The following is a 40514-nucleotide window of genomic DNA, read 5'->3' on the forward strand; positions in this document are numbered from 1 at the left end:
CCGGTCGTACTCGGGCACCGTGGCCATCAGGTAGAGCCACTCGCCGTGGCGCAGGATCTGCGGATCGGCGCGTTGGGGGATCAAAGGGTTGGGCCAGGACGTGGGCTGGGCTCGTGCAGGCAGTGCTGCGGCCAGCAGTGCAGTGGCCAGCAGATGGCGGCGGGTGAGGTTTGCAGCGGACATGGTTCAGGGCAGGCGGTAGAACTCGGCTTCGACGATGGACAGCATGCCGCGGCCGAGGCGGCTGGCGCCGGTGTCGACGATTTTCTGGTTCGCGACTTCGGTGTTCGCCGTTTCGGTGCCGCCTTCGGCCTCACCGGCCAGCTCGATGCCGACTGTCTGGCCGCGCCAGGGCTTGAGCGGCAGCGTCACGTAGCCCAGGCTGCGCTCGGTCAGGCCGCGCCAGACCTCGGTGCCATCGACGCTGACGCGCAGCGGGTAGCGCCGCTCGCGCCAGCCCCCGAGCTTGAGCGTGATCTCGTTCAGCGTGGCCGGCTCGGCCAGCTTGAAGCGGATGGCGCCCTTGCCGGCCTCGCTGGTCCAAGCGGTCGATTCGTCATCGTCAATGGCCTGGGCCGGCATGCCGCTGTCGGCTTCGATAGACGCGATGGCAACGGCCAGGCGGCTTGCCGTGAAGGAAGGTGTGGCCGGCGTCGGTCCTCGCGTGGATCGCGGCCTCAGGCCGTCCGCCGGGAAGCGGGTGCTCAAGCCGCCGGCGACGGGCATGGGCTGCGAACGCAGTTCCAGCGTGGCTGGCGCCAGGCCGGGCGCCTCGGCGCGCAGCCGGATGACACCCGCGTCCGTCGTGCTGCGCACCAGCACGCGGTTGACGCCACCTTCCACCGGCAGCTCGCGCGCCAGCACGAAGTTGCCCGGCCCCTGCGCAATGCCGCCGCGCCATTCGGCAGGACCGTCCAGCGTGAACTTCACCGTGTCCAGCGCGATGGGGTTGCGTCTGCCGGCGGCGTCCACCACCTCGACCTGCACCAGTGCCAGGTCGGCGCCATCGGCCTGCAGGCCTTGCGGGTGCGTCTGCGCCGTCAGCTTCAGCGCAGCTGGTGCGTCGGCGGTGGTGCGCACGTCTTCGCAGACCTTGCTGCCGTCCTTGTCGAAGCCGATGGCGCGCAGCTCGCCGGGCTCGAAACGCACGCCATCGAAGCGGAAGACAAAGGGCTCGCTCGCCGTGGTCGCTCCGAAGGGCTTTCCGTTCACCATCAGCATCACGCGGGCCGCGCTGGAAATGACCGTGACCTGCTTGACCGTCCCGGCCGCGTAATTCCAGTGGCCCAGCAAATGGGCTCGCGGTTGCTCGATATCGACCCAGCCGTCCCACACCACCTGGTGTGCGAAGAAGCCGTCCTTGGGAATGCGCATCGCATCCACCTCGCCGCTGCGGCGGTAGTTCTCGGCGCCGCGGTGGTGGGTGTTGCTGTCGCTGAAGATGATGTTGACGCCGCCCGACGACACGCGCGTGCCGGTGCCCGGGCGCTCGCGCCAGAAGTCCACCCAGCGGCGCACGTCTTCCAGCGCATGCGAATCCTGGTTGCGGTTGTAGGGGGCAGCGCTCTGGCCCTTGTGCTCGGGGCCGTCGCCATCGCGGTGCAAGGGCGGGCTCAGCTCGTCCCAGAACTTGCGGGCACCTTCGTCGCGCGAGTACTCCATGGCCCACATCGGCCGTCGCGCGCTCTTGTTGACGTAGAGCATCTCGCCGCCGTACTCGGCCACGTTCTGCAGGGCTTGGGACAGCATCTCGCGGCTGCCAGAGGCGCGGCCACCGTGCGGGTCGAAGCGGTCGCGCAATGCGGCCATCTCGCGCATGTGCTCGGCACTGATGCCACGGTTGCCGGACTCATACATCAGCACGCTCGGGCTGTTGCGGAAGTAGACGACGGCGTCGCGCATGGCTTCCAGGCGCTGCTCCCAGCGCCGGCCGGTCACGTCAGCCTCGGAGTCGCCGGCCGGCATGGCCTGCATCAGGCCGAGGCGGTCCAGCGATTCCACGTCCTGCTTCCACGGCGCCGTGTGCATCCAGCGAACGAAGTTGGCATTGCTGGCCAGCATCTGGCCGTTGCTGTAGTCGCTGAGCCAGGGAGGTACCGACAGGCCGATGGCCGGCCACTCGTTGCTGGTGCGCTGGGCATAACCCTTGAGCTGGATGACCCGGCCGTTGAGCTTGACCATGCCGTGGGCGAACTCGGTCTGGCGGAAGCCCGTGCGCGTGACGACCTTGTCGACCGGCTTGCCGTCCACGCTCAACGTGGTCTCCACGTCGTAGAGGGCGCCGTGGCCCCAGCTCCAGAACTGCAGGCCGACAACGGGCGCCTTGGCACTGACGATGGTGGTGGCGCCGGCTGGGAGAGCCTGGGTGGGCGCCTTGAAACTGGCGACGACGCGGCCGCCGGGCTCACGCAGCGTCACCTCGTAACCGAAGCGCCGTGCCTTGTCGTGTTCGTTGCGCACCTGGGCTTCCGCGGTGACGGTGGCTCGCCCGACTTTGTGGTCGAAACCGGTCGCATGCACGTAGACGCCGGTGGTGCCCAGGTTGGAGAACAGGGGCAGCGTCTGGTAGAGGCTGTCGGTGACGTGCAGCCTCAGGTTCTTGGGCAGGCCACCGTAGTTGGCGTTGAAGTTGCGGTCGGCCCACTGGTAGCGCTGGTTGGTCGCCTGCTCGCGGTAGTCCCAGCGGTTGTCGGTGCGCACGGCGATGAGGTTGTCGCCGGGTTTCACGGCCTGGCTCAGGTCGAAGCCGAAGGCGGTGACGCCGTTCTCGTGCAGGCCGATGCGCTGGCCGTTGACCCAGACCTCGGCGGCCTGGCGGGCGCCTTCGAACTCGATGAAGACCTTGCGGGTGGCAACGTCGGCGGGCAGCGTGAAGCGCTTGCGGTACCAGGCGACACCAGTGCTGTGGTCGACGATGTCCTTGGCGAAGGCGTCGTCCTCGTTCCAGGCACGGGGGAGGGTGACGGGCTTCCAGCTGGCGTCGTCGAAGCTGGGCGCCTCGGCGCCTGAGGCGTCGCCGACGAGCAGCCGCCAGCCGGGGTTGAAGTTGTAGACCTCGCGAACGGCGTGGGCCGACAGCGCCGCCCCTGCCAGGGCAAGGGCGGCCAGCCATCGCGTCATTTCGCCTGCGCCCTGTAGTGCTCCGCCAGCACGTCAAACGCCAGCTTGCGCTGCCCGGTCTCGGAGATCAGGCCCTTGCGGTTCCAGCCGTTCTGATAGACCGGGTGCTCGCGGCGCGGCGAGCGGAAGTCCTTCAGCACCCAGGGCGACAGGCCGCGCAGCGTCGGCACCTTGGCGGCCATGGCCAGCGTGGCGCGGTAGTAGTCGGCCTGGTAATCCTCGGAGAACTTGGGCCTGAGCTTCTCATCGCGAAAACCCGCGAAGGCGTCGGCGCCGAACTCGGAGAACAGCAGCGGCTTGTCTGCCGGCACGTCCCAGCGCAGGCGGCGCACCGTGTCCAGCGTGTCGTCGCCATACCAGCCGGCATAGGTGTTGACGGCGATGACGTCCAGCTGCGGCAGCAGCGGGTCGGCGATGTGGATGACGTCGCCCTGGCGCTCGACGAGCAGGGCCGCGCTGACGAGGCGGCTGGGGTCCAGCGCGCGCACGGTTTCGGCCAGCGCGGTGTGGAAGCGCGTGCGTGCCTCGCCCACCGGCGTCTCGTTGCCGATGCTCCACAGGATCAGCGCGGCGCGGTTGCGGTCGCGGTAGATGGTCTCGGCCTGCATGCGCCGCGCCTTGTCGAGCACGGCGGGCGTGTCCCAGTCGATGCTCCAGTACACCGGGATCTCGCTCCATACCAAGAGGCCCAACTCATCGGCCACGCGCAGCATGGTCTCGTTGTGCGGGTAGTGGGACAGGCGCACATAGTTGCCGTGCAGGCCGTTCTTCACCTCGCCGAGCAGACGGCGCGCAGCGGCCTCGTCGATGCGCCGTGCCGGGTTGGGGCCGATTTCTTCCTCGTGGATGGAGATGCCGCGCAAGTTGACAGGCTTGCCGTTGAGCAGGATGTCGCTGCCGCGCACGGCGATGGTCCGGAAACCGACACGGTCGCGGACCTTGTCGCCGCCGGCCTCTAACTCGACGTCGTAGAGCGTGGGCGACTCCGGTGACCAGCGCTTCAGCGCGGCCGGCGCGGCGGTGTCGAAGCGGGCCTCGCCGTTGGCATCCGTGCGGGCCTGCAGCGTGACGCCCAGGGCGGCGATGCGCAGGCTCACCGGCTGGTTGCCCGGCTGCGGGCCGTTGAGCTGCAGGCTGCCGACGATGCGGCCCGCATCGGTCAGGCGCAGCGTCGCGTCGTCGATGAAGGTGGCGGGCGTCTGAAAGAACTTGACCGGCCGCGTGATGCCGCCGTAGAGGTCCCAGTCGGTGATCTCGGCGGGAATGGTCTGGGCATCGTGCTTGGAATCCACGCCGACGACGAGGCGATTGCCGGTCTCGCGCACGGCTTGCGTCACCTCGACGACGAAGGGCGTGAAGCCGCCTTCGTGCTTGCCGACCTCCCGGCCGTTCAGGAAGACCGTGGTCCGGTAGTTCACGGCCTCGAAGCGCAGGAAGCTGCGCCGGCCCGGCCTGGTGGGCGCATCGAAGCGGCGCTGGAACCACATCAGCCCGTCGAAATAGCGCAGCTCCGGCACGGCGGAATTCCAGGCGCCGGGAATGTCCATCGCCGGCGCGCGGTCGAGGTCGTACTCGAAGAAGCCGACGCCGCCTTGGGCCTCGGCCCCGGCCACGTCGACATCGCGGAAGCGCTGCATGCGCGGCTTGGCCGGCCAGCCGTTGATGTCGGTGAAGCCGGTGCGGTAGAGGTCCTTGGACCAGGTCCACGGGCCCGACAGGTCCTGCGCCGCCGCGCGGGCCGTCAGCAGCAGGGCAGGGCGCAGGGCGTCCGCGGCGAAGGCGGAAAAGCTGGTGGCCCAGAACAGGGCCAGGGCGATGCAGGCACGCATGACGACGGGCCCTCCTTCAGTTGAAGTGGAAGAGAGGCTTCAGCGGCCACTGGCGCGGCCGGTTGTCGGGTTCGACCTCCATCAGGTCGGCCATGTAGTCCCACCAGCGGCGCATCACGGGTTGCAGCGGCAACTCGTCGAAGGGGAAGCCTGGCTTGCGCTTGAGCACGGCGAACAGGCTGAGCGTGGCCTCGTCCAGGAAGATCCAGTAGTCATGGATGCCCGCCTCGCGCAAGGCCTCGGCCAGGTCGGGCCAGAGTTCATCGTGGCGTCGCTGGTACTCCGGCACGACGCCGGGCTTGAGCTGCATCTTGAAGGCCAGGGTCTCGTCGCTCATGCTGATGTCTCCTTGTCTTATTGAACGTCCTGCTCCGCCATCGGCAGGGCCGACACGTCGCGCCGGCGCAGGGCGGGATCATGTCGCCAGCAGGCTCCGCTCAGCCCCGCCAGATCGATGCCCTCGCCCACGGCGATGGGCTCGTGCAAGTTCAGGCGGCTGTCTTCGAAGCGCCAGTCCGCAGCGTCCAGCACATGGCCGCCGCGCCGGGCCTCGATGTCCAGCCCGGTGAAGTGAAAGCCCCGCAGCGGCGCTTGGGCATAGGCGTCGACCTCGAAGGCCACCGCCGCGCCGCGCGCCTTCAGGCGCTCGATGCGCACGCCGTCCACGCGCACGCGGCCCCGCTCGGCCGGCACCGGCGTGGCCAGGTTGAGCCAGTGGGGCGGCGCGTTGGCGCGCTCGGCGTCGGGGATGTCGGCGCGGCTGAAGGCGGGGTTCCAGTTCATCGTCACGCGCAGGGCGGTGGGCACGTCGTGCAGGGCGAGGTCGCTGATCGTCACGCCTTCGATGAAGCCGCCCCGGCTGGGCGCGGACTTGAACAGCAGACCCACCGGCACCGGCGCGTGCACCTCGATGCGCCGCGCCGTGATGCGGCGAAAGCCACCCGAGGTCTCACTGCCAAAGGTGAGGCCGGCGGCGCCTTCGCGGACGATGCAGTCGCTGATCGAGATGTCTTCGCAGGGCCGCGCCACCCGCAGGCCATCGGCATCGCGGCCGGCCTTCAGGACGATGGCGTCGTCATTGCCGGCGATGTCGGCACGGCGGATCTGCACGCGGCGCGAGGAGTCGATGTCGATGCCATCGGTGGACGGGCCACGCGCGTCGCCGTCGTTGTTGCGCAGGGTGATGCCGTCCACGACCACGTCTTCCGAGTAGCACAGGTGCAGCGTCCAGAAGCCCGAGCGGCGCAGCAGCAGGCCCTCGCCGATGTGGATGCGGGCGGCCTCGAACACCTGGATGAGGCGGGGGCGCTGCGCGTCGTAGTCCGAGGCCCAGCGCAGACCGCGCGGCTCGTAAAGGGCGCGCAGGGCCCAGTAGCTGTCCCAGAACACCTGGCCATCGCCGTCGATGCAGCCTTCGCCGACCAGGCCGACGTCATGCTCGCCGTAGATGTTGACCAGCGCGGCCGGCCAGCGCATCTCGATGCCGGACACGCGGGTGGGCAGCAGCGGGTAGTCCGCCAGGTTGCGCGATCCGAGCAGCGTGGCGCCCCGATCCAGGCGCAGCGCCATGCCGCTCTTCAGGAACAGCGAGCCGGTCAGGTAGGTTCCGGGCGGAACGCGCAACGTGGTGCGCTGGAGCGCCGCGGCGTCGATGGCGGCCTGCAGCGCCCGCGTGTCGAGCGTGATGCCGTCGCCGCGCGCGCCAAAAGCCTTGGCATCCACCTCAGACGATGCCGCTGCCGCTCGCACCCGCTTTCGGCGGACGCTTGATGGCAGCTTTTTCGCGATAGCCGCTGGCGCGGTAGGCGGCGACCGGATCGACGGCACCGCCCGAGCGCAGGCGCGCCATCGCCAGGATGGGGCTCACGTCGGTGCGGAAGGCCTTCTTCAGCGCCTGGGCAGACTGCAGCGCATCGTTGGCTTCCTGGAAGCCGGCCAGCGCCCGGCGGTCCACCAGTGCGGCCTGCACGAAGGCGCGCTGCACCTCGACGGCGCTGCTCATCAGGCTCTCGATGGGGTCGGTCACGTTGTGCGACTGGTCCAGCATGTAGGCGGGCTTGAAGGCCGCGCCATCTCGGGCGGCCGCATCGGCCAGTTCGTTGAAGACGAGGAAGAGCTGGAAGGGGTCGATGGAGCCGGAGTCCAGGTCGTCGTCGCCGTACTTGCTGTCGTTGAAGTGGAAGCCGCCGAGCTTGCCGAACTGCGCCAGACGCGCCACGATCATCTCGATGTTGGTGTTGGGCGCGTGGTGGCCCAGGTCGACCAGGCACTTGGCCTTCTCGCCCAGTTCTTTAGCCGCGGCGAAGCTGGTGCCCCAGTCGGCGATGACGGTGCAGTAGAAGGCCGGCTCGAACAGCTTGTGCTCGATGTACATCAGCCAGTCGTCGGGCAAGGCGGCGTAGATGCCACGGGCGCTGTCCAGGTAGCGCTCCAGCGCGCCGCGCAGGTTGTGCTGGCCGGGGAAGTTGGCGCCGTCGCCCACCCACACGGTCAGGCCCTTGGAGCCCAGGGTCTTGCCGAGCTCGATGCACTCGATGTTGTGCGCCACCGCCTGCTCGCGGGCGGCGGCGCTCTGCGAGGTCAGGCTGCCGAACTTGTAGCTGTGGGCCTGGCTGGGCTGGTCCTGGAAGGTGTTGGAGTTCACCGCGTCGAAGGACAGGCCCAGGCTGTCGGCCTGCTGGCGCAGCGCCCTGGGGTCGCTCGGCTTGTCCCAGGGGAAGTGCAGCGACACGGTGGGCGTGGCGCGCGTCAGCTGGTGGATGACGGCGCAGTCCTCCAGCTTCTCGGTCACGTCGCGCGGCTCGCCCTTGCCGGGGAAGCGCGCGAAGCGCGTGCCACCGGTGCCCACGCCCCAGCTGGGCAGGGCCACGGCGAAGGTCTGGGCCGTGGCTGTCAGCGCCTCGATGTCCACGCCGCGGCGGGACAGCATGCCGCCCAGCGCGTCGTAGTCGGCCTGCAGCGTGGCGCGCTGGCTGGCGTTGTGTTGTTCGACCTGGGCCGTGTCGATGATATTGGTTGTCATGGTTGTCTCCTGGCCGCCGATTGTTAGCGGGTGAACGCGGCAGCGTTGCCGGCATCCACGTTGAGGACGTTGCCCGTGCTCTTGCCGGACTTGTCGCTGGCCATGAAGTAGACCGCCTCGGCGATGTCCTCGGGCAGCACGCTGAGCTTCAACATGCTGCGCTGGCGGTAGAACTCTTCGATGTTGTCGGTCTCGATCTTGTTGGACGCGGCGCGCTCTTCCTTCCACTTGCCGTCCCAGATGCGCGAGCCGCGGATGACGGCGTCGGGGTTGACGACGTTGACGCGCACGCCGATGGCCGCGCCCTCCAGTGCCACGCAGCGGGCCAGGTGGATCTCGGCGGCCTTGGCCGTGCAGTAGGCCGAGGCGCCGGCGGAGGCGACGAGGCCGTTCTTGCTGGCCACGAACACCATGCTGCCGCCGATCTTCTGCTGCTTCATCAGGCGGAAGGCGCCGCGGCTGACGAGGAAGTAGCCGGTGACGAGGATGTTCTGGTTGCGGTTCCAGATCTCCAGCGTCGTGTCTTCCAGCGGCGCCGCGGAGGCGATGCCGGCGTTGGAGACGAGGATGTCCAGGCCGCCGAAACGCAGCGCCGTGGCCGTCAGCAGCGCTTCCACTTCGGCCTCGGAGGTGATGTCGCCGCGCACGGCAGCGACGTTGTCCTTGCCGCCGATCTTGAGCAGGTTCTGGCGGGCCTCCTCCAGCGCTTCGGCGTCGATGTCGGTCAGCATCACGCAGGCGCCTTCCTCCAGCAGCTGGCGCGCCACGGCCTGGCCGATGCCGCCGGCACCGCCGGTGACCAGGGCCACGCGGCCGGCCAGGCTCTTGGGCTTGGGCATGCGCTGCAGCTTGGCTTCCTCGAGCAGCCAGTACTCGATATCGAAGGCTTCCTGCTCGGGCAGGCCGACGTATTCGTCCACGCCGTTCGCGCCGCGCATCACGTTGATGGCGTTGATGTAGAACTCGCCGGCGATGCGGGCGGTGGCCTTGTCCTTGGCGAACGACAGCATGCCCACGCCGGGGATCAGGTAGATGATGGGATTGGCGTCGCGCACGGCCGGGCTGTTGGGGCGCTTGCAGCGCTCGTGATAGGCCCGGTAGTCGGCGCGGTAGGCTTCGAGGGCTGCGTCCAGCCCGGCCAGCACGGCGTCGATGTCGGGGTTGGCGGGGTCGAAGTCCAGCACCAGCGGGCGGATCTTGGTGCGCAGGAAGTGGTCGGGGCAGGACGTACCCAGCGCCGCCAGCTTGGCCAGGTCCTGGCTGCCGACGAACTCCAGCACCACGGCGCTGTCGTTGAAATCGCCCAGCTTGCGCTCGCTGGCGCTGATGCGGCCACGCAGCGCGGGCATCAGCCGGGCGGCCAGCGCGGCGCGCTCTTCTGCGGGCAGGGTGATGGTCTTGACGCCGCCGAACACCGGCTGCTTGATGTTCTCGGCCAGCCACTGCTCGGCCAGGCGGATCATTTCCAGCGTGGTCTCGTAGCAGCCCTTGGCGGTGTCGCCCCAGGTGAACAGGCCGTGGCCTTCCAGGATGATGCCCTTGAGCTGCGGCTGCGATGTGGCCAGGGCTTCGAGCTTCAGGCCGAGGTCGTAGCCAGGGCGCTGCCAGGGCAGCCAGCCGAGCTGGCCACCGAAGATGACCTCGGTGAGGCGGCGGCTGTCGCGGCAGGCGGCGATGGCGATGATGGCGTCGGGGTGCATGTGGTCGACATGCGCCTTCGGGATATAGGCGTGCAGCGGCGTATCGATACTCGCGGCGCGTGGATTCAGGTTGAAGGTGCAGTGCGGCAGGTAATCCACCATCTCGTCTTCATGTTCGAGGCCGCGATAACGCTTTTTCAGCGCATTCAGCTTGTCCATGTAGAGCGTGGAGAAACCATCCAGCTTGATGGAACCCAGGTCGCCGCCGGAGCCCTTGACCCACAGCACCAGCACATCTTCGCCGGTCAGGTGGTCGCGCATGGTGACCTTGGCCGAGGTATTGCCGCCGCCGAAATTCGTCACGCGCAAATCGGAGCCCAACAGATTGGAGCGGTAGAGCAGCAGTTCGGGTTCGCTCATTGAAGCCGCCACGGCATCGTCCCATTTCGAGGCGATCGGAGTATGTGCGGCGGTTTGGGAATTTGCAGTCATCAGCTTGCCTGTATTCAGTCCGTCATTCATCTCCGTGAGCGCAGCTTGCGACCCGGAGCCCGCCATTCGCGGGATTGGCGGAGCGCAGTGTGGGCCGAAACGACGCGCCACGGTCAGCGCCGGCGCAGTAAATCAAAAGGATGAGCGAATGCATCGGCCGTGGCGCCTTCGCTCACGAAACGCTCACGGCCGTGAGCGTTTGCTGATTGACCTTGTCACGCGGCTGACGTAATCTGCACTTGGAACAGCGTTTCACCCAGGCTTTGATTGCTTCTGAGCGTGAGTGGAGAGGGCTGTTGCAGCCGGCGCCTACGCTCACCGGCTGCGATCAAGGAGCCGGCCTCAGCCGGGCCGCCAAGCCAAGCGACGCCTGCCCTTCAGAGGCTGGGTGCCATAAATACGAGACAACGGTCGCCACCGGCTCTCCGGGACGCCCGATAAAGGTGATCCACATGATCAATCACAAGCGTCACAAGCGTCTGCTCAAACTGCTGGACGAACGCGAGCACGCCAGCGTTCAGCAATTGATGGACTGGTTGTCCGCCTCCGCCGCGACGGTACGGCGGGATATTTCCTGGCTGGCTGCTAAAAACCAGTTGACGCGCACGCGGGGCGGGGCGCAAAGGCTGGAGCAAAAGAAAAAGTCATACACGCTTTCCAGCGAGACTTTTCAGAACAATGCCCAGCAACATACCGCTGCGAAACGTGCCATCGCGCGTTATGCAACGTCCATGTGCAATAACGGCGAAACCATCATCATCAACGGTGGCACCACCACCTTCATGATGGCGGAGTTTCTCGTCGAGAAGCAGCTGAAGATTCTCACCAACTCCTTCCTGATGGCCGAGCGCCTGCTCGTCACCAGCGACAACGAGATCATCCTGCCCGGCGGCAAGGTCTACCGCGAGCAGAACGTCATCCTGAGCCCGTTCGAGAACGACGTCGCCCAGCACCACTACGCAGCCAAGATGTTCATGGGCGTCTATGGCCTGTCCATCCTGGGCCTGATGGAGGCCGACCCGCTGCTGATCCAGGCGGAGAAGCGCCTCATCAGCCAGGCAGAAGAGCTGATCGTGTTGGTGGACAGCTCCAAGTTCCAGCGCAAGGCGGGCCTGGTGCTTTGCGGCCTGAACCGCGTGTCCACCGTCATCACCGACACCGGCGCGTCCGACAGTGCCGTGCAACTGCTGGAGCACTACGGCGTGCGCGTCATCACCGTGGAGCCTGAAGCCGTGGACCCTCGCGTGGTGGAGGCTTCGGCGCTGAGCTCGCATGACTATGCGGCCGTGCTGGAGTCGGGCTCCTACCACCGGCATGCGGGGCTGGTGTCTTGAGCCCTGGGGCCGGTGATCTCGTTTCAGGCACCGTCGTTCTCGACATCGGCAAGACCAACGCCAAGCTGACCCTCATCGACGCAGCCGGCCAGACGCTGGCCGAGGCGCGCACGCCCAACACCGTGCGGCGAGACGGGCCCTATCCGCACCACGACACCGAGAGGCTGTGGAGCTGGATGCTGGACCAGCTGCGCGAGTTGTCCTTGCTGGCGCGCATCCGCGCCATCGTGCCCGTCACCCATGGCGCAACGGCGGCGTTGATCGACGACGCCGGCCTGGTGCTGCCGGTACCCGACTATGAGCATGTGCCGGGCGACGCCGTCGATGCCGCTCGCTATGACGCGCTGCGGCCGCCGTTCGACGAGAGCGGTTCGCCGCAGCTGCCCGCGGGCCTCAACCTCGGCCGCCAGCTGGACTGGCTGCAGGCGCGTTTTCCCGCGGAGTTCGCCCGCACCCAACATGTGCTGATGTACCCGCAGTACTGGGCCTGGCGGCTGTGCGGTGTGGCGGCCAGCGAGGTCACTTCGCTGGGCTGCCACACCGACCTGTGGCGTCCCCGGGTGGGCCGCTGGTCCAGCCTGGTCGAGCGTCTGGGCTGGGAGAAGCTGTTCCCGCCGCGCCGCGATGCCTGGTCGCGCTTGGGCAAGCTGCGGCCCGAGCTGGCCGCGGACACCGGCCTGCCCGCGGACTGCGAGATCGTCTGCGGCATCCACGACAGCAACGCCTCGCTGCTGCGCCATCTGCTGACCCTGCAACAGAGCGGCCCCTGCACGGTGCTGTCCACCGGCACCTGGGTCATCGCGGCGGCGCTGGGCTCGGCGACCCAACCTCTCGTCGAGGCGCAGGACATGCTGGCCAACTGCAATGTCTTTGGCGACGCGGTGCCCTGCATCCGTTTCATGGGTGGGCGCGAGTTCGGCGCCATTGCCGGCACGCAACCGGCCAGCTTCGGCCTGGACGAGCTGCAGCGGCTTATCGCGCAGCAAACCCTGGCCCTGCCCTGCTTTGCCGAAACCGGCGGGCCGTTCGCGGGCCAGCCCGGCCGCATCACCGGCCCGGCGCCCAAGACGCCCGCCGAACAGGCCGCGCTGGCCACGCTCTACGTCGTCCTGATGGCCGACCACTGCCTGGCCGCCCTGGGCACCACCGGCCGTGTCGTCGTCGAAGGCGCGTTCACGGCCAACCCCTGGTTCGGCCCCTTGCTGGCCGGCCTGGCCGAAGGCCGTGACGTGACCGTGTCGGACGACAGCAGTGGCACGACCTGCGGCGCCTGGTTGCTGAACGCCTGGGGCAGCGCGCCCGAGGCAACCGCCGCGCCGGTGGCCGCATTGAACCTGCCGGGATGGCGGGCTTACCGCGACGCCTGGCGTACCAAGGCCGGGGCGAAATGATCAACCCGTATTGAGAAAAGGGCCGGCCTCTTGCGAGGCCGGCCCTTTGACATCCGGGCTCGCTCGCTCAGCCGCGGCGGCGGCGACGAAGCGCGGCCAGGCCCAGGCAGGTCAGTGCGAGGGAACCGGGCTCAGGGATGGTGAAGGCGCGCACGCTGTCGATGGCCGGCACGCTGTAGCCACTCGTGTCGGTCGCGCTGTCGAAGGCATACACCCGTACTTCATCGAAGCCCAGGATGTCGCTCAGCCCCAGCACGCCGCCGATGCCTGCCGCACCGAGAGACACGCGGCCGCTGCCGGTCTGCACGCCGTCCAGCCGGGTCTGCCACATCAGGTAGATGTTGGCGTAGCCCGAATCGACGGCGAACTCGATGCCGTTGAGGTCGCGCGCCGTGCTGCGGATGGACAGGTAGGCGTTCATGCCCGCGGTGGCGAAGTAGTTGCCCGCGAAGGACTGGCTGTAGGTCTCGCCGGCGCCCAGGTCCACGCAGTTGCCACCGGCATAGCCGCAGCCGCCGTTGTCGTTGGCAAACCCCGTGTGGCTGAACAACAGGCCGCCTTCTGACCAGGGGCTGTCGAGGTTGATGTTGGCCTCGAAGTCTGCGGCCGCGGTCAGGTGGGCCGCGCCCGGTGTGGCGCTGCCGGCGCCGGTGGTCTGCACGACGGCGGCGCCGGCGTCGGCTGCCAACAAGGCAAAGGCGAGGAGGGCGATGGTTTTCATGGGAAGAGCGTTCATTGCGCGGTAATCAGATCGATGGCGTCGAACGACAGCGCCGGGCTCAGGAAGGCGGCACCGGCGGTGCCGCTGACGGTGTTGATGGTCAGCACGTTGGTGCCGACGACCAGCTGCGCGGCGGGGATGTCGAAGCTGTAGGTGCGGTTGAAGCCGCGGTAGGTGCCCACGGTCAGGTTGCGCGACACCTTGGGCGGTGCGGCGGGAATGGCCGACGTCCAGCTGTTGACCGTGACCTGTGGGCGGGCGCCGGCGAAGTCGGCCGTGGTGCCGAGGCGCAGCCGCAGCGGCGCAGCGTTCTGGCCGCGCTTGAGCGTGAAGCGCACTTGCAGGCCGTTGTTGACGTCCTTCCATTGATAGGCTGGCCATTGCGTCGCGGCATTGGATTGGCCGATGACGAAGGGACTGACATTCCACGACGCCATGCGCACGTCGGACGGGTGCATGAAGGTCAGCTTGTCGCCGTTGATGAACTCCTGCGGCGTGCCGTCCCAGTGGCCGATGCGCCACAGTGCCGGCGTGGCCTCGGGGTCGGCCGTGATGGCCACCGGGTTCAGCGCGTACGTGGCATTGGCGGTCACCGTCACCGAGCCGGTCTGCACGGCCAGCTCGCCCTTGTAGACCGTCATCGTGTAGACACCCGGCAGCATGCCCGTGGCCGTGAAGTGGCCGTCGACGGGGTCGGCGTCGGCCCAGTACTGCGCCTGCGCGTTGGCAAAGCCCACCGTGTAGGGCAGGCCGGCGATGCGGCCCGTCAGGCCGGCGCCGCTGACCGAGCCTCGGCCTACCGGAGGCACGTAGCCCACCAAGCCCACGTTGCCGTACCAGCTGGTGTCGGGGCGGGCCGTGGGAGCCGTGCCGTCGTTGAAGATCATGGTGTACGTGTTCAGTACCCCCATGCGGAAGGCTTCCGTCTGGGCCTCGCCGTAGTTGACGATGTAGGTCAGCTCATTGGTCGTGTCGGTGATCTGCTGCAGCAGGCTGCGGTAGAAGGGGCCGCCGGAGCCGCCTTCGTTGTTGTCGCGCCAGAACCAGATGCCCACGCCAGGGCCGGAGCCGCCGACGAACTCCCAGTCCTTCAGCCGGCGATTGGCATAGTGCTTGGAGCGCGACTGGCCGTATCGCGCGTCGGTGGCCGGGAAGCCGAACACGTCGCTGGCCTCGATGGCGCCGCTGGTGCCGCGCAGGTCCTCGGCCCAGAAGCTCACGCCGTTGTAGGTGCGCAGGCCGCCGGCCGCGTTGGCCGGGCCGCCGTTGGGCAGCTTGGCGATGGGGATGCGGGCGATGAAGCGCACCAGGCCGTGTACGTCCGGCTCTTCGGTGAAGTGCGTGCCCATGTGGATGTTGGACTCGCCCTTCTTCACCAGGTAGTAATGCGTCAGCACACCACCCTTGGTGCTGGTGCTGGTGAGGGTGACGCGGATGTAGTCGCTCGCGTTGACCACGCCACCATTGCTGCTGGAAGCCGGCGTCACGGTGCCGTTGGCGCTGACGGCCTCCACCTTCAGGCCCACGGCGCTGACGCCGTTGTAGAGCCAGTCGGCGCCTGAGTTGAGCTGCGTGCCGCGTGCGGGGTCGGCGTACTCCACGCCCTTGTAGACCATGCTGGACAAGTCGCCGATGGCCGTGGTGCTGCTGCTGTCCCAGCCACGCACCTTGAACACCAGGCCGCCATCGGTGTCGATGATGTACTGCGGCCGCGCCGCGTTGTTGTTGTCGTGGACGGTGGTAATGCTGAAGGCGGCCATCGCGGCCGGTGCCGCTGCGGCGAGCAGGCCTGCGGCCAGCCAGCGCACCCAGGGCGGGCGCGTGCTTGTGGTGTTCATGGAGTCTCCTGGTTTCGTGTCGTTGTTCACGGTCTGTGGACTTGGCCGCAAACCGGAGCGGAATGTAGGCAGCGCCTGACTCCGCGTGTACTCAACCAGATGAGCGTTTGAACAGCGCCGCTCTTGCAAGCGGTCACGACGCTTCAACTCGCTTCTTCAGCGCCTGATAGGTCAGATTTCGCACGCGCAGATGCAGCGTCGAATTCCCCGCGGGCCGCAGCTGCGTCATGAAGAGGATGACGAGGCGCTCCTTCGGGTCCACCGTGTACTGCGGGAAATAGGCGCTGCCCCAACCGAAGGCGCCTTCGCTGCCCAGTTCCTTGAAGCCGCCGCGTTTCACGTTGACCCAGAAGCCCAGCCCGAAGCCATCGGCGTCGCCGCCGGATTTGGAACCGAGATGGTCGGCCGTCATCAGCGCCACGGTGTGGGGTGCGAGGATGCGCACGCCATCCAGCTCGCCCTGGTTCAGCAGCATCTGCAGGAAACGCGTGTAGTCGCCCGCGGTGGAGAGCATGCCGGCGCCGCCCGACAGCAGCTTGCGCGGGCCATTGACGAAGTCGCTCTTCGCAGACGTTTCCATCAGCTTGAGCTGGCCGCCTTCCAGCCCGTAGACATTGGCCAGGCGCTCAACCTTCTCCGGTGGCAGGAAGAAGCTCGTATCCGGCATGCGCAGCGGGTCGGTGATGCGCTCCTTGATGAAGCGGTCCAGCGGCTGGCCAGACACGACCTCGACGAGGCGGCCGAGCACGTCGGTGGCGTAGCCATAGATGAACTGCTCACCCGGCTGGCTCTGCAGCGGCAGCGCGGCGAAGCGGTCGGTCCATTGCGCCAACGTCTCGTCGTTGCCGACGAGGTACCAGTCCTTCATGCCAGCCGCGCTGTAGGCCGCCTGGGCCGGGCCGCCGCCGTAGCTCATGCCGGCCGTGTGCGTCAGCAGGTCGTGGATGGTCAACGCGCGGCGCGGTTTCTCGGTGCCTCCGCCGGGCAGCGCGACCTGCACGTTGGCGAAGGCCGGCAGATAGCGCGCCACCGGGTCCTTCAGCAGGAAGCGACCTTCCTCGTAGAGGATCATGGCCGCCACCGTCGTCAGCGCCTTGGTCATGGACGCGATGCGGAAGATCGTGTCCGTGCGCATCGGCCTGGCGTTCTCGATGTCGCGCTGGCCATAGGCCTTGAAGACGACCGGCTTGCCGTCGCGCAGCACGGCCATCACACCGCCGGCGAGCTGCTGTTTGCCGATCTGCTCCTCGATGGCCGCGTCGAGCCGCTGCAGGCGTTCCGGCGAAAAGCCCTGTGCGGTGACCGCGGTGGCCTTGGGCGGCGCGGCCGAGGTCGCTGGGGCGTGGGTCAGCGCGGCGCAGGCCAGCGCCAGGGCGGCAAGGGTGGTTCTCATTCGGCTCAATCGCCCAGGGGGCGTTGCTGGGTGAAGCCCGGGCTCGCTGCAACGCGGAACTGCTCCGGCGGCAGCGGCCTGGCGGGGTCGATCTGGCCGAGATCATCCCGCAGCTGTGCGGCCACCGGCACGCGGGCTTCCCGCAGGCCGAGTGCCACCAAACGCGCCAATTGCATGGCGCCGTAGTTGTTGTGATGGGTGTTGTCGAGCTTGCCGTTGTTCATCGGATGGGCGGCCTGGGAGCGCTCGGGGCCGAGGGCTGCGTAGAACTGCTGGCTCATGGCATTGAGGTCGATGAAGGCCAGCTTCATGTCCTGGGCGACCACCCGCGCCGCGTCCGCGTACTCGGTCAGGCTGGGCTTGAGGCGCCCCGCGGCATCGAAGTTGCGCCGCTCCATCGACGACACGACGACCGGCACGCCGCCACGCGCCAGGATGCGCTCGGCGTGCGTGCGCAGCTCGGCCTTGTAGCTGTCGGCGTTGCCGCTGCCGTCCTTTTGCTGTTTCTGGTCGTTGTGACCGAACTGCAGCAGCACGGTGTCGCCCGGCTGCATGACTGACAGAATCTTGTCGATGCGCCGGCGCGCCAGCGAGTCGCGGAAGGTCTCGCCCGACTGCGCATGGTTGGCCACGGCCACGGTGGGCTTGAACAGGGCCGTCAGCATCTGGCCCCAGCTGCTGTAGGGCTCACGGGACTGGTCGGCCACCGTGGAGTCGCCCAGCAGAAAGACCGTGGGTACCTGCACCGGTTCGATGATCAGACCGCGCAGCGCCGGCCTGCTGCCGTTGATCTCCAGCGTGATGCGTTGGTCCCAGGCCCAGATCTCGTCCTTGCTCTCGCGCGGCTCCTTGAGCTTGACGACGCCTGCTTCCACACCCGGCACGGCGGCGATGGTGGCGGTGCGGACGTTGACGATGAAGCTGCGCGTTTCAGTGGCACCGGCGGTCACCGGCACGCCGTCCAACATCAGGCGACGCAGCTCGGCCTTGATGGTCGTGTTGCTGGCGGCGGGGCCACCGAGCGTCGCGGTGACGCGGTAGTTGCCTTCTGCGGGCAGGTCCACCGTGAAGAAACTGGGCTGGCCGGCCGCATTGTGCGGCGCACCGGGCTCGAAGCCGCTGCCGCGCTCGCGGCTGTAGGTGGGCTCGGGGGAGGTGGTGAAGTTGAAGCTGAGCGGATCGGCCGCGCGTGGCTGCGAAACACAGCCACCGAGGCACAGAGACACAGAGAAAAGCCAGGGAAGAAGAAACGGTACGCCTCTGTGTCTCCGTGCCTCTGTGGCAGTGTTCATTGCACGCATGTCAGTCCGTCAGTTGATCGCCGATCAGGGCCAGGTTCTGGATGGCGGCCAGCCCCCACTGCGCGGTGTCATTGGTGCTGATCCAGGGGGCTTCGTCCACCGGGTTCAACGCCAGCGGGCCGGCGATGCGCGTCGTCTTCAGCGTCTTGTGGCCGCGCGGGTCGTCGGCCCAGAACTCGCGCCAGGCGCGCTGGGCCAGGGCCTGGTCCTGCTTCTGTTTTGCTGCGTAGGCGGATAGCCGCGAATGGCCCACGCTGAGCACCGTGCCGCCGCCATGAGGCGCGCCCAGCGCCTTGACCTGCTGGTCCCGCGGTGCGTTGTAGAGCTCGCAGTACTGCAGCCAAGCCTGCTTGAACTCGGGCACGTCGATCAGCTCCACCAATTCGGCCATCATCTCCACGGCACCGAAGACGGCGCTCAGGTGGCTGGCGCTGAGCTTGTCGCCGCTGACGTTGTGGAAGGCGCCTTCGTTGGGGCCGGTGGGTTCATAGCCGCCGCTGCCGGTGAAGAAGCCATGCGGCATGGCGGCGATGCCCTTCATGCCGCGCAGCAGCTTGTTGCGCCAGCGCACGTCGCCGGTGCGCTCCCATTCGGTCAGCACATTCGCGACGACGGAGCCCCAGTCGGTGCCGAAGCCGATCCGCGCCGGCCAGGGGCCTTTGTCGACGCGCCCGGCGATCTTGCGCACCGGATCGACCTCGTCCATCTTGGTGTCGGCGTTGAGCACCTCGCGCATGACGTCGCCGATGCGTTCGTCGGCCGTCAGGTAGTAGTAGAAGCGCCGGTAGGCCGACGTGGAGATGCGCGCCTGCTTGGCGCTGCAGCCCCAGTGCTGCACGTTGTGCCGGGTGCCCAGGCCCTGGAAGCGGCCGGCGTGATAGATGTCGACCTCGCTGGTGTGGCGCACCATGGCCTCGGCGAAGCGGAAGATGTCGGCCCGGCCGCTGCGCAAGTAGGCGTACCAGAGCCACAGGTCGGGTGACAGCTCCGAGTTGTCCCAGGCGAAGCCGCCGACGTCGTAGCGCCATTCGTGGCGGTCGCTGTCGTAGGTGTGGCGGATGTCGCCGTAGTCCCAGAAGCCGTACCAATGGCGCTGCTCGACCTCCTTCTTGTAGAAGTCGAACAGGAAGTCCAGCTTGTCCTCGATCTTCTGACGCGCCGGCGTGCTGCGGTCGGGAAGGCTCCACAGCTTGCCGAACACGCCGGCCGCCAGATAACGCTGCGGTGATGCGGCCAGCTGCGGCGGCGCCTGCACGGCGGCGGCCATCTGCACCAGGCGTTCGCGCGTGGGCGTGGCGGCCAGTGCCCACAGCGTGATCTCGCTGCTGCGTGCGATGCCCACCGGCGTGCCGAAGCCCTTCTCGTAGTCCTCGTAGGTCATCTCCAGGCCTTCGAGCTCCTGCTCGTGGGTCTCCATGCCCAGGCCATCGTGATAGAAGCGCAGGTCCATGGCCGGCGCCTCGGGCGAGTGCATCCAGACGGTGACCTCGGCCGCATCGGTCAGGGCGTTGCGGATGTCCAGCTGGGTCGGATGGCGCTGCCAGAAGTCGCGCAGGCCGAAGGCCACGCCGCCGGTGGCGCCGCCGATATAGCCCGCGCCCGGCGCGCGCTTGCCGAAAGCGGCGGGGATCCAGCCGTGGCCGGGTTTGGTGCGCTTCTTGATCTGGAAGCCGTCGGCACTGAGCTGGCTCAAGCTGTAGTCGCCCCAGGCGGGAATGCGGTGCTGCAGCTCGCGCACCTGCTTGCCCCATTGCGCCAGCGGCGGCGTCGCGCGACCGGCGAGCTGGGCCTCGCGCACGGCGGCGCCCGGGTCCCGGCGCAGGCCGGTCAGGTTGCGCACACTCTCGGCCCACAGGCCGCCGGCCTCACCGGCTAAGCGCACGTGGCGGTTGTAGAGCTCGTCGCGCAGCGGCACCGCGAAGCGCAGGCCGATGCCGCGCAGGAAATCCTTCTGGTCGTCGCCATCGAAGACGAAGGTGTGCATCACGCGCAGCGACTCGGCGCCGGCGTAGAAATAGAAGCGCACCGAGAACGGCAGCCACTCGCGGCCGGCGGCGCTGCGGTGCCGGCCGTCGACCTTGATGACGGCGCGCACCGGACCGCTCTGCTCGACGGTCAGCTTGGTCGTACGGCTCTCGAAAGCTGTTTGCGTCACCGGACCTTGCAACGCATCCGGCTTGTCGTCCGTCTGCGCGACGAGGGTGCAGGCGCCCATCACCTCGCGGCCTTCGCGCTCGATGCCGGCGATGAGCTTGGCGCCCTGACGTGGCAGTCTGCAGCGGATGACGCCCGTGTCGACTTCGACGAAGTCCGTCTGTTCACTGACGGTGACCTTGGCGCCAGCGGCCGCAGCGCCCTTGCCGGGTCGGATGCTGGGCGTGGCGCCCGCATCGACGCCGGCCGGCAGCGCATGCGCCGTCCACTTCAGCGAGCCATCGGGCCACCAGGCCAGCGGCCAGCTCTGCAGCGGCAGTGGGCGGCCTTGGGCGTCGACCGCGTGGAAGTCCTGGCCCTTCTTGTGTTGGCCGCGCGGCCAGGGCAGGCCCAGCGTGGCGCCCAACGGTAGCGCCGGGGCGGCGCCGTCGAGCCAGCGCAGCGCGAGCAGGTCGGTGGCGACGGCGGTGGCCGGCGCAGGCGCCGGGGCGGCGCTGGCGGCACCGGCCAAGCCGGTCAGACCCAGGGGCAGGGAAGCGGTCTTGAAGAAGTTGCGGCGGCTGAAGTCGGTCATGGGCGGGCCTGCAGGGGTTGCAGCGAGGAGTCGGTGGCGTGACCGCTGCCGCGGCCCCAGAGGCGGTCGTAGGGCCAGCCGGTCAGGTCTTCGACGATGCGGCGGCTGTCATCGGTCTGGGCTTCAGTGGCCCCGTTGCGCAACCGCTCCACTTCGTTGACCAGCACGGCATGTGTGCTGGCATTGAGGCGGAAGGACCAGGAGGCGATCAGGCCGAAAGCCATCATCAGCAGCGGCCCGCCGACCATCAGCCCGGTGATGGTCTGGATGGCCTCGGGGCTTTGCACGATGAGCTCGCCGGGGCGGCTCTTGGGCGAGATGTAGCCGCCCAGGTCGATGATCCAGCCGCTGGCGATGATCGCGGCGCTTTGCGCGAGCTTGCGCACCAGCGTCATCACGCCGGCGAAGATGCCCTCGCGGCGCTGGCCGGTGACGGCCTCGTCAATGTCGGGTAGGTAGTTGTAGACCGACCAGGGCACGAAGTTCAGTGTGCCGCGGCCCAGGCCGGCCAGCACGATGGGCACGAAGGTCCAGAACACCAGGCCGAGGCTGCCGCTGGTGGGGCTCAGCGCGCTGAAGAGGTTGGTGCCCAGCGCCTTGAAGCCGGCGTCGAAGCCCTCGGGCCGCACGAGGAAGAAGCCCAGGTACAGCAGCAGCGCCGCACCGAACAGCGTGATGGCCAGCCGGTAGGCCAGCACGGGCCCGGTGCGGATGACGATCTGGATGGCCACCATCACCGAGATCAGCTGGGCCACGTACATGACCGTCATCAGCTGCGAGATGACGAGGGTGGCGCCCATCAGCACGGTGGCGACAAAGATGGGGAAGGCGGTGTTGAAGATGTCCTGCGACAGGTAGCCGCCCAGGTAGATGGACAGGTGCTGGCGGAAGGCGCGGATCTTCAGCGTCGAGAACAGGTCGCCGAACATCTTGACCGGCAGGGCCAGCGCGGCCTTGAGGGTGACGCCGCCGTAGGTCTGCGATAGCACCGCCTGCTCGCGCGTGCCGTAGGGGCGCTCCCAGGTCGTCAGCACGACGATGGTCACGACGAGCGAAAAGATGCCGCCGAAGATGGCCGCCATCCAGAAGAAGGTGTCGGGCGAGTCCTTGCCGCCGAACTGGTTGATCAGCAGCGTGGGCAGGTAGGAGGCCAGGATGGCCGAGCTCTGCGCCACGATCATGCGCGCGCCGGCGAACTTGGCCTTGGCCTTGTAGTCCTTGGTCATCTCCGCCGCCAGCGTTTCCCAGGGGATGAGAAACATCGTGTACAGCAGCTCGAAGAAGACGAAGGTGAGCAGGTAGTAGCTGAAGCTGTGGCCGGTGCGGAAGATCAGCGCGAAGCTGGGCAGCAGCGGGATGGTGATGAGCAGGAAGAGCTTGCGCCGGCCGATCCTGCGGCCCACCCAGGTGTGGCGCAGGTTGTCGGAGACATAGCCGATGAGGGGGCAGGTGATGGCTTCGAGCAGGCGCGGCAGACCGAGGATGAGGCCGGCTTCGACGGCGCTGAGGCCGCAGAAGGTGGTGAAGAAATAGAACAGCCAACCGGTGATGACGGCCTGGGCGCCGGCGCCGAGCATGTCGCCGCTGCCCCAGCCCCAGTAGTTGACCCAGTTGGGCTCTTTGGCGGCAGGGTGAAGGTTCTTCTGCATGGCTTAGATGAAACGGAGGAGCAGCTCACCCATGGCCAGCAGCGCCATCGCCTGCCCGAAAGGCATCGACGTCAACGGAATGTCCTTGTATTCCTGCAGCGTGTTGAACACCGGCGTCCCGAAGCTGACCTGCGTCAGCTCACCCGCCTCGTTGATCTTCGACCGCACCGCCAGCGCCGCCTTCAACCCCACCGCCTCATACGACCGTGGTAAATAGCCCTTGCGCACCGCCTTCAGGATGCCGTATGCGAAGCCCGCCGAAGCCGCCGCCTCGTCATACGACGTCGGGTCATCCAGCAACGTCGGCCACAAACCCGACGCCGATTGGCACCCGGCCAACGCCTTCACCTGCGCCTCCAGCGTCGACACCAGGAACTGCCGGAACGCATCTCCTTCGGGCAGGTTCAGCAGTTCGATGAACTCCGGAATGACGATCGTCACCCACGAGTTGCCGCGCGCCCACAGCGCATTGGCGAAGTTGTGTCGCCCCTCGAACGTCCAGCCGTGGAACCACAGCCCCGTCTTGCGGTCGGCCAGGTACTTGATGTGCACGAGGAACTGCCGCTTGGCCTCCTCGACGTAATGCGGCCGGTTCAGCAGCAGCCCGAACTTCGCCAGCGGCAGCACCGACATCATCAGCGTGTCGTCCCACAGCTGCTGGTGATTGACGCTGTTGTAGACGATGTGCTGGAAGCCGCCTTCCTCGGTGCGCGGCAGGTCCCTGTAGACCCACTCAGCCCAGCGGTCGATGTAGGGCAGGAAGCGGCGCTCGCCGGTGCGGTCGAACAGATAGGCCAGGGTCAGGAAGGGCGCCACCGTGTTGATGTTGCGGCTCGGCATGCCCTCGGCGAACCGGGCCTCGAACCAGCTCGTCATGATGTCCCAGGCCTTGGCGTCGCCGGTCAGCTCCCAGACCTTGTAGACGCCGTACAGGCCCACGCCGTGGGTCCACTCGAAGCCGTTCCAGCCCTTGGTGTCCAGCACGCGGCCATCGTCCAGGCGCAGCAGGAATTTCCCGTCGGTGTCTTCGATGTTGACGAGGTTGTGGATCAGACGGTCGACGGCGCCGCGGATGTCATCGCGGTCGGCACCGAGGCCGGCCGTGTGGTGGGCCAGCAGCGGGTGGATGCGCGAGGAGTCGACGGGCTTGAGGATCTGGTGGGACATGGTCTTGTCTCTTTATGAATTCAGCGCTGCAGGTTGCGCGGTTGGGGCACCGGCTCCAACGGTACGCCGCCGCGGGCCACGGCCATCGGCACCAGGCGCACGGCCTCCAGTGCGTTGGCCGGCTGGCCATCGGTCGTGACAGCCAGCGTCAGCGTGTTCTCGCCGTTCGGGTTCAGGATGCCGGGCGGCAGCACGAAGACGCGTTGCGGGCCGATGTGGGCGATGAACTGGCCGAGGTTCCAGCCGTTGACGAAGATCAGCGCCCGGTTCTCGACCTCGGAGCGCGGCTTGCTGGTGTCGCCGAAAGCCAGGCCCAGCTGCACGTCGTGGCCGGCAGGCAGGTCGAGCTTGAAGGTCGTGCGCAGCCAGTAGGTGCCGGGCGCGGGCGGGGCAGCATTCGGCGCCGTGGCGTCCCAACCTTGCTGAGGCTTTCCGGCATCGACAGGCAGATGCCAGCCCATGCGCTCGCCGTGCAGGCCGCCGTTGTTCATCGGGCCGCGCACCAGGTCGGCAATGTCCTCGCCGCCCTTGTTGCCCTGGATCTTCCAGGCGATGGGGGTGGCGAAGCGCTGGCCACCCTTGGGCGCGATCGACGCGGCGATGAGGCCGCGGGCCTCCTTGTGCGCGTCGTCGGCGAACAGGTCCCAGTTGTGGGAGTTGTTGCGCACGACGACCGCCAGCACATGTTCGCCGGCCGGCAGGTTTTTCAGCAACTGCTTGAAGGTGTCGGTCGTCTCGGGGAAGGGCCGGCCGGTGTCGTTCTCCTGTTGGCCGAGGAATCGCCCGTCCAGCCAGACCTGGACCATGCCCGCCCCGCCGCCACCGAAGAAGAGCTCCAGCTGCATCGGCTTGGTCTCAGAAGTCGTGAAGCGGCCGCGATACCAGACGTCGCCGTGGTGGAAACCGTAGTCACTCATCGCCAGCACCGGCTGGCCCTTGTCCGGCGCGGTGTAGACATTGGCGGCCGAGGCGTTGGCGTCGGCCCGGCGCCAGGCGCTGTCGTCGAAGTCCGGTGCGGCTTCGAGAGAGTCGAAGCGACGGGTCCAGGCCTGCTGCGTCAGATCGGGCAGCTTGATCACATCGGGGCCGGGCAGGGCGGCGCGGGCGGTCAGGCTGAAGTCCTGCGCCGAGACCGCAACGGCCTGGCCGTTGAAGCTCAGCGACGCGATGCCAGCCGGTGCCCAGGCCCGCAGCGCGCTCGGTGCCGTGGTGTCGCCGCGCAATTGCAGCGTCGTGCCGTCGATGGCGGCAGTGCGCACGAGGCCCGGGCTGCGCACGAGGACGCTTCGATCGCCCACCTTCAGGCGCCAGAACTCCTGGCCCGTCTTCTCGTCGGCAAGCAGCAGCAGCAAGGGCGCGCGGCCACCGCCGTCGATCAGCACTTCGATGAGGCCAGTGTGCGCGTAGTTCAGCCGCAGGTCGCCGCGGCTGGCGTCCCAGTGCACCTGCGCCTGGCCACGCAGCAGCTTCACGGTGGGCCGGTTCGCAAAGCGCAGCACGGTCTCGCCATCGTCGCCGTTGCGGCCGTAGAAGAGGGCGACGTCGCGTGCGCCCTGCTGCATCTGCGCCTGCAACTCGCTGGTGCTGTAGACGAGATGCTGGCGCTCCAGCGCGTAGCTGGCCAGCAGCATCTTGGCGTCCTGGCCCGTCAGCGTCAGCTTGCCGGCCTGCGGGACTTGGTAGGTGCCGTCGCGCGTCTTCAGTTTGAAGCCGAAAGCCTCGGTGCCCGACAGGTGGTTGTGCTGGGCCATCAGCACATGGCTGCCTAAAGCGTTGTTGACGTTGTGATACAGCCTGACCTTGGCGTTGCCTGGGTCGAGCGGCTCGCCCTTGTCCATCTGCGCCAGCACGGGCGTTGCGGCCTGCACGAACCCGCCCATCTGCTTGAGCACCAGCGCCTTGTCGCGCATGACGCGGGCTTCGCTGATCGGCGAGCCGTAGTCGTAGCTTGTGTAGACGATCGGTCCCGGCTGCCAGCCCCAGCTGGTGCCGCCGAAGGCCATGTAGATGGAGTGGATGGTCAGCGCGTTGATGAGGCTGCTGCCGTAGAACACGCGCTGGTAGCCCGGGCCCTGGCGCTGGGCGGTGCACTCGTAGGTGCCGTTGCTGCCCCAGTAGTCGAACCAGCCCGCGCCGATCTCGGCAACGAAGCCCGGCGTGTTGGGCGAGGCCTGCGAGCCGACCTTGGGGAAGTTCTTGCCGTAGATGCCCCAATCGGGAACCGGGGCCGGCGTGCCGGGTTGGGCATCCACACCGCAGACGCCACCGGGGTAGCCGTCGAAGGCGTAGAGGTCGGTCGGACCAGGGTTGGCAAACGGCGCGGTGGAGTTCCTGGGCGTCCAGTCCGGCAGCCGCGACGCGGCGTTGTGGAACAGCGGCACGGTGATGCCGTCGGCGCGCGCCTTGTCCGCGAGGTGCTGCATGTGGCGGATGTTCTTGGGCTGCACCGAGAACAGCTCGTTCTCCAGCTGGTAGGCGATGACGGTGCCGCCGCCGTTGGTGATCTGGTGGCGGGCCAGGATGGCGTTGATCTGCGTCATCCATTCGTCGGCGGCGGCCTGGTACTCGGCCGCGTCGGTGCGGGCCTCGGCGCGTTGGCGCAGCAGCCAACCCGGGAAGCCGCCAGCCGTCAGCTCGGCGTTCACGTAGGGACCCATGCGGGCGATGACGTAGAGGCCTTCCTCCTCGGCCATCTGGATGGCGCGCTCGACATTACGCACGCCCGTGAAGTCGTAGTGGCCCGGCTTGGCCGAGTGGTAGCCCCAGCTGAAGTAGAGCGACACGGCGTTCAGCCCCGAAGCCTTCATCTTCTGCAGCACGTCGCGCCACAGGCTGGGCGACGGCAGGCGAAAGGGGTGGAACTCGCCCGCGAAGATCATTTCGCGCTTGCCGTCGATGATCAGCGAGTGGCGGTCCCAGGCGATCGCCTTGGGCTTGCCCTTGGGCGCGGTCGCGCGCTCCAGTTGCGCCGTCTCTTCCGAGATCACGGTGAAGTGCCGCACGGTGCCGGACACGCCGCCCAGTTCCTGCTTCGGCGTCCAGGTCTGCAGACCGTCGAAGCTGTCGGAATACCAATACCGCTTGGTCGTGTAGTCGTCGAAATAGATGCGCCAGCCGGCGCGGCCACCGGCACCCTTGATGGATACCAGCGCCTGGCCCTCCGACGGACCGCCCCAGCCGGCCCAGTCGCCGGTCTTCTGCATCGTCCAGGGGCCGTCCAGCGCAGGCGCGGTGGCCAGCTCGATGAACTTGGTTGTCTCGTTCTTCGTGAACGCGACGTAGCGGCCTTCGTGCCGGATGACGAAGGTGTCGATGAAGTTGTTCTCCAGCCCCTGCATGGGCGCCGGGTCGGAGAACTTCGTGAAGCTGCCGTCCAGCGCCTTCATCGAATACGCGGCGAACGGCCCCTGCGTGCCGCCCTTGGACAGGCTCATGACCAGCTTCAAGCCGCCGTCGCCGTCGCGGAACCACTCCGGCGCCCAGACGTTGGTGACACCGGGCAGCTGGACCGTCACATCGGCCACATGCGTCCACGTACTCAGGTCCGCTGACTTCGCGATGCCGAAGGTCGAGCCCGACCAGTTCGTCGTGTAGGCGATGTAGTAGAGACCGTCGGCGGCGCGGATGATGGACGGGTCGCGCAGCAGGCCCTTGGGGGGCTGGTAGACCTCGGAGCCCAGCGACGTGAAGGTGATGCCGTCGTTCGACGAGAACAGGCTGAGCTTGTCCTGCGACGTCGCCATGAAGGCGGACATCACGAAGCTGCGCTCTGCCTTGGCGGCCGGCGCCGCGATCCGCGCCGGGGCGTTGACGACAGCGGGCCCCTGTTGTCCCGGCAGGTCCTGCCCGCGCGCCACGGCACAAAGCAGCAGCGCAGCGAGCGGGATCAACCGGGAGGCGGAGGGCAGGGCAGCGTGCATAGCGGGCCGGGAGTGCGGGAAGCCTGGATCAGTGTCTCCCGGTTCGTCGCCGCCAAAAAATCAAGCGCTTGCGAGAAAGGGCTTGCCCAGGGCCTGTCGCGGGGGCAGGCGAAAATGGCGCCCTATGTTCAGTTTCTTCAAGAAGGCGCCTCCGCCTCCCGCGCCCGCCGACGAGGCGCCCATCCTGCTGCCCGAGGGGTGGGTGACCAAGCCGGTCAGTGCGCCAACCTCTGTGCCCGACCCGGTGGCGGCGCCCCCCGCGGCGCCTGTGACTGCACCTGTGGCTGCGCCGGTCGCGGCGCCCCCCGCGGCGCCTGTGACTGCACCTGTGGCTGCGCCGGTCGCGGCGCCGGAAGCGGCGCGTGCACCAGCGCCGGTTCCCGCGCCCGCACCTGTCGCCAGGCCCGCGCCCCTGGTCGTGTCGGCACCACCGCCGCCACCGCCCGTCACGGCGACTGCCGCGCCGCCCCGCGCGAGCTGGATGGACCGACTGCGCGCTGGCCTGCGCAAGACCGGCGGCAGCATCGCCGGCGTCTTCAGCGGCACCAAGATCGACGACCAGCTCTACGAAGAGCTTGAAGAAGCCCTGTTGATGGCCGACGCCGGCGTCAAGGCGACGCAATTTCTGCTTGACGACCTGAAGCGTCGCGTCAAGGACGCCAGGGCTGGCGACCCGCAGGTGGTGCGCGGGTTGCTGATCGATGCGCTGGCCGAACTGCTCGCGCCGCTGGAGAAGGGCCTGGAAGTCGGTCGTTTCGCACCCACCGTGATGATGGTCGTCGGCGTCAACGGCGCCGGCAAGACGACCAGCATCGGCAAGCTGACACGCCACCTGGCCGAGGCCGACCAGAAGGTGCTGCTGGCTGCCGCCGACACCTTCCGCGCCGCGGCGCGCGAGCAGCTCGGGGTGTGGGCCGACCGCGCCAAGGTCGAGATTGTCAGCCAGGAGGGCGGCGACCCGGCCGCGGTGTCCTTCGACGCCGTCACGGCCGGCCGGGCGCGCGGCGCCGATGTCGTCATCGCCGACACGGCCGGCCGCCTGCCGACGCAGGTCCACCTGATGGAGGAACTGAAGAAGATCAAGCGCGTCATCACCAAGGCCCAGGAGGGTGCGCCGCACGAGGTGCTGCTGGTGGTGGACGGCAACACCGGCCAGAACGCGCTGAACCAGGTCAAGGCGTTCGACGAGGCCCTGGGTCTGACCGGCCTCATCGTCACCAAGCTCGACGGAACGGCCAAGGGCGGCGTGCTCGCGGCCATCGCACGCGAGCGGCCGGTGCCGGTCTATTTCATCGGCGTGGGCGAGAAGCTGGAAGACCTCGAGACCTTCAGCGCACGCGAGTTCGCTCGCGCACTGCTGGAGTGACTTCCGCGGGCCGAGCGCCGGGCCGCCCCTAGCAGGCCCGCCTCGGGCGATGTGCTTGCCGGGTCAATCCGACAAGCATATCGCCGTCCCCGCGGGGGGCGGCTGGCCACGCCGACGTTCAGCGGGGCGAGACCGGACGAGGGGCTTCAATGATTCGCATGCGGTGTGTCGGCGTAGTAGCCGGATGCGCGCGGCTTGGGGAACAGCGTGTCACGCAGTCGGTCGCTGGGCTCGTTCTGCCAATCCCGGTTCCACGGCGTGACCGCCAGCTCGGTGGCGCCCAGCACACGCAACAGGCGATCCCGTTTTCTGGAATGGCGAGGCTCGTCGTCGACGGGCAGCAGCACGACGGAGCGCGCATAGCCGTGTTCGTCGCACAGCGCGAAGTCGACGGTCAGCAAACCCGTGCGCGACAGCCATTCGCGGTAGGAGTACTGCTTGGGCACCCGCACCAGCTTGTGCAGTGGCACATGGGCCAGCAGAAAGCCTTTCGGGTGTTCCAGTGCCAGGGCTTGCGAGATGCATTTGTGGGCATGTCGCTCCGCGCTCACCAGCACCCGCGCGGCGGTGGGTGGCCAGTGCATGACCGTATCGTTCGCGTCCTTGCGAGGCGTGCCGCCTTGTCCGGTGAGGTTGCTCAGCCAGGCGCCAACGGCGCGGGGAAGGTGGAGATTCAGCATGCGCGCGACGCTAGCGGTCGCGGCAAGGCTTGGCCATGTGGCGCTGTCCCTTGAGCCTGGGACCAGGTGTGAGCACTTGTGTCGCGCGACAGCGCGGCGAAGGTTTGCGTCCTGGAAGACCCTAGCCCATCAGCCCGCCGGGGCCGCCCATGCCCTTCATGCCACCCATGCGCTTCATCATCTTCATGAGGCCGCCGCCCTTCATCTTCTTCATCATCCCCTGCATCTGGTCGAACTGGTTCAGCAGGCGGTTGACGTCCTGGATCTGCACGCCAGCGCCGGTGGCGATGCGGCGCTTGCGGCTGGCCTTGCTCTTGCCGTCCATCAGCAAAGCGGGGTGCGAGCGCTCCTTGGCGGTCATCGCACGCAGGATGCCTTCCATGCGTTTCATGTCGCGCTCGGCGCGGTCCATGTCGGCCTGGCCGGGCTGCTTGTTGCCCATCATGTTCTGCGGCAGCTTGTCCATCAGGCCGCCCAGGCCGCCCATCTTCTTCATCTGCGCAATCTGCTGCAGGAAGTCGTTGAGGTCGAAGCCACTGCCGCTCTTGAGCTTCTCGGCCATGGCCTGGGCACTGGCCATGTCGACGTTGGCCGTGACCTGCTCGACGAGGGCCACGATGTCGCCCATGCCGAGCACGCGCCCGGCATGGCGGTCGGCGTCGAAGACCTCCAGCCCGTCGATCTTCTCGGACACGCCGGCGAACTTGATCGGCGCGCCGGTGATCTGGCGCACCGACAGCGCCGCGCCGCCGCGCGAGTCGCCGTCGAGCTTGGTCAGCACAACGCCGGTCAGGGGCAGGGCGTCCTTGAAGGCCTTGGCGGTGTTGACCGCGTCCTGGCCCTGCATGGCGTCGACGACGAACAGCGTCTCGACCGGGTTCAGCACCGCGTGCAGTTCCTTGATCTCGGCCATCAGCACTTCGTCGATGGCCAGGCGGCCGGCCGTGTCGACGAGCAGCACGTCGATGTAGTGCCGCTTGGCGTAGTCCAGCGCGGCCAGCGCGATGTCGCGGGGCTTTTGCTCGGGCGTGGACTCGAACCACTCCGCGCCAGCCTGGCGCGTGACGGTCTTCAATTGCTCGATGGCCGCCGGGCGGTAGACGTCGGCCGAGACTGTCAGCACCTTCTTCTTGCGCTTCTCGATCAGATGCTTGGCCAGCTTGGCCGTCGTCGTCGTCTTGCCGGCGCCCTGCAGGCCGGCCATCAGGATGACCGCGGGCGGCTGGGCGGCGAGGTTGATGTCGGCCACGCCTTCGCCCATGGTCGCGGCGAGTTCCTTGTGCACGACCGACACCAGCACCTGGCCGGGGTTCAGTGAGCCGACGACCTCCTGGCCGAGGGCCTTCTCCTTCACGCGCGCAATGAAGTCGCGCACCACCGGCAGGGCCACGTCAGCCTCCAGCAGGGCCATGCGCACCTCGCGGAGCATGTCCTGCACATTGCTCTCGGTGATGCGGGCCTGCCCGCGCATCGTCTTGACGAGGCGACTCAGGCGGTCGGTGAGGTTGGATGCCATGGTGGGGAGGTGGGCTGGACCGCCAGAACGGCGGCAGGCCAAAAGTACACTGCAGCCATGAGTTTATCGCCCGCCCTTCTTGCCGATGCTGGAGACGCCGCCGCCGGCGCCCAAAGCCTCGGGCCCGGGCTGGCCTTGGCCATCGCCAGCGCGCTGGCGCTGCTGGGATATGTCTGGGTTGGCCTGCTGCGTGCGCGCGCCGGCGACGACGCCTCCGTGCGGCGGCCGCTGCGCTCCGTGCCGCCCATGGCCCTGGCCTGGACGGCCCAGTTCGCCGCCCTCTATATAGATATCAGTGGCTACGGCCTGGCCGAGCCGGGAGCGCGCTTCGGTTTCGCGCCAGCGCTGTCGATGACGACCTGGCTGGTGCTGACGGTGTATCTGATCGAAAGCCGCTTCCTGCCGCTGCACAGCGTGCGCCGTGTGCTGGCCTGGCTGGCGGCGGCCGCCGTGCTGCTGGCCTGGAGTTTCCCCGGCGAGAGCCGGCCGCTGGCGGCGTCGCCCTGGGCGCCGCTGCACTGGGTGCTGGGCCTGGCGTCCTATGGCCTGTTTGGCGTCGCGGTGCTGCATGCGGCGCTGATGAACCGTGCCGAGGGGCAGTTGCGCCGCAAGCAGTCGACGCCAGCCGGGCTGCCGCTGCTGCGGCTTGAGCGACTGACCTTCCAGTTCGTGGCTGCGGGTGTCGGCGTGCTGTCCCTGGCCATCCTGCTGGGATGGTGGTTCACACCGCATTGGCGCTGGGACCACAAGAACCTGCTTGCCGTGCTGGGCTGGCTGGTGCTGACCGGCCTGCTGGTCGGGCGGCGCATCTACGGCTGGCGCGGCCGGCGTGCGACGCGCTGGCTCTATGCCGGCGCGGCCCTGCTGCTGTTGTCCTATGCCGGCTCGCGCTTCGTGCTGGAGGTCATCCTGCAGCGGAGTGTCAACGGAGGCGGCGCATGAAATACCTGCTGCTGCTGGCCCTGCTGGCGGGCCTGTTCTTTGTGCTGGGCATCAAGCGCGGCCGGCCGCGCGAACCCGAGGCGCGCAAGCCCCCGCCACCGGTGCCGCCGCAAGCCATGCTGCGCTGCGCCGAATGCGGCATGCACCTGCCCGCCGATGAGGCGCTGCCGGGCAAGGGTGGCGTTTTCTGCAGCGCGGCTCATCGCACCAGCTTCGAGGCCCGCGAGGGGCAGGCCTGACAGTGGCCGGCGCCGGCAGCTGGTTCGTCGAGCAGCCGCCGGCGGAGCCGCCGGCCGAGGCTAGCGCCTCGTTCGAGCGCCTTTACCGCGCCTTCCTGTCGGCGCGTGCCGCCCTGGGCCTGGCCCTGGTGATGGCCCAGCTGATCTCCGTCGTTCTCGGCACGACGCCGGCGCGCTCGACGCTGGCCCTGAGCCTGTCCTATGCCGTGGCGGCCCTGGCCCTGTGGCTGATGCCGCAGCTGCGGCGCGGCGCCTCGGCGCGCAGCCTGGCGCGCATAAGCAGCCCGCATTGGTGGGGTGCCATCGGCGTGGACCTGATCCTGTTCGGCGTGCTGCATGCGCTGGACCCGAGTGGGGTGAACTACGGCGCGCTCTTCGTCATGCCGGTGTTGATGGCGGCCGTGCTGAGCCCGCGCATGCTGGCCCTGGCCACAGCGGCGATGGCAACGCTGGGCCTGCTCGGTGCGGCGGCCTGGTCGCTGCTGGCTGGTCTTGACGTGGGCTTGAAGACGACGCAGGCCGGCCTGGTGGGCAGCGGCCTGTTCGCCGTGAGCCTGCTCGCCGGCGAGCTCAGCGCGCGGCTCGCCCGCGAGGAGAAGGCCGCACGCGGCAGCCTCGCGCTCGCCCGCCAGCAGGAGCTGCTGAACCGCCTGGTCATCGATGAGATGCAGGAGGGTGTGCTTGTCGTCGACCGGCGTGGCCGCGTCCGCGCGATGAACCCCGCAGCGCGCGGCCTGCTGGGCGCCGCCAGCGGCGAATTGAGTTGGCAGTTGCGCGGGCGCGCCGACTGGCAGCCCCTGGTGCTCGCGTTGGAGCGAGCCTATGGCGGCAGCGCAGGCGAGGGTGGGGCCGAAGTCGACGTGGCGCTGGCGCTGGACAGCGGCGCCGCGCGCAGCCTGCGCCTGCGCCTGCGCTTCACACGCCAGCGCGAGGGCAGCGAGGAGCTGTGCGTGCTGTTCGTGGAGGACAACCGCGAGCTGCTGGCGCGCACCCGCCAGGAGAAGCTGGCTGCCATGGGCCGGGTGTCGGCCGGCATCGCTCACGAGATTCGCAATCCGCTTGCGGCGATCGCCCAGGCGAATGCGCTGCTGGCCGAGGACGTCACCGGCGGGCGCGCCGAGCAGCTGACCAAGATGGTGGCCTCCAATGTGCAGCGGCTCAAGCGCCTGGTCGACGACGTCAGCGAGCTGGCGCCCGGCATGCAGCCCGACACACAGCCGCTGGACGTCAGCGCGCTGGTCCAGGAGACCTGCGATGACTGGGTCCAGGTCAACGGCGTCGAGCCCGGTGCCCAGAGCCGCTTCCGGCTGCACATCGGCGCGCGGGGCCTGATGGGCCTGTTCGATGCCGAGCATCTGCGCCGCGTTCTCGTCAACCTGCTGGACAACGCGCACCGCCATGCCGAGCCCGGCGCGGGCGCGATCCAGGCGACGCTGGACCGCCACGGCGATGCGCTGGACCTCGTCGTGCGCAGCGCGGGTGCGCCGGTGCCGCATGAGATCGAGCGCCATCTGTTCGAGCCATTCTTCTCCACACGCAGCCGCGGTTCGGGCCTGGGCCTCTACATTTGCCGTGAACTGTGCGAGCGCCATGGCGCCCGCATCGACTACCGCCGCGCCACCGACGCGGCGGCCAACGAGTTCTGTGTTCGACTGCGCACACCCTCATCTGCGCCTTCTGCATGACTACTGCCACGCTCCCACGCCTGCTGGTCGTCGACGACGAGCCTGATCTGCGCACGCTCTACGAGCTGACGCTGCTGCGTGAAGGTTATGAGATCGACAGCGCCGGCACGGTGGCCGAGGCGCTGGCGCATCTGCAGGCTCAGACCTACAGTGCCGTCATCACCGACATGAAGCTGCCCGATGGTTCCGGCCTGGCGCTGCTGCGCTGGCTGGAGCAAGCTGGCCGGCCCGAGAAGGCCATCGTCATCACGGCCTTCGGTTCGGCAGAGAACGCCGTGGAAGCCTTGAAGGCCGGCGCCTATGACTACCTGACCAAGCCGGTGGATCTGCGTCAGTTCCGCCTCGTCGTCGGTTCGGCGCTGGGCCGAGTGACGCCCGATCCCGCGCCGGCGGCGCAAGAAAAAAGCGTGGCAACGCCGGCGTCGGCGTTGCGCTTGGTGGGGGAATCGCCGGCCATCCGCGCGGTTCGCTCGCTGATCGACAAGGTGGCGCGCAGCATGGCGCCGGTGCTGGTGCAAGGTGAATCCGGGACCGGCAAGGAACTGGTGGCGCGGGCCATCCACGACCACGGCGTGCGCGCCGGGCAGGGCTTCATCGCCGTCAACTGCGGCGCCATTCCCGAGAACCTGCTGGAGGCCGAGTTCTTCGGCTACCGCAAGGGCGCGTTCACCGGGGCCAACGAGGACCGCGAGGGCTTCTTCCAGGCGGCGGACGGCGGCACGCTCTTCCTGGACGAGATCGGCGACCTGCCGCTGGCCATGCAGAGCAAGCTGCTGCGCGTCATTCAAGAGCGTTCGGTGCGGCCGGTTGGTGCCACCGCCGAGACGCCAATCAATGTGCGCATCCTCAGCGCGACGCACAAGGACCTGTCCGCCGAGGTGGCGGCGGGTCGCTTCCGCCAGGATCTGTTCTACCGCCTCAACGTCATCCAGATCCGCGTGCCGCCGCTGCGCGAGCGACTGGAGGATCTCGGCCTGATCAGCACCCGGGTGCTGACGCGCATTGCCCAGGACGCGGGCGTGTCGCCAGCGCCGCGGTTGACGGCGGGTGCCTTGCAGACGCTGTCGCGCTATGCCTTTCCTGGCAATGTGCGCGAGCTTGAGAACCTGCTCCACCGCGCGCTGGCGCTGGCGGGCGGCGAGTGGATCGACGCCGACGATCTTGGCCTGCCCGACACGCTGCTGGACGAGGACCGCAGCGAATCGCAGTTCGCCGCGCTGGCCGTTCCTATGGAGGCGGCGCCGGTGGCCGAAGGCGTGTCCCTGCCCGAGGAGCTGCCGTCGGACCTGGCGCGCTATCTGGACGAGGTTGAGCGCGCCATTCTGCTTCGAGCGCTTGAGCTGCACCGCTTCAACCGCACGGCCGCGGCAGCCAGCCTCGGGCTGTCGCTGCGCCAGATCCGCTACCGCATGGCGCGGCTGGCGATCTCGGCTGGTGACAGCTGAAAGAAAAACCTTCTCGGGATTTGCCCTGCTTGAATCTGCGGCGAGGCTATAGAGCGCTTGCTCGGACGCAGCGCTGGCGCGGCCTTGCGGCCCGCTTCGGCCCGCCAGCCCAGTGTTGATGCGGGTTGCCGGTTGCAAGCCCCGATCTGATCGGCCAAAGGCGCGCGCAGGGCATTTGTCCAGAGAAATCGCGGCCAGGGTTTGACACTAGCGGTAGTGCTTGAGGACGGCGGGGGCCATAGATATAGTGTTCCTTCGTGATATCCTGCTGAGCCAGTCGACCCCATGACCATCCCCTCGGATTCGCTGTTTGCAGTGGCTTGGCCACGGCAGCAAAGCGCCCGGGGACCAAGCCGAAACGCCGGCCTGGCAATGGAGCGGCAGGGACGAAATACCCCATTGAAGCACCGCACGATGCGCTGGCCCGGCCTCCGGGTTGATGCCGCGCATTGGCCCGTCATTTCTCGATAAAGGATCCCCTCATGCTGCATGAAGCCGCCACGGGCCAGGCCACCTCCGCCTCGCCGTCGTCGCAGTCCCCGGTCGCGTTTGGATCCAACGCCACCGCCCCCATCGCTTTGACGCCGTCGAGCTACCAGGCCTACCAGATCATTCGCCGCAACGGCGCCGTGGTCTCGTTCGAGCCGAGCAAGATCGCCGTCGCGCTGATGAAAGCCTTCCTGGCCGTGCACGGCACCAGCGGTGCCGCTTCGGCCAGCGTGCGCGAGACGGTGGAGCAGGTGACCCAGAACGTCGTGCGTGCGCTGCTGCGCTCGCGTCCGAGCGGCGGAACCTTTCATATTGAAGATGTGCAGGACCAGGTCGAGCTGGGCCTGATGCGCAGCAGCAACCACGAAGTCGCCCGCGCCTATGTGCTGTACCGCGAGCGCCGCACGCAGGAGCGGGCCGCGCAGGGTGAGGCCACGCGCGCCGCCGAACCGGTGGTGATGGTGGTGGACCGCGGCGAGCGCCGCCCGCTGGACCTCGGTGCGCTCAAGGGCCTGATCGTGTCGGCCTGCGAAAACCTCGGTGCCGACGTCAAGCCCGATCCGGTGCTGGCCGAGACCCAGCGCAATCTGTACGACGGCGTCGCCATCGATGAGGTCTACAAGGCCGCCATCCTGGCCGCGCGCACGCTGATCGAGAAGGACCCGGGCTACAGCCGCGCCACCGCGCGCCTGCTGCTGCACACGATCCGCCGCGAGATCCTCGGCGGCGAGGTGCTGCAGGGCGAGATGACGCAGCGCTATGCCGAGTACTTCCCCGGCTATATCAAGAAGGGCGTGAAGGCCGAGCTGCTGGACGAGAAGCTGCAGCAGTACGACCTGGCCAGGCTGGGTGCGGCGCTCAAGCCCGAGCGTGACCTGCAGTTCGACTACCTCGGCCTGCAGACCCTGTACGACCGCTACTTCCTGCACATCGAAGAGCAGCGCATCGAGCTGCCTCAGGCCTTCTTCATGCGCGTGGCCATGGGCCTGGCGCTGGGCGAGATTGACCGCGAAGCACGCGCTATCGAGTTCTATGAAGTGCTGTCGAGCTTCGACTTCATGTCCAGCACGCCGACGCTGTTCAACGCCGGCACGCGCCGCTCGCAGCTGTCGAGCTGCTACCTGACGACCGTCAGCGACGATCTCGACGGCATCTACGAGGCGCTGAAAGAGAACGCGCTGCTGAGCAAATTCGCCGGCGGCCTGGGCAATGACTGGACGCCGGTGCGGGCGCTGGGCTCGCACATCAAGGGCACCAACGGCAAGAGCCAGGGCGTCGTGCCCTTCCTGAAGGTCGTCAACGACACGGCCGTGGCCGTGAACCAGGGCGGCAAGCGCAAGGGCGCCGTCTGCGCCTATCTGGAAACCTGGCACCTCGACATCGAGGAGTTCCTGGACCTGCGCAAGAACACCGGCGACGACCGCCGCCGCACTCACGACATGAACACGGCGAACTGGATTCCCGACCTGTTCATGCGCCGTGTGCTCGAAGGCGGTGACTGGACACTGTTCAGCCCGTCCACCTGCCCGGACCTGCACGACCTGTTCGGCAAGGCTTTCGAAGAGGCCTACGTTGGCTACGAGCGCAAGGCCGACCGCGGCGAGATCAAGCTCTTCAAGCGCATGCCGGCCAAGGACCTGTGGCGCAAGATGCTGTCGATGCTGTTCGAGACGGGCCACCCCTGGATCACGTTCAAGGACGCCTGCAATGTGCGCAGCCCGCAGCAGCATGTCGGCGTCGTGCACTCGTCCAACCTATGCACCGAGATCACGCTGAACACCAACGACAGCGAAATCGCCGTCTGCAACCTCGGCTCCGTCAACCTGGCCCAGCACATCAAGGATGGCCAGATCGACCAGGCCAAGCTGAAGAAGACGGTGCGCACCGCGATGCGCATGCTCGACAACGTCATCGACATCAACTACTACGCCGTCAAGAAGGCGCGTGACTCCAACCTGCGTCACCGCCCGGTCGGCTTGGGGCTTATGGGCTTCCAGGACGCGCTCTACCAGCTGCGCAAGCCTTACGCCTCGCAGGCTGCCGTCGACTTCGCCGACCGCTCGATGGAAGCTGTCTGCTATCACGCCTACTGGGCGTCGACCGAACTGGCCGAGGAACGCGGCCGCTACTCCACTTACAAAGGCTCGCTGTGGGACCGCGGCATCCTGCCGATCGACTCGCTGGACCTGCTGGCCGAAGCCCGCGGCGGCTATGTCGACGTCGACCGCTCGACCACGATGGACTGGGACGCACTGCGTGGCCGCATCGCCACCTTCGGCATGCGCAACAGCAACTGTGTGGCGATCGCGCCGACGGCGACCATCTCCAACATCATCGGCGTGGACGCCTCGATCGAGCCCTGCTTCGGCAACCTGTCGGTCAAGTCCAATCTGTCCGGCGAGTTCACCGTCATCAACGAATCGCTGGTGCGCGACCTGAAGGCATTGGGCCTGTGGGACGACGTGATGGTCATGGACCTCAAGCACTTCGACGGCTCGCTGCGCCGCATCGACCGCGTGCCCGAGGAGATCAAGGCCCTGTACGCGACGGCCTTTGAAGTCGACACCGTGTGGCTGATCGAGGCCGGTGCTCGCCGCCAGAAGTGGATCGACCAGGCGCAGAGCCTGAACATCTACATGGCCGGCGCCTCGGGCAAGAAGCTCGACGAGACCTACAAGCTCGCGTGGCAGCGCGGCCTGAAGACGACCTACTACCTGCGCACGACCAGCGCGACGCAGGCCGAGAAGAGTACGGTGACGCGCTCGGGCCAGCTCAACTCGGTGTCGTCGGGTGCTGCGCCGGTGATGGCTGCATCGGCTGCGCCGGTGACGTCCGTCGAGCCGGAACTGCCGGCCACCGACATGAAGTTCTGCGCCATCGACGACCCAGGTTGCGAGGCTTGCCAGTAATGAAGCAGGGCGCGAGCTTGTATAGACAAGTTCGCGCTTCATGTTTTCGATGCCCACGCGCAACAAACTTTGCGCGAACGATGCAAATAGCTGTAGCTAGTTCTTGTTGATTTGCACAAGCACTGCCGATAATTCGAAGTGATAGGAAGCACACCATGCTGGATTGGGACGAAGACCTGAAGTCCACCGACACACACACCGCGAAGCCTGTCGCGGCACAGCCTTCGGCACCCCTGATGCCTGAAGTTGCTCTCGCTTCCTCACCCGCTCCAAAGTTGTCCGGCGAACCGACCACCGCGCGTCGCGTGAAGGCTGCCGACAAGCGCATCATCAACGGCCAGACCGACGTCAACCAATTGGTGCCGTTCAAGTACAAGTGGGCCTGGGAGAAGTACCTCGCCACCTGCGCCAATCACTGGATGCCGCAGGAAGTGAACATGAGCCGCGACATCGCGCTCTGGAAGGATCCCAACGGCCTGACCGAAGACGAGCGCCGCATCATCAAGCGCAACCTCGGCTTCTTCGTCACTGCAGATTCGCTGGCCGCCAACAACATCGTGCTGGGCACCTACCGCCACATCACGGCGCCCGAAGCCCGCCAGTTCCTGCTGCGCCAGGCGTTCGAAGAGGCGATCCACACGCACGCCTACCAGTACATCGTCGAGTCGCTCGGCCTGGACGAGAGTGAGATCTTCAACGCCTACAACGAAGTCCAGTCCATCCGCGACAAGGACGAGTTCCTGATCCCCTTCATCGGCGCGATCATGGACCCGCATTTCCACACCGGCACGCCCGAGACCGACCAGACGCTGCTGAAGAGCCTGATCGTCTTCGCCTGCCTGATGGAAGGCATGTTCTTCTACGTCGGCTTCACGCAGATCCTGGCGATGGGCCGCCAGAACAAGATGACGGGCGCGGCCGAGCAGTACCAGTACATCCTTCGCGACGAGTCGATGCACTGCAACTTCGGCATCGACCTGATCAACCAGATCAAACTCGAGAACCCGCACCTTTGGACGGCCGAATTCAAGGCCGAAATCAAGGCGCTGTTCCTCAAGGCCGTCGAACTGGAATACCGCTACGCCGAGGACACCATGCCGCGCGGCGTGCTGGGCCTCAATGCCTCGATGTTCAAGGGTTATCTGCGCTTCATCGCGAATCGTCGCGCGGTGCAGATAGGCCTCGAAGCCTTGTTCCCCAACGAAGAAAATCCCTTCCCCTGGATGAGCGAGATGATCGACTTGAAGAAGGAACGCAACTTCTTCGAGACCCGCGTCATCGAGTACCAATCAGGTGGGGCACTGAGCTGGGACTGAAGTCCTAGCCATCACAAGATCAAGACCTGGCCAATGCAGTCACCGAGCGAAACCCGCATCAACACGCTAGACGTGGCGGGGCTGCATGGCGATCCCATTCACCGTATCGAGGCGCTCCTCCTGGGCGACTCTCGGGCGGTGAATAACCGTACCCGCACGGACCGGTCCGTGCGGGACGGTGACTTTTCCACTTGATCAAGGAGAAAACCATGGCAACTGCAAAGACCCCGGCTAAGGCCGCAGCGAAGAAGGCCGCTCCGGCCAAGAAGGCTGCACCCGCCAAGAAGGCCGCTCCGGCCAAGAAGGCTGCGCCCGCCAGGAAGGCCGCTCCGGCCAAGAAGGCTGCGCCCGCCAAGAAGGCCGCTCCGGCCAAGAAGGCTGC

At 67.6% G+C, this 40514-nt stretch carries 26 protein-coding genes (1 of these 26 running past the window's edge); 9 read left to right on the top strand and 17 right to left on the bottom strand.

Annotation, left to right across the window (positions count from 1 at the left end):
- The 7 genes in view from ASC95_RS07025 to ASC95_RS07055 are tightly spaced (at most 23 nt apart) and all read right to left on the bottom strand, a layout consistent with a single transcriptional unit that may run on beyond the window.
- Positions 1 to 183: the beginning of a family 43 glycosylhydrolase gene (locus ASC95_RS07025; protein ID WP_057296965.1), read on the bottom strand. It extends 834 nt beyond the left edge of the window; the window shows 183 of its 1017 coding nt (coding positions 1-183); its start codon is at positions 181 to 183; its stop codon lies beyond the left edge, outside the window.
- Positions 184 to 186: 3 nt separating this feature from the next.
- Positions 187 to 3120, bottom strand: a complete 2934-nt coding sequence (locus ASC95_RS07030; protein ID WP_057296966.1) for a sugar-binding domain-containing protein — start codon at positions 3118 to 3120, stop codon at positions 187 to 189.
- Positions 3117 to 4949, bottom strand: coding sequence for a glycoside hydrolase family 2 protein (locus ASC95_RS07035; RefSeq protein ID WP_057296967.1), 1833 nt, complete (start codon positions 4947 to 4949; stop codon positions 3117 to 3119). Before ASC95_RS07035 ends, ASC95_RS07030 begins: the two co-directional genes overlap by 4 nt.
- A gap of 16 nt (positions 4950 to 4965) precedes the next feature.
- Positions 4966 to 5286 (bottom strand): L-rhamnose mutarotase, encoded by a 321-nt coding sequence (locus ASC95_RS07040; protein ID WP_057296968.1) that lies wholly within the window; start codon positions 5284 to 5286, stop codon positions 4966 to 4968.
- A 17-nt stretch (positions 5287 to 5303) separates the two neighbouring features.
- Complete coding sequence (locus ASC95_RS07045) at positions 5304 to 6671, bottom strand: glycoside hydrolase family 28 protein (RefSeq protein ID WP_200960076.1); 1368 nt, start codon at positions 6669 to 6671, stop codon at positions 5304 to 5306.
- A gap of 1 nt (position 6672) precedes the next feature.
- On the bottom strand, positions 6673 to 7971 hold the full coding sequence (gene rhaI, locus ASC95_RS07050) for an L-rhamnose catabolism isomerase (RefSeq protein ID WP_057296969.1): 1299 nt from the start codon (positions 7969 to 7971) through the stop codon (positions 6673 to 6675).
- 23 nt (positions 7972 to 7994) lie between these two features.
- Positions 7995 to 10103, bottom strand: a complete 2109-nt coding sequence (locus ASC95_RS07055) for a bifunctional rhamnulose-1-phosphate aldolase/short-chain dehydrogenase (protein ID WP_057297093.1) — start codon at positions 10101 to 10103, stop codon at positions 7995 to 7997.
- A 239-nt stretch (positions 10104 to 10342) separates the two neighbouring features.
- Between ASC95_RS07055 and ASC95_RS07060 the strand changes: the two genes are divergently transcribed.
- Together ASC95_RS07060 and ASC95_RS07065 are read left to right on the top strand one after the other, a co-directional pair.
- Positions 10343 to 11437 carry a DeoR/GlpR family DNA-binding transcription regulator gene (locus ASC95_RS07060; RefSeq protein ID WP_235537726.1) on the top strand — a complete coding sequence of 365 codons (1095 nt, stop codon included), beginning with the start codon at positions 10343 to 10345 and terminating at the stop codon, positions 11435 to 11437.
- Positions 11434 to 12828 (top strand): FGGY-family carbohydrate kinase, encoded by a 1395-nt coding sequence (locus tag ASC95_RS07065; protein WP_057296970.1) that lies wholly within the window; start codon positions 11434 to 11436, stop codon positions 12826 to 12828. Before ASC95_RS07060 ends, ASC95_RS07065 begins: the two co-directional genes overlap by 4 nt.
- 67 nt (positions 12829 to 12895) lie before the next feature.
- Here ASC95_RS07065 and ASC95_RS07070 read toward each other — a convergent pair whose 3' ends face one another.
- From ASC95_RS07070 to ASC95_RS07105, 8 genes are all read right to left on the bottom strand, one after another.
- Positions 12896 to 13549, bottom strand: a complete 654-nt coding sequence (locus ASC95_RS07070; protein ID WP_057296971.1) for a PEP-CTERM sorting domain-containing protein — start codon at positions 13547 to 13549, stop codon at positions 12896 to 12898.
- A gap of 11 nt (positions 13550 to 13560) precedes the next feature.
- Positions 13561 to 15387, bottom strand: a complete 1827-nt coding sequence (locus ASC95_RS07075) for a rhamnogalacturonan lyase B N-terminal domain-containing protein (RefSeq protein ID WP_057296972.1) — start codon at positions 15385 to 15387, stop codon at positions 13561 to 13563.
- 133 nt (positions 15388 to 15520) lie between these two features.
- On the bottom strand, positions 15521 to 16780 hold the full coding sequence (locus tag ASC95_RS07080; RefSeq protein WP_082567527.1) for a serine hydrolase: 1260 nt from the start codon (positions 16778 to 16780) through the stop codon (positions 15521 to 15523).
- 5 nt (positions 16781 to 16785) lie between these two features.
- Positions 16786 to 18006, bottom strand: coding sequence for a rhamnogalacturonan acetylesterase (locus ASC95_RS07085; protein ID WP_057296973.1), 1221 nt, complete (start codon positions 18004 to 18006; stop codon positions 16786 to 16788).
- Positions 18007 to 18082: 76 nt separating this feature from the next.
- The gene (locus tag ASC95_RS07090; protein WP_057296974.1) at positions 18083 to 20809 is read right to left on the bottom strand and encodes a hypothetical protein; all 2727 of its coding nucleotides are present in this window, start codon (positions 20807 to 20809) and stop codon (positions 18083 to 18085) included.
- Positions 20806 to 22458: an MFS transporter gene (locus tag ASC95_RS07095; protein WP_057296975.1), complete on the bottom strand. Its 1653-nt coding sequence runs from the start codon at positions 22456 to 22458 to the stop codon at positions 20806 to 20808. The genes ASC95_RS07090 and ASC95_RS07095 overlap by 4 nt, the downstream gene beginning before the upstream one ends.
- 3 nt (positions 22459 to 22461) lie before the next feature.
- The gene (locus ASC95_RS07100) at positions 22462 to 23625 is read right to left on the bottom strand and encodes a glycoside hydrolase family 105 protein (protein ID WP_082567529.1); all 1164 of its coding nucleotides are present in this window, start codon (positions 23623 to 23625) and stop codon (positions 22462 to 22464) included.
- Positions 23626 to 23645: 20 nt separating this feature from the next.
- A complete protein-coding gene (locus ASC95_RS07105; protein WP_082567530.1) occupies positions 23646 to 27545 on the bottom strand; it encodes a beta-galactosidase in 3900 nt (1299 codons plus the stop codon).
- Between the two features lie 124 nt (positions 27546 to 27669).
- Between ASC95_RS07105 and ftsY the strand changes: the two genes are divergently transcribed.
- A complete protein-coding gene (gene ftsY / locus ASC95_RS07110) occupies positions 27670 to 28911 on the top strand; it encodes a signal recognition particle-docking protein FtsY (protein WP_057296976.1) in 1242 nt (413 codons plus the stop codon).
- A 146-nt stretch (positions 28912 to 29057) separates the two neighbouring features.
- On the opposite strand, the gene ASC95_RS07115 is transcribed toward ftsY, so the two are convergent.
- A complete protein-coding gene (locus tag ASC95_RS07115; RefSeq protein WP_057296977.1) occupies positions 29058 to 29591 on the bottom strand; it encodes a hypothetical protein in 534 nt (177 codons plus the stop codon).
- Between the two features lie 121 nt (positions 29592 to 29712).
- The gene (gene ffh, locus ASC95_RS07120) at positions 29713 to 31107 is read right to left on the bottom strand and encodes a signal recognition particle protein (protein WP_057296978.1); all 1395 of its coding nucleotides are present in this window, start codon (positions 31105 to 31107) and stop codon (positions 29713 to 29715) included.
- Between the two features lie 57 nt (positions 31108 to 31164).
- Here ffh and ASC95_RS07125 point away from each other — a divergent pair, with 57 nt between their 5' ends.
- From ASC95_RS07125 to ASC95_RS07150, 6 genes are all read left to right on the top strand, one after another.
- Positions 31165 to 32049, top strand: coding sequence for an inner membrane protein YpjD (locus ASC95_RS07125; protein WP_057296979.1), 885 nt, complete (start codon positions 31165 to 31167; stop codon positions 32047 to 32049).
- On the top strand, positions 32046 to 32288 hold the full coding sequence (locus ASC95_RS07130; protein ID WP_057296980.1) for a PP0621 family protein: 243 nt from the start codon (positions 32046 to 32048) through the stop codon (positions 32286 to 32288). The genes ASC95_RS07125 and ASC95_RS07130 overlap by 4 nt, the downstream gene beginning before the upstream one ends.
- A gap of 2 nt (positions 32289 to 32290) precedes the next feature.
- Positions 32291 to 33973 (top strand): PAS domain-containing sensor histidine kinase, encoded by a 1683-nt coding sequence (locus ASC95_RS07135; RefSeq protein ID WP_057296981.1) that lies wholly within the window; start codon positions 32291 to 32293, stop codon positions 33971 to 33973.
- Complete coding sequence (locus tag ASC95_RS07140) at positions 33970 to 35418, top strand: sigma-54 dependent transcriptional regulator (protein WP_057296982.1); 1449 nt, start codon at positions 33970 to 33972, stop codon at positions 35416 to 35418. The genes ASC95_RS07135 and ASC95_RS07140 overlap by 4 nt, the downstream gene beginning before the upstream one ends.
- Positions 35419 to 35900: 482 nt before the next feature.
- A complete protein-coding gene (locus ASC95_RS07145) occupies positions 35901 to 38816 on the top strand; it encodes a ribonucleoside-diphosphate reductase subunit alpha (protein ID WP_057296983.1) in 2916 nt (971 codons plus the stop codon).
- 155 nt (positions 38817 to 38971) lie between these two features.
- The gene (locus ASC95_RS07150) at positions 38972 to 40132 is read left to right on the top strand and encodes a ribonucleotide-diphosphate reductase subunit beta (protein WP_057296984.1); all 1161 of its coding nucleotides are present in this window, start codon (positions 38972 to 38974) and stop codon (positions 40130 to 40132) included.
- Positions 40133 to 40514 lie beyond the last annotated feature (382 nt).

The organism is Pelomonas sp. Root1217 (genome assembly GCF_001425705.1).
Classification (GTDB): Bacteria; Pseudomonadota; Gammaproteobacteria; order Burkholderiales; family Burkholderiaceae_C; genus Pelomonas.

What these genes read in the sequence shown, in the direction of transcription:
- ASC95_RS07030 (WP_057296966.1), bottom strand. Translation starts at nt 3,120, where the DNA reads ATGACGCGATGGCTGGCCGCCCTTGCCCTGGCAGGGGCGGCGCTGTCG.
- ASC95_RS07035 (WP_057296967.1), bottom strand. Translation starts at nt 4,949, where the DNA reads ATGCGTGCCTGCATCGCCCTGGCCCTGTTCTGGGCCACCAGCTTTTCC.
- ASC95_RS07040 (WP_057296968.1), bottom strand. Translation starts at nt 5,286, where the DNA reads ATGAGCGACGAGACCCTGGCCTTCAAGATGCAGCTCAAGCCCGGCGTC.
- rhaI (WP_057296969.1), bottom strand. Translation starts at nt 7,971, where the DNA reads ATGACAACCAATATCATCGACACGGCCCAGGTCGAACAACACAACGCC.
- ASC95_RS07055 (WP_057297093.1), bottom strand. Translation starts at nt 10,103, where the DNA reads ATGACTGCAAATTCCCAAACCGCCGCACATACTCCGATCGCCTCGAAA.
- ASC95_RS07070 (WP_057296971.1), bottom strand. Translation starts at nt 13,549, where the DNA reads ATGAAAACCATCGCCCTCCTCGCCTTTGCCTTGTTGGCAGCCGACGCC.
- ASC95_RS07075 (WP_057296972.1), bottom strand. Translation starts at nt 15,387, where the DNA reads ATGAACACCACAAGCACGCGCCCGCCCTGGGTGCGCTGGCTGGCCGCA.
- ASC95_RS07080 (WP_082567527.1), bottom strand. Translation starts at nt 16,780, where the DNA reads ATGAGAACCACCCTTGCCGCCCTGGCGCTGGCCTGCGCCGCGCTGACC.
- ASC95_RS07090 (WP_057296974.1), bottom strand. Translation starts at nt 20,809, where the DNA reads ATGACCGACTTCAGCCGCCGCAACTTCTTCAAGACCGCTTCCCTGCCC.
- ASC95_RS07095 (WP_057296975.1), bottom strand. Translation starts at nt 22,458, where the DNA reads ATGCAGAAGAACCTTCACCCTGCCGCCAAAGAGCCCAACTGGGTCAAC.
- ASC95_RS07100 (WP_082567529.1), bottom strand. Translation starts at nt 23,625, where the DNA reads ATGTCCCACCAGATCCTCAAGCCCGTCGACTCCTCGCGCATCCACCCG.
- ASC95_RS07105 (WP_082567530.1), bottom strand. Translation starts at nt 27,545, where the DNA reads ATGCACGCTGCCCTGCCCTCCGCCTCCCGGTTGATCCCGCTCGCTGCG.
- ftsY (WP_057296976.1), top strand. Translation starts at nt 27,670, where the DNA reads ATGTTCAGTTTCTTCAAGAAGGCGCCTCCGCCTCCCGCGCCCGCCGAC.
- ASC95_RS07115 (WP_057296977.1), bottom strand. Translation starts at nt 29,591, where the DNA reads ATGCTGAATCTCCACCTTCCCCGCGCCGTTGGCGCCTGGCTGAGCAAC.
- ffh (WP_057296978.1), bottom strand. Translation starts at nt 31,107, where the DNA reads ATGGCATCCAACCTCACCGACCGCCTGAGTCGCCTCGTCAAGACGATG.
- ASC95_RS07125 (WP_057296979.1), top strand. Translation starts at nt 31,165, where the DNA reads ATGAGTTTATCGCCCGCCCTTCTTGCCGATGCTGGAGACGCCGCCGCC.
- ASC95_RS07130 (WP_057296980.1), top strand. Translation starts at nt 32,046, where the DNA reads ATGAAATACCTGCTGCTGCTGGCCCTGCTGGCGGGCCTGTTCTTTGTG.
- ASC95_RS07140 (WP_057296982.1), top strand. Translation starts at nt 33,970, where the DNA reads ATGACTACTGCCACGCTCCCACGCCTGCTGGTCGTCGACGACGAGCCT.
- ASC95_RS07145 (WP_057296983.1), top strand. Translation starts at nt 35,901, where the DNA reads ATGCTGCATGAAGCCGCCACGGGCCAGGCCACCTCCGCCTCGCCGTCG.
- ASC95_RS07150 (WP_057296984.1), top strand. Translation starts at nt 38,972, where the DNA reads ATGCTGGATTGGGACGAAGACCTGAAGTCCACCGACACACACACCGCG.